The following is a 57,482-nucleotide window of genomic DNA, read 5'->3' as shown; positions in this document are numbered from 1 at the left end:
GCTTTGAAGCAGCTGGTTCAGCCTCTTCTCTTTCTATTTTTGAATAGGTTGATTGCTTAATAATTCCTTGCGCTACGTATTTTTGAGTATAACCTTTTGATTCCCGAATTTTTCGTAGTGTTTTTCCAGGTAAATAATCGAGAGATAGTGGTTGATCTGTAGAATTTTTCATAAATATCCTCTTTTGTTAGTTAATATTTAAGAAAATTATACAATTTATGACTGGATTTTGCTATAATAATGATAGAAAATCATCATATTCTAAGAAAGGAGCTGCTTTAGTTGAAAAAGAAAATAGCGTTGATTACATTAATGTTAATGTTTGCTGTTCAAGTATCTTCAACACCAACCACTTCTGCAGATAGTTATTCACCTACAGCTATTTGGCTAATCGGTACGTAATGAATTTCTTAGTTAGAACATACTTAATATAAGTCGTTTAGCATGATTATGCTGAACGGCTTTTTCTTGTGAGATAGTAACCTCAATGAAAGAAGATATTATTTAAAAAAGTCATATATTATTTATGGATTTCATGAAACAATTGCTCATAAAGCATTGTATTTATAGGTGATTTAGTATAAAGTGAAGAGAGTGACTTTGTGAAACAAAAGCTGTTTCACGAGTTGAAATAAAAGGAGTTTTTGGTTATGAATCCAGAGGAATTTAAAGCCGAGTTAGAGCGTCGTGGTTTGCCGATTACAGACGATAAAATGATTCAATATAAACTTTATTTAGAGTTATTACAAGAATGGAATCAAAAAATTAATTTAACTGCAATTACTGAACAAGAAGAAGTCTATTTGAAGCATTTCTACGATTCTTTAACTGCCGGGCTATATGTAGATTTTAGTAAAGGGGTCCACAGCTTATGTGATGTAGGCTCAGGTGCTGGCTTTCCCAGTATCCCCCTAAAAATACTTTATCCTGATTTAAAGGTCACTATTGTCGATTCTTTGAAAAAAAGAATCAGTTTTTTAGAAATTGTTATGGATAAACTTAATTTATCCGATGTGACGCTTCTCCATGATAGAGCAGAAACATTTGGGCAAAATAAGACTTATAGAGCAACTTATGATTTCGTAACTGCCAGAGCAGTAGCCAGAATGAGTGTATTGGCTGAGTTATGCTTGCCCCTTTTGAAGAAAGATGGTGTATTTATTGCTATGAAAGCTGCGCATGCACCTGAAGAGATGAAGGAAGCAAATAAAGCAATCACTACTTTAGGCGGTAAATTTAGAGAAGACTTTTCTTTTGAGCTGCCAAAAGCTGCAGGAGAAAGACATATTATCTTGATTGACAAAAAGAAAGAAACGCCAAACAAATACCCTAGAAAACCAGGCACACCAAATAAACAACCCTTATAATAATAAATAATAGAACCGGGAGGATTCACATGGCTCAGATCATTGCCGTTGCGAACCAAAAAGGTGGTGTAGGCAAAACGACTACAACCGTTAATTTGGGAGCGTCACTTGCATATGCAGGGAAAAAAATATTGTTGATAGATATGGATGCTCAAGGGAATGCTACAAGCGGATTAGGCATTCGTAAAGGTGAAGTAGATAAAGATATTTATGATGTATTGATCAATGAAGTACCATTGGATGACGTTATCTTACCAACAAGTAGAGAGAATTTGTCTATTGTACCCGCGACTATACAGTTAGCAGGAGCCGAAGTAGAGTTAACCAGTCTAATGGCTAGAGAAACTAGATTGAAAAGTGCAATCGAAACATTAGGAGAAACATATGATTACATTTTTATTGATTGTCCGCCTTCATTAGGTCATTTGACGATCAATGCGTTTACTGCCAGTGATTCAGTCTTGATCCCGGTACAATGTGAATACTACGCATTAGAAGGGTTAAGTCAACTGTTGAATACTGTTCGATTAGTCCAGAAACATTTCAACAAAGAACTGAAAGTAGAAGGCGTTTTATTGACGATGCTCGATGCTAGAACCAATCTAGGTTTCGAAGTTGTTAATGAAGTGAAAAAATACTTCCGCGAAAAAGTTTATACAACTATTATTCCCAGAAATATTCGTTTGTCAGAAGCACCGAGTTATGGTCTGTCAATCATTGATTACGACTTGCGCTCAAAAGGTGCAGAGGTTTACCAAGAGTTAGCAAAGGAAGTGATGCTGAATGGTAAATAAAAAGAAAGGTTTAGGACGTGGGATCGATGCGTTGTTTGATGTGCCTGATTTTGAAAATGAAGTTAGTGGGGACGATGAACGTGTAGAATTGATTTCTCTTGAAGAGATTCGACCTAATCCTTATCAACCAAGAAGACATTTTGATGAAGATGCATTGAATGAACTAGCAAAATCAATTAGTGTATCTGGAGTATTGCAGCCCATCATATTGAGACAATCTTCAGTAAAAGGGTACGAAATTATTGCTGGAGAACGTCGTTTTAGAGCGTCTAAAATTGCTGAAAAAGAAAAGATTCCAGCCATTATACGTGAATTGAATGAAGAAGTCATGATGCAGGTTGCTATCTTAGAAAACTTGCAACGTGAAGACTTAACCTCGCTAGAAGAAGCAGAAGCTTACAACATGATGATGGAAAAGCTTTCTATGACGCAAGAAAAAGTTGCAGAAAAACTGGGGAAAAGTCGTTCTTATATTGCGAATCACTTACGACTACTAACTCTGCCCGCAGAAGTTAAAAATCTACTCCAAGAAAATAAACTTTCAAACGGTCAAGCTAGAACACTACTTGGACTAAAAGATAAGAAAAAACTGACTAAGTTTGCTAGACGGACGGTAAAAGAAGGATTAACGGTAAGACAGCTAGAACATTTAGTAGCAGAAGCAAACCAGAAACCCAAAATAGAAAATAAAAAGCAAGTGGATACAGATAAATCGATTTATATTCGTCGCTCTGAAGAGCTTTTAACAGATAAATTTGGAACAAGTGTTGTGATTCGAGAAAAAGGTAAAAAAGGAAAAATCGAGATTGAATACGTTTCTCAAGATGATTTGAATCGTATTTTAGAAGATCTGGATATCGAATTTGAATAAAAGTAGGGAGTGAGGATTGTGGAGAAGTCTTATGAACTGCATGATGTAGTTGAGATGAAGAAAAAACATCCCTGTGGAGTGAACCGTTGGGAAATTATTCGACTGGGTGCTGATATTCGCATTAAATGCGTCGGATGTGGCCAGTTAGTCCTCATGCCTCGAAGAGAGTTCGAGAGAAAAATGAAAAAAGTACTCAAAAAAGCTGATGAAATAGATTAGTTAGCTATTCTAAAGAAGTCAGCATTATTTCGTTTAAATTATTTTAAAATCATGAAAGCAAGGAAAGGTGAATACTAAAAATGCCTTTAACAGCAGGAATCGTTGGTTTACCCAATGTAGGGAAATCAACGTTATTTAATGCCATCACAAAAGCTGGTGCAGAAGCAGCGAATTATCCGTTTGCAACGATTGATCCAAACGTAGGAATCGTAGAAGTACCAGATAAAAGACTTGAAAGATTAAAAGAACTTGTAAAACCTCAGAAAGTTGTTCCCACTACTTTTGAATTTACAGATATCGCTGGAATTGTAAAGGGTGCGAGTAAAGGGGAAGGCTTAGGAAATAAATTCTTGGCGAATATCCGTGAAGTGGATGCAATTTGTCATGTTGTTCGTTGTTTTGATGACGAAAACATCACACATGTTTCAGGATCAGTTAGTCCAGCTGATGATATTGAAACCATCAATTTAGAGCTAGCACTTGCAGACTTGGATTCTGTAGAAAAACGTTATGACCGTGTGAAAAAGCAAGCCAAATCAAAGGATAAAGATGCTCTTGAAATGCTTACTGTTCTTGATAAGATCAAACCTGTCCTTGAAGAAGGCAAGCCGGTTAGAATGCTTGATTTCACACCGGAAGAACTGCCAATTGTTAAGTCACTATTCTTATTAACAAGTAAGCCCGTATTGTATGTAGCTAACGTTGCAGAAGAAGACATTGCAAATGCAGAAGGTAATAAGCACTTAGAAGTGGTTAAAAATATTGCTGCCGAAGAAGGTGCGGAGGTTGTCACGATTTCTGCAGCTATTGAAGAAGAAATTGCAGAATTAGATGATGAAGAAAAAGCGATGTTTTTAGAAGATCTAGGTGTGGAAGAACCCGGGTTGGATAAATTGATTCGATCTTCATACGATCTATTAGGATTAGCGACATTCTTCACTGCGGGGGAAAAAGAAGTTCGTGCTTGGACATTCCGTAAAGGGATGAAAGCACCTCAAACTGCAGGCGTGATTCACAGTGACTTTGAACATGGATTTATTCGTGCAGAAACAATTGCTTATGCGGATTATGATGCATTAGGCAGTGAAAAAGCAGCCAGAGAAGCTGGGAAATTACGTTCAGAAGGAAAAGAATATGTCGTGCAAGATGGCGATGTCATCTTGTTCAGATTCAACGTATAAAAATTTACACCAGAAAGGAGAAAAATCATTTGTTCAATAAACATAATAAAGAAGTTCCTGAGCAGTCTGACAAAGCAAAAGAACTTTTAGCGAAGAAAGAAGAAAATACTGAATTATATGAGCAGTTAACGAATAAAAATAGAGAATATATGGTCAAACTGAATCGCAGCTTAGATGATCATAAAGTATCGGAAGAAAGAAAGACAATCATTTATAATGATATGTTGAAAAAAATAGTTGAGCAGCAAAGCCACCATTTGACAGCTCGACGTATTTACGGCACGGTTACGGATCAAGCGAACTATCTAACGGATAACCAGACAGCTAGTGAACAAGAAGAAGTTGTACGTTCAGAAAGCTGGAAAATATATCTGGATGGGGTATTAACAGCTGGTGGAGCCTACACAGGAATTACTGGATTAATCAGTTTGTTTACAGATCAATCTTCTACAATGACTTTATTTATGGCATTTCTGGCGTTTGTTGTAGGGGGTCTAGCATTAATGGTCATTGCAAAATATGCGCCTGTCCCAGGTCAAAAGGGTGGATTTTTGAAATATATTTTAGCCACTTCTGGAGTTATGATAGGATTTGTTTTATTAATGACATTAGGTGCTTTCCCAAGTCCTTTCAATCCTATGTTATCACCAATGATTTCTGTTATCATCGGTGTCGCAGCAATTGGGGCAAAAATTTACTTGAAACGCAGATTGAATATCCAAGGAACATTATTTTAAATTCTTTGTTAAAACCTCTAGAGACTATTAGTCTTTAGAGGTTTTTATAAATTCTAGCGGAGCAAGAAAAAAGAGAAAACATACATTTATATATATATAATAATAATTAGTTCGTTTTTTAAGCGTTATCAAAATATTTCGTGGTTAAGTTTATGAGAAAATTCTTACAAGGCGAACTCTAGTGTTGACGCAGCTTGGTATGGGTGGTAACTTAATAATTAAAAATTACGTGAGGATTAGTTGTAATTATAAAATGGAGGAGAAAAAAATGGGGAATTGGGAAACAAAGTTCAATAAAAAAGGATATACGTTTGATGATGTACTTTTATTACCGGCAGAAAGTCATGTTTTGCCAAATGAAGTTGACTTGCAAGTAGAGCTTTCAGAGTCCGTGAAATTAAATCTGCCAATACTAAGTGCAAGTATGGATACCGTAACGGCTTCTGGAATGGCTATTGGAATGGCACGACAAGGTGGACTTGGAGTTATTCATAAAAATATGACAATTGAACAACAAGCTGATGAAGTTCGTAAAGTTAAACGTTCTGAATCCGGTGTAATTATTGACCCATTCTTTTTAACTCCGGAAAATCTGGTTTCTGAAGCAGAAGCGTTAATGTCCAAATATCGTATTAGCGGAGTACCGATTGTAGAAACAATGGAAAATAGAAAGTTCGTTGGAATATTAACAAACCGGGATATGAGATTCATAACGGACATGTCAGGGCAGATACAAGATGTCATGACAAAAGAAAATCTCGTTACAGCTTCTGAAGGAACGTCTCTAGAAGAAGCGGAACTTCTACTTAAAGAACATAAAATAGAGAAATTGCCTTTAGTTGATGCTAATGGATGGTTGAGTGGTTTAATTACGATTAAAGATATAGAAAAAATTACTCAATTCCCTAATGCTGCTAAAGATAAACATGGGCGTTTACTAGCTGGTGCGGCTGTGGGGATTACTAAAGATACATTTGAGCGTTCCCAAGCGCTGATTGATGCAGGGGTGGATTTAATTGTTGTAGATACAGCTCATGGTCATAGTGCAGGTGTTTTAAGAGAAATGAAGAAAATTCGTGAAGCCTTTCCCAACGTTACGTTAGTTGCGGGTAATGTAGCTACGTCAGAAGGGACAAGAGCTTTATTTGAAGCAGGGGCCGATGTAGTAAAAGTTGGAATTGGTCCGGGTTCAATTTGTACAACGAGAGTAGTTGCAGGAGTAGGCGTTCCTCAGATTACTGCTATTTATGATGCCGCCTCCGTTGCACGTGAATATGGAAAACCTATTATTGCAGATGGTGGTATCAAGTATTCAGGAGATATTGCTAAAGCTCTTGCTGCTGGAGGTCACGCTGTCATGCTTGGAAGCATGCTTGCAGGAACGGATGAATCTCCAGGAGAATTTGAAATTTATCAAGGTCGTCGTTTCAAAACGTATCGAGGAATGGGCAGCCTTGGTGCAATGAAAAAAGGTTCCAGTGATCGTTATTTCCAAGATAATAAGACAGAAGCGAATAAATTAGTTCCAGAAGGAATTGAAGGTCGGGTAGCTTACAAAGGCAGCGTTCAAGATATCCTGTTTCAATTGACTGGTGGGCTACGTTCCGGAATGGGCTACGTGGGGGCAGCTGATTTGAAAGAATTAAGAGAAAATGCTCAGTTTATTCAAATGTCAGGTGCAGGTCTGAGAGAATCTCATCCACATGACGTGCATATTACTAAAGAAGCACCAAATTATTCTGTTTAATTAAATTGGTTTATGTAATAAAAGCACCGATAAATATTTCGGTGCTTTTATTACATTTTTTACTATCTTTTAAAATGTCATTTTGGTATTCTTGAGAATGACTACATATTTATATAACTAGATTGGAGATTAAGATGAAAGTATTTGAAGGATATCCATTAAGAAAAATTCTGAAAAGAGAGCAATTGTTATTGTGGGGGCTTTCACCTATAGTGCTGCAAATAGTTTTTGGAGTACTTTTTGTTGTTTACTTTATATCCAATAATATTGCTCTCATAGAGACTCTTGAATCCAGCATAGCACTAATGGAATATATAGAACCTGAAATTATAGCTGGAACTATTGTAGGGACTATCTTAGGAGCCGTGTTAATCACCATAGTTGTTATTTGGAGAAAGATCCCTCTGTTTAATCGTAAACAATTAAGTAGAAATGAATGGAAAATTATTCCGGGGTTAAGTAAAAAAGATTGGATATTTTTAGGTTGGTATATTCCAGTTTCTTATATCTTGTATATAGGAGGGAATATTTTGCTTTCCTATATATTTGGAGAAGCAGAAGCAGCTAATCAGCAAACGATTGAAGGGATGGTTGGACTCGCTCCCGTTTGGGCTTTGTTTTTAATGATTGTTATAGCTGCTCCTATAGCGGAAGAGGTATTGTTTCGGGGACTTATTCTGTTTAGACATAATTCATTAAACGCCTCTTGGATTTCTGTGGTTGTAAGTGCATTTTTATTTGGATTGATTCATATGCCTACTGATATTCCTTCTGCGTTTTCTTATATCGGAATGGGTTTCTTATTTGCATTTGCCGCTAAACACACAAGGACTGTAGAAGCGGGCATTGTTTATCATATGCTGAATAACTTAATAGCGTTTATTGTTTTGTACCAGGCATAACAAAAATCCGTTTTGCAAAATCTTATTTGATTTTGCAAAACGGATTTTTTAATCTAATTTTTCTAAAGATAGCAGGGCTTTTTTCATTGGCAAACCGCCACGAAACCCTTTTGGAGATCCTGTTTTGGGTACGACTCTATGGCAAGGATAAACGATCATTAGTGGATTTTTACCAATTGCTGTACCGACTGCTCGTGAGTGTGTTGGTTTTTTATTTAGTGCTGTAGCAATCTCACCATAGGTCGTTGTTTCACCATATGGGATAGTTAGCAAGTGGTTCCATACCTCAATTTGAAAAGAGGTTCCGATTAATTCAACAGGGAAAGTAAAACTTGTGCGTTGTCTTGTTAAATATTCTTTGAATTGACTAATATATAGAGTTAGAATACGATCATCTCTAATCAATTCTGTATTCACCTTTAAATTACTCACCCAAGTTTCGAGCTCGGTGAATCTTTGAGGAGAAGATCCTACATAAACCAATCCGTTCTCAGTAGCAGCAATATAAAACGACCAAGTATCATATATGACTTCAGAATAGTAGATTGTTTTGACCATATCTTTTTCTCCCCTAATATTTAGTATTAAATTGAGTGTGTTTTCAAAGCAGTTTTAATTTCCTGCATGACCTTAATTCTATCTTCTTCTCGTTCTAGGTCAACTGAATCTATATCAATCACTAATGTAGGACTCTTATCATATTCGCTAAACCACTCATCATAACGACTATGTAGCTTCGTATAATAGTCTAATAATCCGGGATTTTCTTCAACCTGTTCGAAAGGACGACCTCTTTTTTTAATTCTTTCTAAGTGAGTATCAAGAGAACCTCTAAGATAAATCAATAGATCAGGCGCTTTTTTAGGAATTTCCTGTAATTCTTCCATCATATTCTCCAATAGATCTGTATATAATATCATTTCAGCTTCGCTCATATTTCCTTCTTCATAATTGATTTTAGTAAAAAGAGCATCTTCATAAATTGATCGATCGAGGACATTATGTCTGTGGACTAGTGCCTGTTTAATACTTCTAAACCGAGTGTTTAAAAAGAAAATCTGTAATGAAAAAGCCCATCTTTTAGGATCTGCATAAAAATTTTCAAGAATTGGGTTTTCTACCACCTGTTCATAAAAAGCTTTACTTTTAAATTCTTCTGAAATGAACGTGGTGTACGTGCTCTTACCCGCTCCTATCATACCAGCTAATACAATCACTGACATCTTATCTCCTTCCATTCTTTAAAAATTCATCCCTATTATCATACCACAGGAAATAGGCAGAAATCATTACTAGTAAAAATTCCATAGTTTATTTAATGGAACTGTCATTTATTCGATAGGAATGCCTGACAGACTATAGTTCAATAAATCATACCTCTCAAAGTAGATTAGTAAAGCACTTTGGTTGTTTCTTGCTTTCTTGTAGCGGTATAGTGAAACTATACGAATGAAAAGGAGAATGGTCATGGAAAAATTACAAGATTTTTCATCAAGAGACTATTTAAATAAAGTAGATGCTTGGTGGCGAGCAGCTAACTATTTATCAGTTGGTCAATTGTTTTTAAAAGATAATCCTCTACTTAAGACCGTTTTAAAGTCAACCGATATTAAAGTCAATCCAATTGGTCACTGGGGTACAATCCCAGGACAGAATTTTGTTTATGCTCACTTGAATCGGGTCATCAATAAATATAAGCTAAATATGTTTTTCATTGAAGGTCCCGGTCATGGTGGACAAGTAATGGTATCAAATGCATATTTAGATGGTACTTACTCACAGATCTATCCAGAAATTTCCCAAGATGAACAAGGAATGCAAAAACTATTCAAACAGTTTTCTTTTCCAGGTGGAATTGGGTCACATGCAGCACCAGAAACTCCTGGCTCTATACATGAAGGTGGAGAATTAGGATATGCCTTGTCGCATGCTACAGGTGCAATATTGGATAATCCAGAAATGATTGCTGCTGTAACCATAGGAGATGGTGAAGCGGAAACAGGAGCCTTGGCAACTTCTTGGTTCTCTAACGTGTTTATCAATCCTAGAAAAGATGGGGCAGTGCTGCCAATACTTTGTTTAAATGGGTATAAGATTGCAAATCCAACGATTCTTTCAAGAAAAACAGATAAAGAACTGACTCAGTATTTTAAAGGATTAGGCTGGGATCCGATATTTGTTGAAGGAGACGATGCTGAGAAATTGCATCCGGAAATGGCGGAAAAACTGGATGAAGCAATTGAAAAGATTCAGATGATTCAAAAATCTGCCAGAGAAAATAAGGAAACTAAATTTGCAATGCCAACTTGGCCGGTGTTTATACTGCGAACACCTAAAGGTTGGACGGGACCAAAATTCTGGGATAATAAACCGGTTGAAGGTTCTTTTAGATCTCACCAGATTCCCATTCCAGTAGAACAGAATGATATGGAAGATAGTGAGGCACTAGTAGACTGGTTAAAATCCTATAGACCAGAAGAGCTATTTGATGAAAAGGGTAAGTTAAAAGAGGATATCAAAGCCATTGCGCCAAAATATGAAAATAGAATGTCTGCTCATCCAATTACGAATAGCGGAATTAATTCTAAGCCACTAGATGTGCTAGACTGGAAAGAATACGCTGTTTCAATCGCAACCCCTGGAGCAGAAAAGAAACAAGATATGACGGAATTTGGTAAATATAGCCGTGACATTGTCGTTAAAAATCCAGATAACTTTCGAATTTTCAGTGTAGATGAACTCAATTCAAATCGGTTGAATGCAGTGTTGGAAGTGACTGATCGTCAATGGATGGAACCTACACATGAGCCAAATGATGCATCAATGGGTACGGCAGGAAGAGTGATTGATTCTCAGCTATCGGAAAATCAGGCAGAAGGCTGGCTGGAAGGATATGTTTTAACTGGACGACATGGTTTCTTCGTAAGTTATGAAGGCTTCTTGAGAATAGTGGATTCTATGCTGACGCAGCATTTTAAATGGATCAGAAAAGCGGATGAATTAGAATGGCGAAACGATTATCCTTCACTGAATGTAATCGCATCTTCTTCTGTTTATCAGCAGGACCACAATGGATATACGCATCAAGATCCAGGCATTGTGACTCATCTGGCTGAAAAAAAACCAGAATATATTCGTGCGTATTATCCAGCTGATGCAAATACTTTGATGGCTGTAATGTCAAAAGTGTTAAGTTCTAAACAAAAAATCAATTTAATTGTTTCTAGTAAACATCCGCGTCCGCAGTTCTATTCAGCTGATGAAGCAGAAGAATTAGTAGAAAACGGCTTGAAAAAAATTGATTGGGCAAGTACAGATCAAGATGAAGAACCTGACATTATAATGGTTGCCGCAGGAACAGAACCTAACTTAGAATCATTAGCAGCAATTACAATTCTTAAAGATTATTTTCCAGAAATGCATATTCGTTTTATCAATGTAGTTGATTTGTTCAAGTTACGTCATCAGAAGATAGACGCTCACGGATTAACAGATAGTGAATTTGACGCGTATTTCACTCCAGATAAGCCTATTTTGTTTGCCTATCATAGTTATGAAGGATTAATTAGAGATATTTTCTTTGATAGACCCATTCATCCTATTTCTATTCATGGATATAGGGAAAATGGAGCTGTTACTACACCATTCGATATGAGGGTTTTGAACGAACTAGACCGATTTAGTTTAGCAAAAGATGCAGCTAAAATGGTATATGGATTTGAAGCACAAGATTTTGAAGTAGAAATGGATAAACGCCTCAGTAAGCACCATGCGTATATTCGTGAACATGGCGAAGATATGCCTGAAGTTAGGGAGTGGAAATGGGCTATGTTAGATTAAGTACTAAGTTATAACGAATAAGGTCTATAAGTTGAATAGTCTATTTGTTTTTCAATAAAATGAACAATAAGAAATAGGAATGGATATTTATCTAAGGAGGAATGTAATATGGAACAAAGAGCAGTAGATAAAGGAATGCCATTAAATAGTATGAAATTAAAATTGAAAAAATTAAAAGATCAGGTAATGGTCATCACAGGTGCTACGAGTGGAATTGGTCTAGTGACTGCTAGAATGGCTGCAGAGCAAGGTGTAAAGCTGGTATTAGCTTCAAGAAATGAAGAAGCATTAAGTATATTAGAAAAAGAGCTGAAAGTTAGAGGAACTGAATTTGTCTATGTCGTAGCCGATGTATCTAAAGAAGAAGATATAGATAAAATTGCCGAAAAAGCAATTGAAAAATTCGGCGGATTTGATACATGGTTAAATAATGCTGCGGTGTCTATTTATGGATACTCAGCAGAAATTCCAATTAAAGATATGCGCCAATTATTTGATATTAATTTCTGGGGAGTAGTCTACGGGACTCGTAGAGCCATCGCTCATTATAAAGAAAAGAATGAACCGGGATCTATTATTAATATGGGTAGTGTTGTTGGGAATCGTGCTTTTCCAGTTCAATCAAGTTATTCAGCCAGTAAACATGCTATTAGAGGGTTTACAGATGCTGTACGTATGGAGCTGGAAAAAGAACACGCACCAGTAGTTCTTTCCCAAATTCATCCAGCTAGAGTAGATACCCCTTATACAGATCACGCAACAAGTTACATCAATAAAAAACCAACCCATAAAGGGGTCGTTTACCCACCAGAAAGTGTAGCAGAAGCCATTCTTCATGTTGCTGAACACCCTAAACGCGATATGTATGTTGGAACACAGTCTAAGTTTTTCTCAATTGTAGGTATGCTGTATCCTAGATTAACAGATAAAATCATGGAGATTAATACGTATCCAACTAATTATGATGAAAATACAAAAGCGCCAGCTCCTGAGGCAGGTAATCTCTATGAGCATAAAGAAGATTTGGATGAGCGTGGCAATAACTTAGGCTGGCACCGACCAAAAAGCTTAATGGTAAAAGCGAAAAAAAATCCAGGTGTAACGGCAGCAGCTATAACTGTAGGAGTTGCTCTAACAGCTTTGAAATGTATGCAGTCTAAAAAATATAAAGTAGCAAGATAAAATACTCTCTAAATATTACTTCTGAAAGTTAGGATATAGTCTAACTTTCAGGGGTTTTTATAATAAAATACTATACAAACTTAATAAAATAGTAGTAAAAAATGCATTAAATTTATATTCTTATGCTACACTCTTTTTATAGAATAACAGCAAAATAACTATGTAAGCAAAATAACTGAGCAGATCTTTAGAAGGGAAGTAAATAGGATTAGGACATTAAATTTGGCCCACCGAGGATTTAGTGGGAAGTATCCAGAAAATACGATGATTGCATTTCGAAAAGCTTACGAAGTGGGGGCTGACGGTATTGAATTAGATGCCCAATTAACGAAAGATGGAACGATCGTTATTTTCCATGATGATACTTTAGAACGGTTAACAAGTGACAAAGGACAATTAACGGAATGGACTTTAGATGAACTTAAGTCTCTATCCATTAATAGTAAAGATCAGGAAGGATTAGCAGAACAAAAAATCCCGACTTTAAAAGAATACTTTGAATGGATGCAGGATAAAAACCTGCTTACCAATATCGAACTTAAAACAGTTAACGGTAATGATATTGGATTAGAAAAGAAAGTATTAAAAATGATTGAAGAGTATGGATTAGAAAAACAGATAATCATATCTTCTTTTCACAAAGAAAATATGATTCGAGTTAAAAAATTCAATGCGACGATTCAGACTGGACTGTTGACATCGAAATGTACTAAACAAATTATCCAAAAAGCCAAAGAGATCGGAATGGACTATATTCATCCAAATGCATTATCTTTAAATGAAGAATTAATAGAATATGCAGATTATTACGATTTAAAAATCAATACTTGGACAATCAATGAGAAATTGGATTTAGAAAAAGCAATAAATGTGGGGATAAATGCTATAATTACAGATTTTCCTGATCGTCTTAAGGAGATTCAAGATAAGGGATATGTAGAGATGTGAAAATTGGACAATACACTATTATTAATCAGCATAAAAACTTGAAACAAAAACAGATACACTATTTAGTGTATCTGTTTTTGTTTTTTTGTCTATTTATAAGTTATTAATATAGGGTTTTTGAACGATACACTAAAGTTGGCACGGAACTTGCAATATAGTAGATGACGGACAAATAATATAGTTTTTGTCCCTCTAGACTTATAGAAAGTTTAGAGAATCGGGAAAATTGAAAGGGGGAAATAGTGTAAGAAAGAATAAAAAATATTTGAGTTATAGACAGAACAATCAAATTAAGGAAACTTATTTTGATAAACGTGTCTAAAAGTAATAGAAAGAAACTATTTAGGAGGTTAAGAAATGGTAGGAATTATACTAGCAAGCCATGGCGAATTCGCTGAAGGCATCTTGCAATCCGGTGCAATGATCTTTGGAGAACAAGAGAATGTTAAAGCTATTACCTTGATGCCAAGTGAAGGTCCTGAAGATGTCAAAGCAAAAATGAAGAGAGCAATTGCATCATTCGATGATCAAGATGAAGTACTATTTTTGGTGGATCTATGGGGAGGTACTCCATTTAATCAAGCTAATACTTTATTTGAAGAAAATAAAGATAAATGGGCAATCGTTGCTGGTTTGAATTTACCAATGTTAATAGAAGCCTATGCATCTCGCTTGTCAATGACATCTGCTCAAGAAATTGCCGCACATATTATTGAAACAGCAAAAGATGGTGTAAAGGTCAGACCTGAGGAATTGCAACCTACATCGGCTAATGGAGTTGAAATTGCAGACGATGGACAACCTAAAGGAGAACTACCTCCTAATACAGTTGTTGGAGATGGAAAAATAAAAATCGTTTTAACACGTGTAGATTCTCGTTTATTACATGGACAAGTAGCAACAGCATGGACTAAAACAACACAGCCAAACCGTATTATTGTTGTCTCCGATGCAGTTTCAAAAGATGATCTTCGTAAGAGATTAATCGAACAAGCTACACCACCAGGAGTTAAAGCAAATGTTATTCCAATTGATAAGATGATTGAAATATCTAAAGACCCTCGTTTCGGGAATACTAAAGCACTATTATTATTTGAAAACCCCGAAGATGTTCTTAGAGTAGTTGAAGGCGGCGTAGAGATTGAAGAAGTCAATGTTGGATCACTTGCTCATTCAGTTGGTAAAGTCGTTGTAAATAATGTGCTCTCTATGGGACAAAATGATGTAGAAGCTTTTGAAAAGCTTAAAGAAAAAGGTGTTAAGTTTGATGTACGTAAAGTACCCAACGATAACCGCGGCAATATGAATGAAATTATGAAAAAAGCAAAAAATGAATTAGCAAACAAATAATAAAAAAATTAAGTAGGAGGTCTATTATGTCTATTATATCAATGGTTCTAGTAGTTTTTGTTGCGTTCTTGGCAGGTATAGAAGGGATCTTGGATGAATTCCAATTCCATCAACCACTAGTAGCATGTACACTAATCGGTTTAGTAACAGGTAACTTGACAGCAGGTATTATTTTAGGCGGAACACTTCAAATGCTCGCATTAGGTTGGGCAAATATTGGAGCTGCCGTAGCACCAGATGCAGCATTGGCATCTGTAGCATCAGCAATTATTTTAGTATTAGGTGGACAAGGCGTAAATGGAGTTTCAACAGCAATTGCAATTGCGATTCCACTTGCAGTAGCAGGTCTTTTCTTAACAATGATCGTTCGTACATTAGCTGTTCCGATCGTACATTTAATGGATAGTGCAGCTGAAGAAGGTAATTTTAGAAAAATCGAATTCCTTCATATAGCGGCGGTTTGTATGCAAGGAGTGCGGATAGCAGTTCCAGCAGCAGCACTTTTATTCATTCCAGCTGAATCAGTTCAAGCATTCTTGACTTCTATGCCAGCTTGGCTAACTGATGGTATGGCTATCGGTGGTGGAATGGTCGTTGCGGTTGGTTATGCAATGGTTATTAATATGATTGCAACAAAAGAAGTATGGCCATTTTTCGCTATTGGTTTTGTAGTAGCAGCGATGACTGATTTAACTTTGATTGCTCTAGGTGCTCTAGGTGTGGCTATGGCATTAATTTACTTGAATCTTTCTAAAATGGGTGGCTCTTCAAATGGCGGAAGTAATTCTGGAGATCCATTAGGCGATATCTTAAACGATTATTAATTTCAAAGGAGGAATTAAAACATGGCAGCAGAAAAAATTGAACTATCTAAAAGAAATCGATTAGCCGTAGCATGGCGTTCTACCTTTATCCAAGGTTCTTGGAACTACGAACGTATGCAAAATGGTGGTTGGGCTTACTCAATGATTCCCGCAATCAAAAAATTATATACAACAAAAGAAGATCGTGCAGCAGCTTTAAAACGTCATTTAGAGTTTTTTAATACGCACCCATATATTGCATCTCCTATCCTTGGAGTTACTTTAGCTCTTGAAGAAGAACGTGCAAATGGTGTAGCAGTAGATGATGTAGCAATTCAAGGTGTTAAAGTTGGGATGATGGGACCTTTAGCAGGTGTTGGCGATCCTGTTTTCTGGTTTACTGTACGTCCAATGTTAGGTGCTCTAGGTGCATCTCTAGCGATAGGTGGAAGTATTTTAGGTCCAATTCTTTTCTTTGTAGCTTGGAATCTTATTCGTTGGGGATTCATGTGGTATACACAGGAATTTGGTTATAAAGCAGGGTCAGCAATTACAGATGACCTTTCAGGTGGATTATTGCAAGATATTACAAAAGGTGCCTCAGTTCTAGGAATGTTTGTGTTAGCAGCTTTAGTTCAAAGGTGGGTTTCAATCAATTTCCAACCTATAGTTTCTAGAGTACCTTTAGACGAAGGAGCTTATATTGATTGGGATGCACTACCATCAGGATCAGAAGGTATTCGTACAGCTTTTGAACAATTCAACTCAGGATTAGCCCTTTCTCCTACTAAAGTAACTTCATTACAAAATAACTTAGATCAATTAATTCCAGGACTAGCACCATTACTTCTAACATTGCTATGCATGTATTTGCTTAAGAAAAAAGTAAATCCAATTATCATTATTCTTGGACTATTTATAGTTGGTATTGGTGGACACGTAATCGGACTTTTATAAAAGGTTTATAAAAGTTTGTGGATCAACACTAATTCGTATAAAAGTGGCTGGGTCTAACTCTCAGTCACTTTTTTTATTGATATAAGTACTTAAATCCACGTATAATAGAAATAAATAAAGAAATTGGAGCGGATAGAATGGTTGAATCAATTAATACAAAAGTTGACTTGGTAATAGATGCTACCGCTTTTACGGGATTAACTGATTATGGAAAAATAATGATTGGTAATAATGGATTTGAATTTTTTAATGAGCGTGATACACGTAAATTTATTCAAATTCCATGGGAAGAAGTAGAGAATGTTATTGCTTCTGTTATGTTTAAGGGTAGATGGATACCTCGTTATGCGATTGAAACAAAAAGATCTGGGACATTTTCTTTTGCATCAAAACATCCTAAGAAAGTTCTTCGAGCTATACAAGTATATATTGATCCAGAGCATATGATACATTCGTTAAGCTTTTTTGATGTCCTTAAGCGTGCTTTTAAATCAATAGGAAAGAAAAGAAACAAATAGCAAACGCATATCTATTTATTGATAATCAGCTTATGTTAACTGGAGAAAGTATAGAGTATTAAAATGTCTTTCGTTTACTATATGAAAAATTCTAAAACACAATGTTCATTAATATTTTGTTTGATAAAATATTAATAACATTGTGTTTTTTGAGTATTTTTAAAGGAATTGCTTTATTTTTAGAAAGGGCCCTATATAAATCAATCAATAGAGAACTAGCATATATTGAGTATTTCTAAATAATAGTATTTATGAGTAATATTTAATGACAAGGGGGCTAGGGTAGAGAAATTCTAAAGCAGAAGAATTAACAAAAGATTGACTTCTTAGAATATTCCCCTAATATAAAATTGAGGTGGGAAATAATGTTAAGAGAAAAATTAGCTGATTATTTGAAAAACCAAACGGCTTTCTTTGATCAGGAAAATGTAAGCGATATTTTTACGGCAAAAAAAATAGCTGAAAAATTTGAAATCAAACGAAATACCGTTAGTCATTATTTGAGTCAATTAAATGAGCAGGAGATCATTGTTAAAATCAATACTCGACCTGTGTATTTTTTGCACAAAGAAGCTTTTGAAAATCAGTTTTATTTACTTTCTAAAACTATATACAGTAGTCTAGAAGAGTTGAAAAATGATCAACCTTTATTCTATAATAAAGCAGATTTTTTCTCAGTACTCATAGGAAACAGAGCCAGTCTATCTCGAAGTATTGAGCAATTAAAAACCGCTGTATATTATCCTGATAATGGTTTACCAGTTATATTAACAGGAGAGAGCGGAACAGGAAAAAGTTATATGGTCAAGATGCTCCATCAATTCTGTTTAATCAATGATTTAATCGAAGAAGATGCTCCATTTGTGACTTTGAATTGTGCTCAATATGCGAATAATCCGGAATTATTAACCAGTCAATTATTTGGACATGTCAAAGGTGCTTATACAGGAGCAGAAGAAAATCGAAAAGGCGCTTTTGAAGAAGCAGAAGGAGGGATATTGTTTCTGGATGAAGTTCATCGATTGAACGCAGAAGGACAAGAAAAATTATTTACTTATTTAGATCAGGGAATCATCTATCGAATGGGAGAGTCAAATAACCCGAGAAAAGTAAAAGTGAGACTATTCTTTGCTACTACAGAAGATATTTCAAGTAACTTTTTAACAACATTTATGCGGCGAATTCCAATTAGAGTAGAATTACCTCCTTTGAGTAGCCGTACTCCAAATGAACGGTTAGAAATGATTTATGATTTCCTGGTAAAAGAGCAACGGAAAATAAAAGTACCACTAGTAATTAGTGGACAAGTATTGCATTTATTGAAAAACGGGACATATAAAGGGAATATTGGAGAATTGAAAAATGTAGTGAAGGTTACTACTGCAAATGCCTTTTCAATGCAAAGAGAACAAGCAGAAGTAAAAGTGGCTATTCATCATTTGTCTCCTGAGTTTATGCTTCATAGTGTACTGAATACAAGTGCAGTAGTTGAAGAAAGTATTCGAATTGATGAGTCGACTGTTTTAGAGAATTTAGTGGCTCAAAAAAATCCTGATCAACAACGGATTGTTCATACGTATAAAAAGTTGCTGATTGAATTTAGTAATAATAAATTAGATTTAACTGAATCAGAAGAAAGTATGAAGCAAGAAGTAGAAAATTTGTTTGATTTCTTGATTTTTGAGACAGATAGAGAACAGAAACAAGAATTGCTTTTATTTATGACACAGTATGTCCGAGATACATTAAGACAAATGGAAGCATCTTACCAAATTGCATTTAATGGAAATACAGTTTATGCCATTAGTTATTATCTGTTTCAACGCAGTACAGTTCGCTGGCAGCCAGACAGTATTGAATTAATCAATTTGATAAAGGAGTGTAAAGAAAAAGTAGCACAAATTTATACCACACAGTATCAATACACAGAACGTCTACTGACCTTGATACAACCAAAATTGGATATCGAAATATTAGATATGGATAAAATATTGCTTACCCTTTATCTTGATCACCTAGGAGTAGCTCGAGAATCTACCTTTGCCAAAGCGATTATTGTGGCCCACGGATATGCAACTGCAAGCAGCATTGCTAATGTTGTTAATAAAATGTTGGGAAAGAATATATTCGAATCGTTCGATATGCCTCTGGATACAACACCACAAAAAATTGCAGAGGAGATTGTGGATTATTCAGAAAAAAATGATATAAGCAATGGATTGGTTATTTTAGTGGATATGGGATCTTTAAAAGATATCTATGAGTATTTTCCACAACAATTAACGGCTCCTATTATGATTATGAATAATGTCACGACACCAATGGCTCTGACTATTGGGGAAAATATTCAAAAAGAATTAAGTCTTTCTGATATAGCTATTCAGTCGGAAAGTTATCTTCAGTTAGACTGGAAACTGATTTACCCAGAAGAAAATAAAGCAAAAGTATTGCTCACAACGTGTCTTACTGGTATTGGAACAGCAAAACAAATCAGTCAATTATTAGAAGAAAGTTTACCAGTAACAAGCCGATTAAAGGTAATCCCTTATGATTATGAGACGTTATATCATCATAAAACGGAAGAGACAGTCTTTTCATTATATGATGTTATTGGGATTATCGGTACAGCCAATCCATTAATTAGCGATGTCCCCTACTTGTCTCTTGAAGAACTGATTTCAGGTGAAGGGGCGCATAATCTTTCCTACTGGCTAAAAAAAGTAATGTCCCCAGAAGAGAATGAGCAGTTTAATAATCGCATGATCCGGAATTTTTCAATTAAAAAAGTGATTGATTCAGTAACCATTCTGGATACGGATAAAGTAATGTTAGAAATCGAACTATTTATGCGCAGATTTGAAGAGCTAACGGAACAAGAGATAGCGAATGAACGTAAGATAGCTTTGTACGTTCATATCAGTTGTTTAATTGAGCGATTAATTCGTCACGAAACAATTGAAACTTATAGTGGAATAAGTGTTGGTGATCAGTGTCAACAAAATCAATTTAAAAAAATAAAAGAAGCATTTAGTGTCATAGAAGAAAATTATAGTGTCAAAATCCCCCAGTCGGAATTAGCATATGTCCATGACATTATCTTTCAAAAGCTTGATTTAAAAGCAACTGAAGATGAATTTTAATATATTAAGAGCGTGCCACTATAGTTGGCACGCTCTTTGCATATAGTAAAGTGTAAGAGAGGTGAATAAGGTGCGAAGGAAAATAATTTTAGCTAGTCATGGGAATTTTGCAACAGGAATATTAAGTTCATTAGAGTTGATATGTGGAAAAAACGATAACATTGTAACGATAGATGCGTATATGACAGCTGATTATAATTTAAATGATGAAATAAGTAAGATAATGAATGAGAATAAAGGAAATGAGTTGATTGTTGTAACAGATATTTTTGGTGGAAGTGTGAATAATGAATTTCTTAACTATATCCATACTGAAAATTTCTATTTAATTGCAGGAATGAACTTACCATTAGTCATTGAATTAGCAACTCAATTGGAACATACAGATTCAATAACAGCATTGATTAAACAAGCATTAGAGAACTCGATAATGACTATCCAATTTTGTAATGAAACAATTCAAAATGAAACAGAAGAAGAAGATTTTTAATAATGAATAGGAGGAAATTAATGTGCTTAAATTATTAAGAGTAGATCATCGTTTGTTACATGGACAAGTAGCCTTTTCGTGGACGCAAAATTTAGGAGCAGATTGTATTTTAATTGCAAATGACGACGTTCCTAAAAATGATATTCGCAAAACAACGATTAAACTGGCCAAACCACAAGGTGTGAAACTAGTAATTAAGAGTATCGAAGATTCTATTAAAGCTTTACAAAGTGGAGTGACAGATAAATATAAGTTATTTATTGTAGTAGAATCCGTGAAAGATGCTAAAGCATTAGTGGAAGCGTATCCAGTGATCGAACAAATTAATCTGGGAGGGATGAAAGTACGAGAAGGCACAAGAAATATTTCTAAAGCAATTAATATTACACCTGAAGAAGAGGTGATGGTAACAGAACTAGTTAACAAAGGAATTGAAGTAGAAATTCGTCAAGTTCCAACGGATAAAAAAATAACTGTATTAAATGCTTTATAAAAGAAAGGAAGAAAATAAATGATCATGCAATCTATTTATTTAGGTATTGTAGCCTTTATTGCCCAGTCTGAATATGCTTTAGGAACATCGTTATTATCTCGTCCGATTGTTACAGGATTATTTACTGGTATTGTATTAGGTGATATTAAAACAGGTATTATTATGGGTGCTACCTTAGAGTTAGCGTTTATCGGTTCATTTTCGGTAGGAGCTTCCATACCACCAGACGTTGTGACTGGCGGTATTTTAGGAACAGCTTTTGCAATCACAGCAGGAGCTGGTACTGAAACAGCTCTGTTATTAGGACTTCCAATTGCAACCTTAACTCTGGTATTTAAAAATGTCTATTTAGGATTATTAATTCCAGTTATGAACCATAAAGCTGATGATTATGCTAATGAAGGAAATTATAAAGGTGTCGAACGCATGCATCTTGCTGCGGGATTCGGTCTATCTTTAATGCTGGCTTTAATCGTTTCAATTTCATTTTCAGTTGGTAGTAACACGGTAAAAGGTTTATTAGATATGATTCCTATGTTTGTACAAAATGGACTATCAGTTGCAACTGGAATTATTCCAGCATTAGGATTTGCAATGCTAGCTCGTCTATTAATTAATAAAACTGTAGCACCATACTTTTTCTTAGGATTCATTATTGTAGGATACTTGGATATCCCAATTACTGGTGTTGCAATTTTAGGAGCAATCATAGCAGTGATCGTTATAAACATTATGAACTTTAGAAAAGGGCAAGCTGATGCAGTTCAAACCACAAATGGAGGGATTATTGACGATGAAGAATTCTAATTCAAAAAGAGAAAACTTAATAACAAAAAAAGATCTAAATAAAGTATTCTGGCGTTCTTTTCAAATGGAATTTTCTTGGAATTATGAACGTCAAATGAATATGGCTTATGCATATGCTATGATCCCGATTTTAAAAAAATTGTATAAAACAAAAGATGAAATGGCGGGAGCATTAAAGCGTCATTTAGAGTTTTTTAATACCACACCACATATCGTCACGTTAATTCTTGGAATTAACGCTGCAATGGAAGAAGAAGGTGTTGTAGAAGAAGACTTTGATGTAAAAACAATTGATAGTATCAAGACATCCTTAATGGGGCCATTAGCTGGTATCGGGGACTCCTTCTTCTGGGGAACTCTAAGATTGATTGCTACGGGTATTGGAACGTCACTAGCTCTTCAAGGAAATATTTTAGGTCCGATTTTATTTCTACTGATCTTTAATATTCCTCATTTAATTTTACGTTATTTATTTACAATTTTCGGATATAAATTAGGAACTGGATTCTTGAAAAAGATACAAAGTAATGGCATGATGGAAAGCTTGACTTTAGGAGCGTCAATTATTGGGTTAATGGTAGTTGGTGCTATGACGGCATCACTGGTTAGTATATCAATCCCATTGTCAATTGGTACAGGTGATAGCGCAGTATCAGTACAAAGTATTTTTGACGATATTGTACCGGGATTACTACCTTTGGGAGCTTTCGGAATTGTATTCTATTTATTGAAAAAAGAGGTTAAGCCATTAATGATATTAGGTGGAATGGCTGTTGTAGGAATTTTCGGATCATGGATTGGTATCTTTTAAGGAGGAATAGCATGGTAACAATGTTAGATTATATTAAAGAAGAGCAAGTTAGCTTAACCACAATCCTTGATGAATTTGATTGTAATAAAAAACAATTTGGAGAAGTAAAATACTGTTTGATATTAGCCACGGGCTCTTCGTATAATGCTTGTTTAGCAGCAAAGTACTATATGGAGAGTACATCCTCGCTTCATATTGACATTCAAGAGCCCTTCAATTACCTACACTATGGCAAGGTAGATTCTAAAGTGGATTTAGTAATTGCTGTATCTCAAAGTGGTAAAAGTACTTCTACAATTAAAGCAGTTGAGAAATTAACCTTATCAACAAATGTAAAAACAATTGCCATAACAAGTGACATTACTAGTCCTATCACTAAGGTTGTTGATACAGTTTTTGATTTGAATATGGGCATTGAGAAAGTGGGATTCGTAACAAAAGGCTATTCAGCAACCATCTTAAATCTTATGTTAGTAGCTCTCTCAGCTGCAAAAGAATCAGAATTATTAACATCTGACGAAATAGAAGATGAGATAAACAATATTCGTTCAGCTATTATGAATATTGATAATGTAATTACTAAATCTGCTGATTTTTTTGAAATACACAAAGAATCTTTAATTTCGGGGCATCGATTTATTGCAATGGGTTATGGTCCTAACTGGGGTACGGCAAAAGAATTTGAAACAAAATTTACCGAAACCGTTAGAAAACCGTCACAAGGATTTGAATTAGAAGCATACATGCATGGGCCTTACCTTGAAGCAAACCGAGACCATACATTATTCTATATTGAAACAGACAATAAGTTAAAAGATCGCTCAATAGCATTGAGAAATTATATGAAAGAGTATGTTAAGAGCTCGTTTACTATCACCATAGAAAAAAGTGAAGATCCAAATACGTTGGCATTGGATGCAATCGTTAGTGAAAAAGTTAGTCCATTGTTACTCATTATTCCTTTTCAGTATCTAGCTTATCAAATAGCAACTGCTCAAGGAATTGATTTAAATAAAAGAATTTTTGACAATTTTGATCAAGTATTAAAAAGCAAAATATAAGAATAAAGGAGAAATAAAAAATGTTGAAATTTGACGAATCAAAACAAGTTAATAGTGTAAACGGAGCATTAAAATTAAGAAGTGAAGTAGAAAAAATAGTAGATGAAGTTTGGGAAAAAGGATTTGACAGCATCTACTACCTAGGAATTGGCGGCACTTATGCCTCAAGCATGCAAGCTGTTACTTACATCAATGGTAAAAGCAACTTACCTGTTTATGTTCAACATGCAGCTGAATATTACACAACAGGCAACAAGCGTCTAACAGAAAAATCTGTAGTCATCTTATCATCAGTGACAGGAACAACACAAGAAGTTGTGAAAGCAATTAAAGAAATTAAAAAGGTAGGAGCTACTGTTATTTCTTTTGTAGATCTACCTAATACACCTTTAGCAGATGCGGGAGATTATTTAATTACCTACTCAGGAAATGAACAGTTGAAGTTTTTTATGGCAGCAGATCGATTGATGTACCGTAATGGAGAATTTGATGATTATGAAGATTACTATAAAGAATTAGATGCGCATTTAGCTATTGGGCTGGTAGAAACAGAAAAATCTGCAGATGAATTTGGTCGTGAATTTGCTGAAAAGCATCGTCATGATGCAATGCATTATTTTATTGGAGCTGGTAATCAGTGGGGAGGAGTCTATTCCTATGCAATGTGTTACTGGGAAGAACAAAGCTGGTTACCTTCAAAATCGATTCATGCAGCTGAGTTCTTACACGGAACATTAGAAATTGTAGAAGAAACAACTCCAGTTACGCTATTTATTGGTGAAGATGAACAACGGTCTTTATCAGAAAGGGTAGCAAATTTCTTACCGCGTATTTGTGCAAATTATACTATTATTGATTCGAAAGACTACAATTTAGAAGGAATTAGTGAAAAATATCGTGGCAGACTCTCTCATCTGATTGCACATTGTGTAACACAACGAATTGACGCACATGTTGAGAAACTGAACTGTCATCCATTAGATATACGTCGCTACTATCGCCAGTTTGATTATTAGAATAACGAAAAACTAAATTTTAGTAACGATACGAATCAATGAAAAACTGTTAAAGAAAATCGCTGACAAAATTAGCCTCTTTAATACTTTGTAATTAGTTTGAACTGAACCTTGGCAAGTAGACAGAAAAAAACAGCGAAATTACGATACAACCTGCTACCGATATTTTATTGGTAGCAGGTTGTATTATATTTAATGAATTATTTGTTTTGAAGAAAGGATACGATATTTCTTTAGGGCTTTAAAATTAGGTTTTTATACTTATAACTCTTTTTTAATATGCACAGTATTGTAACTAAGCCCCTAGCGCCAGCTAGTCACATGAAAGAAAGACCTCTTCCTAAACCTTTGTCTTTAAATTTATGACTAGTAATTTTTAAGTAAAGACTTGAAACATCTTTAGAGAGCTTTTGTTGGACGGCTAGTGGTGTTAATTTATCTTCTAATTTACTAATTATTTTAGGGAGATACTCTTTTTTTTCTAAACGTTTTTTAGCATCAATTAAAATGTCTTTCTCTTCCATGCTAATTGTAGATTCTAGTATAAAGTTAATATCATTTAGTATTTCCTCTTCTTTTTTGCTCATATTACACACTACTTTCTGGATTTGAATTTAATTTAATATTACCAACATTTTTTTGGGTTTGCTAATATTTTAAATATTGCGGACAGATTGAGTTGCCTATGCGGAGGAGAAAAGGCCACTGAAATGTAATTGTCAGTGGCCGAATCCCTTTTGTCTAGAGCTTTTTCAATTATATGGAATGACTTTTACCCTATTATCTTACACCTTCCAATCCATGTCTTTCACGTATAGAAACTTCACCATTAATCAAAACATTATAAGAATAAGGATAAGTGATAACGAATTTTTCCTTATAGCCAAACAGGATCGTTCCAGGGAAGAGATAACTAACTCTTGATAAAAGAATTAAAAGAACTAAGGAGAAACAATGCACAACTTCAAATGGAAAATGACATTTCAAATCAATCTTGTCTCTTTCGTAAATATAGAAGTGTACAATCAATTTTTTTAAGGTTATTGTTTATTAGAATTGAAAATATTGACTATTTCAAATAGAATACTCATCAGAAAGTACGGTATCAATAATAAAAGCAAATAGCTGATAACCATTAATTGTGGACTATTGATATTAGGAGGCATAATTTGAGTATTTCTTAAACCAGTTAATAGTCCTCCTGTATTGAATTGAATTTCAATAAAAAGCATTACTGTAATCATTTCTAGATAGATAAATTTCATAATAGTTTCTAAAAAAGTTAATAAGTTAGGAATGACATAGGAAAAGAATAGTTTGGGTTTAGGATACCCTAGAGATTTTGCAAAAATAAAATAATTGGATTGATAAATCATTTTGATATAAGGCGTCATGTATTTAATCAGGAAAACAATTGGAAAAACACTTAGTATAAATAAAGGGAAAAATAATGCTGGTTCATTTGGAGTGCCGACAGTCCTTAATAAATAAATGGAAGTTTCTTTATAGATAACGATACTAAACCAATGGATAAAAAAAACAACACCGACTACAGGTAATCCCTCAATATCTTCTAAAAACCTTGTGATTTTTACAATCGTTCTATTTTTGAATTTCGGAAAATAGTAACTATATAAGAGTAGTGAAAATAATGTTATTGCTAAACTAGCACTAATTAAATATAAAGTATACGCACCATTGGTCTGATGATAAATAACCCATAGTTCAGATAAATAGTGATAGGTAAAAATTTGTGCAATCGTATTTTTGAACGAGGTAATTAATAAACCTAGATCTTCTATACTTAAAGGTAATAAATAACTCAAACAGACGAGTAAAACAATACCGATTAGAATTGTAATAAGCGAAATGAATTGCTTTATCATTTTGATGAATGAATTGATTTCGCACCCTCCTCCATTAAGTAACGCTTGATTCTAACGAGTAAGAAAATAAGAACACTATAGAAACCTAAGGGTATGAGGATTGTCCAGGGAGTGCTAGCCAGGTTATTAATGTTTTGACCAATTAATCCGCTCCATTCATTAGAGATTGAAGCGGTATATGTAGCACTTTCGTCTAACTTTGTTACTAAGGATCCACCTAGATAAAGGTTGAAATAAGCTAAGTAAATAAAAAGAGATAAATTTTTTATTAAGATATTGAAAAATAAATTTACTGTAAGTTCTGTTATTTGTGGTCTAAAGGAATAGCTAACCGTTCTAATTTTGGAACTGCCTAATGTTTGGCTAACAAGAGAAAAATCTTGCTTGAAAAGAAAAGTTAATTCGGTATGATACAGTTTAACTAAATTAGGGATCCCTATAAGAAATAAAATGAATAATTGAATGATTATGAACTTTAAGTTTGCTTGCGGTTGAACGTTATCTGTATTAAAAGACAGCGCACTATAATAGGGACCGATTAGTAGAAGCAATAAAAAAGGTTTAGGAATCAATGAAAAAAGCTTATCAAAATACAAAAAAATAGGTAGCAGAAATTTTTCCCCAAATTTATAAATCAGTAGACTATTAATTATTAAACTACTGACTATTTGAAAAAAACTTAATAATAAACCAATGAAAAAAGTATACTTAAATCCTTGAATAATTTTAGCAAAAATAGTAAACCCGATGATATCCGTACCAAAGGGAGGTACTTCAAGAGGAGTAAAAGGAGGATAGTTTATTTCTCCGGCTATTAATGTCTTTTCTACTCGAAGTGTTAAAATTTTTGATAAAAAAGGTTCATATAAACAACTGATTAATAAAAAAAATGACAAGAGTGAACATAAAATCCATAATTTTATAGGTTTATTTTTTAATATAATCATAAAAACCTCCTTCATTCTTAATGTTATTATATCTGACGTACTAAGAATAACCAAGTTTACAATTGGTGTATGTCAACACATTTTCGATAATCGATAGGGGTTTCGTAGCCCAAGGATCCAAGGGACTGAAAATGATTCCACCATTGAACATAGTCTACAAGGTGAAATTGCAAAGTTCATGGAACGTAGTCTTGTAGACAAGTTTGAACTTGAAAAATCTATAGAGGGAACCCCTATGGCATGAGCATAAGGGATCCCTTTTCTACTTAACGAGTGTACAAGATCAAAGATGTATAGTAACTCATCTTAAGGTGTGGTCGTCGAATTACTTTCCTCGATTGGAATAGAACACCTAACACCTTGACTGTTTAATTCTCCCTTAAATGTAGAGAGTGCATATAGAAGTTCGGGTTCCATATCCTCTTATCACTTCGACTTTCGCCCCACCTGCTTTAAAATATTATTTCGAAGCTGTGCGGTGTCTTTCCTTAGTTCTTTTAATTCATTTCTTTACTTTATGTAAATCAACCATTTGTTTCTTAAATGCTTCTTTATAAGTTTGACGTTAACGACGAGAGCAGGCATGATTGATTCCTCCTATACATGTTGTTGTGTTCAGTATATACACCTTATCTTTTCCGTCCAACTCAGTGTAACCTATCCAGAAACAGATTAGTGAATTAAAGTAGGATCATCTATAAATCAAGCTAAACCTAATAAAATTAAGTAATTATCTATTTTTGGTTAATAATCATATGAAAATATAACGAGTAATAGATAATGTTGTTTTCATCCTTGTAATTACTGTATAATTTAAAAGATACCGTGTCATAAATTGGAAAGAGAAAAGGATGGATAGTATGAAAGGTTTCAGGAAAAATAAAATAACATTAGGGTTGCTATTCGTAGCTGCTTTGGTTTTAAATCTATTTTTATTTCCCGCAGATGTCAATGCAGAAGAAGAAACATACATTATTGCAACTGACGCTACCTTTGCACCATTTGAATATGAGAATGAAGATGGAGAGTATGTAGGGATAGACATTGATATACTTACAGCTATTGCTGAAGATCAAGGTTTTCAATTTGATTTAAGACCAATGAATTTCAGTGCAGGATTACAGGCTTTGGAGGCTAATCAAGTTGATGGGATGATTGCTGCAATGAGCATCACCCCGGAGCGTGAAGAGGCGTTTGATTTCTCCGAGCCCTATTTTGATGCTGGTCCAGTTATGGCCGTACGCGAAGATAACGAAGAGATTAATTCTTATGAAGATCTTGAAGGGAAAACAGTAGCGGTAAAAGTGGGAACGATTGGAGCAGAATTGGCAAATGAGCTCCAGGAAACGTATGATTTTGAGATTAATCAATTTGAAGATTCGTCAGGAATGTATGAAGATGTTCTGTCAAATCACTCTGATGCTGTTATTGAAGACTACCCTGTTATGGCTTATGCCATTCAACAAGATTTACCATTACGCTTACCGACTGAGCCGGAAGAGGGTGATTCATATGGATTTGCAGTTAATAAAGGATTGAACCCTGAATTAATTGAAAAATTTAATGCCGGTTTGGTTAATATACGAGAAAATGGAACATATGATGATATAATTGAAACCTATTTGGGCGAGAATGTACAAGGAACAACAAGTAGTGGATTCTTTGGTTTGATAGAAAAAAACTATGAAAACTTACTTAAAGGTCTGGGCCGTACTTTGGTACTAACTTTAGTGTCTTTTGCAATTGCTTTGGTTGCCGGAACAATAATTGGTTTGTTTAGTGCTGCTCCAAGTGCAGTGCTGAATTTCATAGCGAATATCTATGTGACAATTTTACGTGGGATACCATTGATTGTATTAGCGTTTTTCATGTACTTTACTGTTCCTCAGTTATTAGGAATACAAATCACAGCTTTCATGGCAGGTATCATAACCTTAAGCTTAAATACAACTGCATATATTGCTGAACAAGTACGTGGCGGAATTGCAGCAGTTGATAAGGGACAGCTAGAGGCTGCTCGTAGTTTAGGTTTGCCGTATGGACTTTCAATGCGTAAAGTTGTAGTCCCTCAAGCAATTAAAATTATGATTCCTTCATTGATTAATCAGTTTGTGATTACTTTGAAAGATACATCTATACTGGCAGTGATTGGAATTGTAGAGTTGACTCAAACAGGTCGTATTATTATTGCTCGTTCGTATCAGTCGGGTTCAATGTGGATTATTGTAGGATTAATTTACTTGATTATGATTACTTTACTAACTAAACTTTCGAATTTGATTGAAAGGAGACTTATTACAAATGATTAAACTTAAAACAGAACAACTAAAAAAGAGTTTTGGAAATTTAGAAGTATTAAAAGGCTTGGATCTTGAAGTAAAAGAAGGCGAAGTCGTAGTAATTATTGGTCCTTCTGGATCAGGAAAAAGCACTTTTTTACGCTGTATGAATTTATTAGAGGAAGTTAGCGGCGGTAAGGTTATTGTAGATGATCATGATTTAACGGACCCTGCTCAAAATATCAATAAAGTTCGAGAAAATATTGGAATGGTGTTTCAACAGTTTAATCTTTTTCCCCATTTATCAGTTACAGATAATATTATTTTAGCGCCCCAACAGCTATTGAATATTTCCAAAAGTGAAGGAGAAAAGTTAGCTATGAAACTTTTGGAAAGTGTTGGAATGGAAGATAAAGCGGATGCTTACCCAAGTTCGTTGTCTGGAGGACAAAAGCAGCGTGTCGCTATTGCGAGAGCTTTAGCCATGGATCCTGATATTATGCTTTTTGATGAACCAACAAGTGCGTTGGATCCAGAGATGGTTGGAGAAGTGCTGGGAGCTATGAAAAAACTAGCGCAAGAAGGAATGACAATGATTGTTGTTACTCATGAGATGGGATTTGCTAGGGAAATGGCTGATCGTATAATCTTTATGGATGAAGGCCACATTGTTGAGATAGGAACACCGGAACAAATCTTTAACAATCCTGAAAACGAACGAACAAAAGACTTTTTAGATAAAGTATTATAAGCTGAAAAATTCTTCATGTATTCTATTGAATTAGAATGCTTGAAGAATTTTTATTTTTGAATTACTTTTTTGAGAGGAAAACTATGGATTTTAGACTAAAAGATTTTATGACGATCTATTACATTGTCTATTAAAAAAATCTTCAAAAACGAAAATTTCCATATAGATATAAAAAGGGGCTTTTTAGATAGTTAAGGAATAAAAATTACTTTATCGATTAATGAGTATGAAAAATATATAATAATTAAAGTGCTAATAGCTGCTATTAAAGAAGTCGTATGAGATAATTATTGAATATAAATAAAAGAAAAATATATGAATGGAGAAGATGAGCATGTTTAATAAAAATAAAGATACGAACAATAATCGTTTTGTAGTAAAACATACTGAAGATATTTCAGAGGTTGGAAGATTAATTATTCTTATTGACCAGGAAACGGGTGTGAATTATCTTCAGTCTTGGGTAGGCGGGGGAAGCAGTATTACACCGTTACTGGATGAACGTGGGGAAGTCGTTATTGATATTACCCCTCAAGTGTAAAAATAGAGTGGATTACTTTGATTTTTTAAACCGTTTACATTAAAATTGAACGATATAGTATTATTTTTTTATAGTTAACGTTGTAGACAACTATTTCATTTAATATAAGGAGTGAACGCTTTGTCAGGAGATAAAAACAACCAATATAATGCCCCAACAGAAGTGAAAGAAATTGACATAGTAAATACGTTTGAACTGGAAGCATTAGCAAAAGAAGTCATGCCAAGTGGCGGATATGGCTATATATCAGGTGGTTCAGGGGATGAATATACAAAGAAACAGAATATAGATTCTTTTAACCACAAAGGCATTTTACCTAGAGTATTAGCAGATGTCGAAAATCCAGATACAAAGACCACTATCTTAGGACATAATATTCCAGCGCCTTTTATCATGGCACCTATTGCGGCACACGGGCTAGCCCATGCAACAAAAGAATCTGGAACAGCTAGAGGCGTTTCTGAATATGGAACAATCATGTCAATCAGTGCATACTCTGGCGCAACTTTTGAAGAAATTGAAGAGGGATTGAAAGGATCTCCTAGGTGGTTCCAGCTTTATATGAGCAAGGATGATGAATTAAATAAACTGATTGTTGATGAAGCAAAAAAAGATGGGGCCACAGCCATTATCTTGACCGCCGATGCTACGCTGAGTGGAAATAGAGAAACCGATATTCGAAACAAATTTGTCTATCCATTTGGCATGCCGATTGTTTCTCGCTATCTATCCGGTAGCGGAGAAAATATGTCATTAAATAATATTTATGCTCAATCAAAACAAAAGATCAGTCCAAAAGATGTAGAGTTCCTGGCAAGTTATTCTGGCTTGCCAATTATTGTTAAAGGAGTGCAGACGCCGGAAGACGCCTTGCTTGCAATCGGTGTTGGCGCTTCTGGAATCTGGGTATCCAATCATGGAGGACGCCAATTAGATGGCGCGCCAGGATCTTTTGATACACTTGCAGAAATTTCAAGAGCAGTTGGTAAACGTGTACCCATTATCTTTGATAGTGGGATTCGTCGTGGAGAACATATCTTTAAAGCGTTGGCTAGTGGAGCGGATATCGTAGCGCTTGGTCGGCCAATGCTCTATGGACTAGCGTTAGGTGGCTGGAAAGGCGTATACTCTGTGCTTGAATATTTTGAAACAGATTTGAAACGTGTAATGCAGTTGGCGGGAACACAGACGATAGAAGACATTAAACAGGCCAAATTATTTGATAATGCTCGATATAAATAAGCAATAGGAACTAGACTAGCTGATCCTCCTTGAGATGATAGGGGACAGCTAGTCTCGTTTTATATGCTGACTTTCATGAATCGAAACGATCATTAATTAATAAAGTCTCAGATTCAATTCGTTTAGTCTGATTTTTCTCATAATTTGCCACAAAAATACAACCATATAAAGTGTTTAAGATATAATCTATAGCGATTTGAGATGAAAAAGTTGAAAGTTTTACAGATTTACTTTCACTTTTTGCAACAGGAAGAATTAAATCAGCCAGGCTAGCAATGTGAGAATCAGGATTTGCAGAAATAACAATAATACGTGTATGATTTTTTTTCAAAATATTTGTAATAAAGTAATTATTTTTACTTTCTCCACTGTACGAGAGAATAATAGCACAATCATTTTGGCCGAAATTAGCTGCTAAATGGCGGTTCTCTCCCGGAAGAACAGATAACTGAATAGGCATATCGATTTTCATCATTTTATTTTGGAAATTCAAGGCTGGAAGATAAGTATCTCCATACGCAAAAATCCCAATACGTCTTGCACTGAGTAAAAGATCAACGGCGTCTTCCATACGTTCATTTGAATTGATGGAATGCGTTTTCTGCAGTGATTCTGTAAATAATTCTAAAATCTTTTTTTGTATTTCTTTATAGGAATCGTCTTCTGTAAATGGGAAGTCAGGATTTACATTTGTTATAGCATTATATTCTTTTTGAAGTTCTGCAGACCACTTGATTTTAAAGTCTTTATATCCTTTCAAACCTATTTTACGACAAAAACGGACAATAGTAGAAGTTGAAGTGAAAGTGTTTTGTGATAAAGATTGTATAGAATAATCCAAGACCTTTTCACGATTATTTAATATGTAATCAGCCAATGCTCTTTCTGAGTCGTTAAATCCAATCTGTTTTTGAAGTGCAGTTAAAATCATCATAATAGACCTCCTAGTTATATTTTGAATGATTCCCTATTTCTTGTCAATCTATAGATTATGAAAAGAAATTCCACATTTATCTTCGTAAAGGATAAAATTTTTGAATAAAATGTCTACTTTTTGGGATTCGTTTACTTATCTTTTTTTTAATGGTTAAATGATATTGAATAAGCAATGCTAAATATAGGTAAAAGATTTAACCTGAAAATCAGCAGATGCTTAGTAAAATAGAAAATATATAGGAGGAGCTACTTTTATGTTAACTATTGCTTATATCGGAAATGGAAAGAGTGCCAATCGCTATCATATTCCATTTTCAACTAAAGTTGAAGATATCAAAATCAAGAAAATATTATCCCCAGAAGATCAATCTCCTTGGGACGCTTTACCAGATGTAGAGTATGTGAAAGATATTAATGAAATATGGGATGATTCCGAAGTGCAGTTAGTGGTTATTTCTACGCCTCCACAAAGTCATTATGATTTAGCTAGAGAAGCGCTGATCAATGGAAAAAACGCATTAGTAGAAAAACCTTTTTCTGAAACTTCTGAACAAGCGAAAGAATTATTTGCTCTAGCAGAAGAAAAAGGATTATTTATTCAATGTTATCAAAATCGTCGCTTTGATTCCGACTTTTTAACTGTGCAAAAAGTAATTGAAAGTGGCGTGCTAGGCGAGGTTTTTGAGATGGATATGCATTTTGACTACTTCCGACCAGAGGTACCAAAGTCTAGTGACACATTCAGTCCATTAGATAGTTTCTTATATACGCATGCATGTCACACGGTAGATCAGGTTATAGCTTATTTTGGTAGCCCAAACAAAGTGAATTATGATGTCCGTCAACTTTTGGGAAGTGGTCGAATGAATGATTATTTTGATTTGGACTTACATTATGCTAGCAATTTGAAAGTATCTGTAAAATCAAGTTATTTCAGAATGAAAGAACGGCCAAGTTTTGTTGTCTATGGTACAAAAGGGACTTTTATCAAAGAGACAAAAGATCGTCAAGAAGAACACTTGAAATTATTTTATATGCCTGACAATAAAGACTTTGGTGTAGATCTCCCAGAACATTACGGTACTTTATACTATATGGATGAGTTAGGACAATACCACGAAGAAAAAGTGGTATCAGAAGTAGGAGATTATAGCCGTATATATCAAGGGATATACGAATCATTAATAAACGGGAAAGAAAAAATAGTGAAGGACGAAGAAACCATTCGTCAAATTGAGATTTTAGAAGAAAGTATTCGTCAAATGGGTCTCAATAATCAATCAAGTTAGTCAGAAATGATTTTTGAGTAATAAAAATAACAGAATTAAACCGTTTATCCTTTGTAGAAGGTATAAACGGTTTTTATTCTGCACTTTTAATAGTTAATGTTCATTTGGATCATTTTCTGCATCCTTATGGGTAGGATGAACGGTTCCTTCTAGGTGATCAGGACCAGCATAAATGGTATAAAGTTTAAGGGACTCGTCTCCAGTATTTTCAATATTGTGCCACATGTCAGCCGGTACAAAAACAGCGTCATCGTCAGAGACAGGTTTTTCAACATTCAAATTGTCTTCAGTAGGGCCCATTTTGCACAGTCCAGTGCCCTTTTCAATACGAATAAATTGATCGATTCCGTGATGCACTTCCAACCCGATATCATCACCTGGTTCTATAGACATTACAGTTACCTGCAACTTTTCACCAGTCCAAATGGTTGTACGATAATTCGAATTTTTAGTTGTGGCATCTTCAATATTAATTACGTAAGGTTCTTTTCCATGGTCTTTATAGTCAATAATCATAATTCCGCCTCCAGTTTATATTTTTTATTACATTGTAATTATTATAAACTGAGTATATCACCAAGTGGATTTTTAAGCAACGCCTTTATAGCAAATATTTTTAAAATATAGTAGTTTAAATTTGAGATAAAAAAGTTCTGTTTAAAAAATAAAAAAGCTCTTTCCTCTAATTTTAGAGAAAAGAGACCTTGTCAGGGTGAAGTTAAAGTAACTCATTAAGGAATTAGATTTTATTTTTTTCAAAGTAGTTGTTCAAATCTTTCTCTGCAGCATTGAATAGAACTGAATTAGGATTCAAATAAAGTCCCTTATTGTTAAAATAAACAGAATCATCAAGTAAGAATTCCGGCAGTAACCTTGGTTCACCGTTGGATTCAATTTTATACTTGAAAAACAAATCAGCCATAGCATTTAGTTGAAATGTTCCGTAATCCGATTGATGATCAGGAAATTTCATATTTTTTATTTTTGACATAAATTGGGTCCTCCTTTTTATACTTTACCCATTATTCATTTTTGAGAGCGTGATAATTGATCGTATCATAATATCAATTATATATGGTAAAATAACTTAAATGAACAGTTCTTTAGTCTATGCATTATGAAATTCTCTATTCAATATACTGAGCGAAGGAGGGCACTTATGGAAATGATCTATCTTTTACAAGAAGTATTAGAAATCAGATGGCCAATCTTGCTATTTGAACTTATCTTTTTATTTGGGGGTATCATGCTTGTAGTGACTGGAACAAAAGTCAGAAAGCAAAGCAAATCTACAGCGCTAATGAGTATAATTTTAGGCGTAATCATTATATTGATATCGTTATATTTATTATTGTGGGCTGTTATGTTTGGATATAATGCCTAGTTAGTTAATAAAAATCATTCTTTGAATAGCTTTCGTCAAATCAAATGATTGGTTTTTACTTTGATAGATTAGTTTCTGTTGGTACATATTATAGATGGAGTATTTGAAAATTACTTGCGCTTTTTAATTATAATATACTTCATCCAGAAAAAGGCCTTGAGCAGGTACGGTCATCCCGGCTTCGCTTCTAATGCCACTCTCAAATATAGTGTCAATTACTTCCAAATCTGTAATTCCTGAACCGATTTCTAGGAGTGTTCCCATAAGAATTCTAACCATTTTGTATAGAAAGCCTTCCCCTATAAACGTAAAGTGCAGTAAATTGTCTGCTCTCTGGATAGAAATTTCATCAATAGTTCGAACAGTTGATTTTTTGGATTTTTTAAGAGCAGAGAAACCGATGAAGTCGTGTCTTCCTATTAATTTTTCACAGGCTTTATTCATTTTGTCCAAATCCAATTGTTCAGAGTAATGGAAGCTGTAATTGCGCTCAAAAGCAGAAGGAACAACGTTATTCCAGACGTAATAGCTATATTTTTTCCCGACGGCATGATACCTGGCATGGAACCTTTCTGGAACTTCTTCCAATTCTTTGACGATGATATCTTGAGGAAGATATCGAATCAGATACTCCTGCATTGTAGGGAGATCCATATCGATTGATGTCTTGAAATTAGCTACCTGTCCTTTGGCGTGAGTACCTGCATCTGTGCGACCTGAACCTACAATTTCAATTTCGGAACTGGTCATTTTGGTTAGAATATTTTCTATTTTTCCTTGAATGGTCTTGTCCGAATCACCGAGTCTTTGCCAACCTAAGTATCTACCACCATCATACTCAATTGTCATCTTGATATTTTTCATTTTATACCTCGCAATCATCTTAATTTTAAGTTTTGTTCTTCAAAATAATCGGTTAAATCCTTTTGAGCTGTTTTGAATAAAATAGAGTTAGGATCTAATTGGATCCCATTGTTATTTATATAAACAGAATCATCCATTAATAATTCAGGTAATAGTTTCGGCTCTCCATTAAACTGTATTTTATATTTGAAAAATAAATCACCCATTGCATCTAATTGAAATGTTCCGTAGTCGTCTTCCGTCTTGGGAATTTTCATATTTTTTAACCTTACCATGGCTTAATCCACCTTTCTCATGTAAAAAGTTTGAACGATTCACTTACGAGAATGATCACTTTTATTATATCAGTATATTGGCTGGATACCACTAAAGTAATAATCGAATTCTTTCTTATATATGCAGTAAAGTACTAATTGTGCCATTTTCTAACATGATATATAGTCCAAGTCCTATGAATACGACCGGAACAATAATTCGTTCATATTTTTCAATCGTTTCAGATACAAAAGAGATTTCTGCTAATTTGTAACTAACCTGGCAAAGAAGAAAGGTTGAAATGAAGAATACAATCAGTATCACTATAATTTCTGAAAAGGATAGAGAAGTAAAGTAAGGAATATAAATTCCTAAATTATCACCGCCAGAAGCAATGGTTAGTAGAGTCACAACCCAAAATAAGCGTGTAGATCCGCGTTTTTCCAGTTTCTCGACCACTTTCCCCTCTTCTTCTTCGCTTTCTTTCAGCAAGGCGATACGAACCCCTAAGAAAATTGGAATCAATCCAAGCAGTCCGATCAACCAGTCTTGAGGAATGAAATTTAATATATAAGCTGCGAATAAGCTCGCAACTACTAAGATACCAGTCCCAATATATTGACCACCATAAATTTGAAAAAGCCCTTTTCTAGTATAGCTTTGAGAAAAAATAATCATTAAGATAAACAAATAATCAATGCTGGTAGATATATAAACAGCAATTGCTGATAAAATCGTTTGTGTCATAGAGGTTTCCTCCATATCAAGTAATAGAATAATCTTATATATTTTAGATTAACCTTTTTAACAAGCTATGGGAAGACATTAGTATATAAAGTACCTATTTTAAATAAAATAGTAAACCAAATATATGTTTCTATAAATGAAGGTTTTTGTTAAAATGAAAACAATTATAGAGTAGAGATTGGAGACTGGACATGCGGATTTTACATACAGCAGACTGGCATATTGGGAAAATTGTTAATGAATTTTCTATGTTGGAAGATCAAGAATATTATTTAAATCAGTTAGTTGATAAAGTAAAAGAATTGAATATTGATGTATTGATTATGGCAGGAGATTTATATGATCGGGCAATTCCACCAAAAGAAGCTGTGACACTGGCAAATAAAATCATTACCAGATTAATCAAAGAAGCAGGGATTCCAGTGTTAGCGATAGCCGGTAATCATGATAGTAACGAACGGCTAGAATACGCTGCAGAATTGCTCGAAACAAGCAATTTATTTATTGAGGGAATGGTTAAAAAAATAACGAGAAAAGTAACAATCAATGGTGTGAATTTCTATTTGCTTCCATTTAGTGATCATATTACTGTCAGACAGTTGTTGGAACAAGACGATATCAAAGATTTGGAAGATGCTACTAAAGCCCAAATAGAATTAATGAAAGCAAGTATGAACTTAGAAGAAACAAACATTCTGATTGCACATGGATATATTGTGAATCAGACAAAAGAGTCAGTAGAAGATTCTGATTCAGAAAGACCCTTAAGTATTGGTACGGCAGAATTTGTGGATGCTAGCCTCTTTGAAGACTTTGATTATGTTGCGCTAGGACATTTGCATAAAGCCCAGAAAGTGAAATGGGAAAAAATCAGATATAGTGGATCGCCATTGAAATACTCAAAATCTGAAGTTCCTCATAAGAAGAAAAGCTGGGTCGTTGAAATCGAGAAAGATAAATTGGAAGTAGAGCCGATTCAAATCGAACCATTGCGAGATATGCAGGTACTGCGCGGAACTTTTGAAGAATTAATGAAAAGTGAATCTAATCATTATACTTTTTTTGAGCTTGAAGATAAAGATTACGTAATGGATGCGATGAATCAGTTGAGAAGACGTTATCCTTTTGCGATGGGATTAGAATATATTGGTCGTGAAAGAAACGCTTCAAAGACAGCGAAACAGACACAAGAAACACTTCAGAAAAAGTCTATGGTAGAGCTATTTGAAGATTTTTATGCGACATATAAGCTAGATACGATGGATAAAAATCAAAAGTCTGCTGTAGAACAAGTGATGAATGAAGTTCAGAAAGGAGAAAGCTGATGCGCCCATTAAAATTAGTCATGAATGCTTTTGGTCCTTATAAAGGCAAAGTTGAAATAGATTTTACTCAGTTAGCTCAGTCTTCTCTTTTTCTGGTAAGTGGACCGACTGGAGCAGGGAAGACGACGATTTTTGATGCTATTGCCTATGCTTTGTTTGATTCCGCAAGTGGAGACTCGCGCCAGAAAGATACTTTTAAGTCACAGTTTGCTAAGGATACTGACCTTTGCTACGTTGAACTTGAATTTGAATTAGGAGAAAAGCGTTACTTTATCCGCCGTGAACCAACACAAACTGGTCCAGGTACCCGTTCGAAAACAAAACAGATTCAATCGAATGTGGAATTTCATAAAGACGGAAAAGTCACGACTAAAGTAAAAGAAGCCAATGATGAGATTCAAGAAATATTAGGACTGACGTATGATCAGTTCAGACAAATTGTCATGCTGCCGCAAGGATCGTTCAAAAAGATGCTTGAGTCAAACAGTGGCGACAAAGAAATTATTTTCAGAAATATTTTTCAGACTAAACAGATCGAGCAGTTTCAAGAAAAACTAAAAAATAAAGCGAAGGTTCTGGAAGATCAGCGTAAAAGTCATGCCCAAGCCATAAAACAAGTTTTTTCAAGTATAGCGATTGAAGATAATGAAGTTCTGGACAAAGCGATCGAGCAGCATGATGTAGAAAAGACAGTAGCCATTCTGGAAGAAAGTATCGATAAAGAAGAAAAAGAATTGGCGGCTGCAAAAGAAAAAATTTCTCACTATCAAAACGAACTGAAATTATATGATCAAGTCATCGGCTGGTTGGAACAGCAAGAAAAATATATAAATGAGAAAAATGAATTGAATGCCAGAGAAGACACCATCAAACAAAAAGAATCAGCTGTACAAAAGCATACTGAAGCTATAAAAATAGTTGAATCTAAAAATTTGGTAGATGAAACAGAATATCAAATCCATAAACAAAGAGCTCAGCTTGAAGAATTAAGAGAAACACAAGCCGAGTTAATCGAAAAAGAAAAAACCGAATCAGCAAAACTGGAAGCTGTAAAAGAAGATCTTAATCATTTAGCGCTTGTTCGAGCAGAAATTACGAAACTAAATGATGAATGGAAAGTCTTTGATCAAGTAGAAGAAAAAGAACAATTGATCAAACAACAAGAAAAAACAATTCAAGAGAAACAGGAAACATGCGAAAATTTAAACGAAGTGTTAGTGGAAGTCGGAAAAGAAACTGAAAAAATAGAGACAGACTTAAAGCTGATTGCGGACTTAAAGAGTAAACTGGAAGACCTGAAAGCAACCACTGCAACCTCTAAAGAAACGCTTCAACGAGTAAGTAACCGTAATGAAGAATTAAATAGGATTTGTACTCTTCAAAAAGAAGAGGCTGAATTTAAAAAAACTTATATCGAAGTAAAATCAGCAAAAGAAAAAGCTTATCATGAACTCATCAAAGGAAAAGCGGCTTACTACTCTAACTTAGCGAGTGTTCTAGCTAAAGAACTAGTTGAGGGTGAACCTTGTGCTGTGTGTGGGTCTGTCCATCATCCAGCTAAAGCAACAGGAGATAAAGAAAGTCTGACAAAAGAAGAACTGGAAGTATTGGAGCAAGCAGAAACTGAAACAAATACTCGATTTACACAAATCTCAGCGAAACTGGAAAATCTTACAATAGATATCCAATCTCGTTCTGCTCGTTTAGAAATCGCTCCTTCAGAAACAGATGCAGCATTCAATAAAGGGATAACAGAAGAGCAAGAACTCCAAAACCAGTTACAGGTGTTTAAGAAAGAACTTGAAACCGGAGAAAAGCAAGTAAGTGAAGAAGCAGATCTGAAGCAAAAACTGGAAGAGTTGCGCAAAGAAGAAAGTCGTATGAGGACAGATTTCCAAAAATGTGAGTCTACTATCGATTTCGCCACAGAAAGAAAACAAGAATTAATAGAAGAACAAGTCAAACTAAAAGGACAAATGGATGCTGAATCTAAACAGGCTATACAGCAAGCTATAAAAGAAAAAGAGCAGTATATACAAACAACGGAGAACACTCATAGAACTCTTCAAAACAGTATGAGTATATTGAAAAGCGAATTAGCTTCAACTAGAACAGCCATTGAGTTGACTGAATCTCAACTGGTAGAAACGACAGCGAAAAAAGAACAGCTGATAAAAAAATTCGAGCAGTTAAAAGAAACGAGTCAACTGGGGGAAGCATTTGCAGAATATGTACTGGAAGAAGTAGAAAAAGAAACATTCATCAAAGAGATAGAAGAATATAGAACAGCTGTGCTGGTCAATCAGGATAGAATAAAACAAATAGAGGAAAACCTGAAAACAGTTGATTCAATCAAAGAAAAATCAGTATATGAAGTAGAAATAGTTCAAATCAAGACCCAAGCGAGTGAGTTGGAAACACAAAGGGATAAGCTGCTAACCTCGTCCTCACAGAACAAACGAGCTGCAGAAGCAATTCAGGATTATCAGAAACAAAGCAGTCAAGTGGAGAAAGAATATCAACTATACGGAGCACTTTCTACTCTGGCCAATGGATCTAAGGAAACAGATTATATCTCATTTGAACGGTATGTTTTAGGTATCTACTTTGAAGAAATTCTGATGGCGGCCAATCAAAGATTCAGTCAGATGACCAATCACCGCTATGAGCTGCAGCGCCAACTAGAGAAAGGAAAAGGTTCTGGAAAACAAGGATTGGATATGGAAGTATTTGATCATTACACAGGAAAAACGAGAAGTGTGCATACGCTATCTGGAGGCGAAACCTTTAAAGCTTCACTAGCATTAGCGTTAGGACTAAGTGATGTGATCCAAAACCAGAATGGCGGCGTTAGCGTGGATACCCTATTTGTGGACGAAGGATTTGGGACGTTAGATTCTGATTCATTGGATATGGCGGTTCAGACCTTACTTGATCTGCATCAAAAAGGTCGATTAGTTGGCATTATTTCTCATGTAGACGAGTTAAAGACACGTATCCCCGCACATATCATTGTAGAAAAGACAGCGACAGGAAGTACGGCATATATTCAGAAATAACTTAGAGAAAACAAAGTGATTTCCTTTAACTATCTAATGTAGGAGCGTTATAATAAAAAAGTAGAGATTTAAAAAGTTTATTATACGAAAGGAAGGGTTTAATTGAATAAAGAACAATTGAAACGAATGGGTTCTGGAGAAGGGTTTATTGCGGCGCTGGATCAAAGTGGTGGAAGTACGCCAAAAGCGTTAGAAGCTTATGGTGTGCCAGAAACATCTTACTCCACAGACGATGAGATGTTTACACTAGTTCATGAAATGAGAACGCGGGTCATAAAAAGTCCTTCGTTCACTTCCGAATATATTTTAGGTGCAATTCTTTTTGAGAACACAATGGATCGCTTGATTGATGACAAATATACTGCAGATTTCTTGTGGGAAGAAAAAGGAATCATTCCTTTCCTTAAAGTTGATAAAGGATTAGCAGAAGAGGCAGAAGGTGTTCAAATCATGAAATCAATGCCTGATTTGGACCAATTGCTTAAAAGAGCAGTTGATCATCATGTTTTTGGAACAAAAATGCGTTCTGTCATCAAAGAAGCAAATAAAGAAGGCATTAAAAAGGTTGTCGATCAACAGTTTGAAGTTGCTATGCAGATTGTTAAAGCGGGGCTGATGCCAATCATAGAACCTGAAGTAGATGTCTATAGTGAAGATAAAGTGGAATCAGAGGAATTGTTGAAAGCTGAAATCAAATCACACTTAGATCAATTGGATGAAGATACACAAGTGATGTTGAAGTTATCTATCCCAACAAATGTTGGATTATATACTGAATTCAGTGAACATCCTAATGTATTGCGGGTAGTTGCTTTATCAGGCGGATATAGTCGAGAAGAAGCAAACGAAAAACTTTCTAAAAATAAAGGATTGATTGCAAGCTTTTCTCGTGCTTTATCACAAGATTTAAGTGCAGATCAGACAGAAGAAGAGTTCAATAAACATCTATCAGATGCAATTAAATCAATTTACGAAGCATCTATAGCACCAAAATAGTATAATTTCCAAAGGGGGGCAGCGAATCGTTGCTCCCTTTTTATTATGTTTTATAGTATATTTTATACATAAGTAAATATTTTTATTGTTCAGGAATTTATGTAGAAAGAATTTGAATATTCATTTATCGTTTTCTACTAGTAAAAGGAAGTATAGAATACTAAAAAAATATAACGAATTTAAGCAAATAAGTCTCATTGCTATTAGAGAAGAGGAGCAGTCTTGTGGATAAACGGTATGTATTTAAAGGCCTTACGCTACTGGTATGGTTTGCTTTAATCCTTTATGCCTATTTTTATGAGGGAAGATTTTTACAACCAGTAACGATCAGTTCGATTTTTGTCCTTATACTTTTAGGGATAAAAATTAATGAAGAGAGACAAATTTCAAAGTCAGCTAATATAACACGGTCAAGATTAGAAAAAACGATAGACTGGTTATGGCTTGCTTCAATAATATTCGTCTCCCTTGATATTGTAATCGCATCTGTCTTATCAATATTTTTTTAAATAAAGGGTTATTTAACTGAAAGGCCTTGAAAGAGCCCCTCTTTTTCAAACTGAGTGAGCATCTTAAAAATGCCTGCATTATTGTGGTCGTCTGCATGGAAGTTTGCTTTTTGTTTAGCTGAAGGTAATGCATTTTTCATAGCTATTGAATATTTTCTGTCTTTAAACATCGAAATATCATTTTCACTATCACCAAAAACCAGTAATTCTTCGTTACCAATATTATATTTTTTTTGAAAGAGATTTAAGGCGTTGCCTTTTGTTATATATTTATTTGTAAGTTCCATTTTTCTTTCATCAGAAAAAACGGTCTCGTAGTCTATAAGAAAAGAATGACCTGCTATAGTATCTTTTAAAAATTTCATGTAGTGAGGATCTTGAACAATAGAAATTTTATTACAGAAACTAGGAGAGTCATTCAGGTTCCGAATCATATATTGATTAGGATAGCCATCTCGGGTATCGCATAACCACCCATACATTCCCCCCATCCATGGATAATCCTCTGGCAGTTTCATTTCTCCGCGAATATTTTTTTTGAGCTTATAAATGTTTTCAGGTAAATACGTATATATGGTATCATCTTGGCTGTATTGAATCTCTACGTTAAATAGAGAAAAGAATTCATTTATTTTTTTAATCTGATTTGATTCTAAAATTCCAAGTCTGTTTCGTTTCTTCGAACCTACATCATAAATTGAAGTGCCATTTACATCAATAATCATTCCATCATAAATATTCATATCTAAACTAAGTGCATGAGGTAGTAGTCGTATATAGCTTCTGCCGCTAGCAAGTATAAGTCTGATTCCCTTTTTTTGCAGTTCTTTTAATTTGTTTAAAGTTTGTAGATCTATATTATTATCTGAGTTGAGCAGTGTGCCATCCATATCACATACGATTGCCTTAATAACCATAAAATCATCCTCCAGTTTTTGTCACATTTAATGCATTTCTTATCTTATCAAGAGACTTCTTGTTTTCAGCTTCATTATGGTACATAACATTAACATATAAAATATCTATCAAAGTCAAATAGAGAATTCGAGAAGTTAAGGTTTCAGATCGAAAAGTGGATTCTTCAGAATAAATAACAAAAGATATATCAGAAATCTTTACTAATTTAGAATTTGGATTTCCAGTAAGCGATATAATCTTTACGCCATTTTCCTTTAAAATTTTTGCAACTTCAATTGTTTCGTTTGTTTTCCCAGAATGTGAAAAAAGAAATACACAATCTTTTTGAGTAAGCTTAGTGGCATAACTAAGTTGCATATGGTAATCAAAAATATAATTGCATTGAAAGTTTGTACGTAAAAACTTGTGATAACTATCAAAAGCAACGACTGAAGAAGCACCTTGCCCAAAAAAGTGAATAGTTTCTGAGGAATTAATAATTTCCAACGCATCTAATAGTTCTTTTTCTGTGAGAGAATTAATTAGATTTTCTAAAGATTCTTGACTAGAGTTGACGACTTTTTGAGCCATAACTAGAGCGCTATCATTTTTGCTGATATCTGTAAAAGCAGTCAATTCACCCTCGTGTGGAATATTTTCTCTGAAGTTTGAAGCAACAGAAATTTTGAAATTCTGAAATTCTGAAATCCTTCGAATCCAATCTTTTTAACAAATTTAAATATTGTTGCTTCTGATACGCCTATTTCTTCTGAAAGGCTACTCAATGTTTTATTAACCACATCTCCTCCTAATTTAAGAAGATGGTCGGCTATTAAATTTTCAGTATCATTAAAATGTTTTCTTCTTGGAAACAAAAGTTTTTGCAAATAATTGTGTGACATGATTTGGGCCTCCATTAATAGAATAAGTTTGTTAATTAATATATATCATAAGGAAAGTATACTATAAAACACAAATAAAAAATATTTTTTATTTGTAAGTGTTTACAATAAATAATATTTTATGTATGATGTATTTATATTAAATAAAGGAGGAGCCGAATTGGAAATAGGCATTATAGGATTAGGTAAGATGGGCATGAACCTTTTGTTGAATTTAAAGGAGAGTGATGTAGATAGCGTTGGTTATGATTTGTCGGATGAAGTAAAAGAAATAGGCAGAAAACAAGGATTACATATAGTTGATTCATTAGAAGAACTATTTGAATCTCTTGAAAAAAGAAAAATAATTTTATTAAGTACTCCAGCGGGGAAAGTAACGAATCAGCTAGTAAACGATTTAAGTAATCTGTTAAGTCCTGAAGATATCTTGATTGATAGTGGAAACTCAAACTATAAAGATAGTATGAATAATTATAGTATCGCTAAAGAAAAAGGTATAAGGTTTTTAGATTGCGGAACTTCCGGAGGGATGGAAGGAGCTCGTTATGGAGCATGTCTAATGATTGGAGGGGATAAAGAAGTATTTGATGAAGTGGAATCATTATTTGAGAAAATTTCATGTGAAAAAGGATATTTATATACTGGTAAAGCTGGGAGCGGCCATTATTTGAAAATGGTCCATAATGGAGTTGAATATGGAATGATGCAATCTATTGGAGAAGGATTCGATATTTTAGAAGCGAGTGAGTTTGAATTCAATCATAAAGAAGTGGCCTCTGTTTGGAATCATGGTTCTGTTATCCGTTCTTGGTTAATTGAATTGATAGAAGAAAGTTTTTCTGAAGATCCAAAACTGAATAAGATAAAAGGAATCGTCGATGCTAGTGGAGAAGGTAAATGGACAATTGAAGAAGCATTACGCTTAGGGATTCCAGTTCCTGCGATTTCTAATGCTTTATTTGCTAGGAATTCAACAAAAATTAATGATAGTTTTTCAGCAAAAGTAGTAGCAAGTATGCGAAATGGTTTTGGTGGACACAAGGTCGTTGAAAAGTAAGGAGGAAAGCAAATGGGTAATAAAATAGCTATCGTAAATTCCAGTAGCTTTGGAAGGGTTTTTCCTGATCATCTTAAGAGATTGGAAAAATTAGGAGAAGTCAAACGGTTTGAGTTTGAGAGCGATATTAAAGGTAAGGACCTTGCTGAAGAATTAAAAGGATATAACATAATCATAGCTAGTGTAACGCCTTTCTTCACTAATGATTTTTTTGAAAATAAAGATGATTTGAATTTAATAACCAGACATGGGATAGGGTTTAACAACATAGATTTAGAAGCAGCTAAAAGGCACAATACTATAGTTAGCATTGTTCCCCCTTTAATAGAGAGAGATGCAGTTGCTGAGAATAATATTACAAACCTATTAGCGGTAATGCGCCGCACAACAGAATCTTATAAAAATGTTTTAGAAGATAAGTGGGAAAACCGGGCGGAATTTACTGGAAGAGGATTGAGTGATAAAACGGTCGGGGTAATTGGAATAGGGAATATTGGTAGTAGAGTTGCAGAAATTCTTCATTATGGCTATAGATGTGAGGTATTAGGATACGATCCATATAAAACAGACTTAGAATTAAAGAGATTTGGAGCAAACAAAGTTGATTTAGATAGACTACTTAAAGAATCAGATGTTATTTGCTTATGTGCTAGTTTAAATAAAGATAATTTTCATATGATATCTACTGAAGAATTAAACAAAATGAAAAATAATGTCTTTATTTCAAATACTGCCAGAGGAGCATTAATTAATGAACAGGCCTTAGTAGAAGCAATACGATCTAAAAAAATAGCAGGGTTTGCAACAGATGTATTAGAGGTTGAACCGGGAAGATCTAACCATGATTACTTAAAATTTGAAAACGTTATCGTCACTCCGCATACTTCCGCTTATACATTGGAGTGTCTCGAAGGTATGGGAACGAAGTGTGTGAATGATTGTGAGGATATCTTGAACAATCAATTACCTTATTGTGCTGTACAGAAAGAGAATGGCATATTGAATGGAGTAATGTGATATGAGTATAGATTTGAGTGTGAAAGTTGGGCCTCAATTTTATAGATATAATGAAGATGCTTTTGAATTTATTCCAAATATTTTAAATGAATATAAACCCAGACGAATACTCATTATTCACGGGACTATTTCGTGGACAAAAGCTCACCCCTTTTTAAAAAAAGTTTTTCCTGATCAGTATGAATTGTACTATCAAGAATATAGTGGGGAATGTAGTTACTCAGAAGGTGAACGATTAGCGAATATAATTAATTCAAAAAATATTGATTTTGTAATAGGAGTAGGCGGAGGCAAATTGGCTGATTTAACTTTATATACCTGTCATTTAGCTAATGTGCCTTTTGGGGTTATTCCTACGCTTGCTAGCAATTGTGCATCTTGGACACCGTTATCTGTTATGTATAAAGAAAATGGACTAGCAGAAGGTAAAACTGAACATGTAAGTAGACAAGCAGTTTTTTTACTGATTAATCCCAAGCTAGTTATTGATGCACCTGTCAATTATTTTATAGCTGGAATTGCAGATACCCTTGCTAAATGGTATGAATCGGATATGATTTTAGAACAACAAAAATTTATTGAGGAACCTTTTGCAGATATGGCTAGGTATGCTGCTTTAATGTGTAGAAATAAAATATTATCAGAAGCAAATACAGCTGTTTTAGATATGAAAAATGGAGTAGCATCAAAAGCATTTTTACATGTATCCGAAATCGTGATAGGAATTGCTGGACTGGTAGGAGGGTTAGGAGGTAAATATGCAAGAAACACTGTAGCACATTCCATGCACGACGCATTATCAGCTACTTTACCTGAATTACATGATTTCTTACATGGAGAAAAAGTAGGATATGGTATCTTGTTTCAGTTGGCGCTTGAAGGAAAATGGGAAGTGATTGATGAGTTGATACCCTTTTATACCAGCTTAGATTTGCCAAAGAGTTTAACTGAAATGAAGGTTTACCCTCTATCAAAAGAAAAACAAAAAGAAATTATTTACTTAATTAATAATAAGAAAAAGGTACATTTACTTCCAATGGAAGTAAATGAAGAAAAATTAAGCAAGGCATTGAACGAACTAGAAAATTATATTAACAAGTGAGGAGATAAACAATTATGGAAACGCTAACAGTTTGGCAAAGCTTAATAATTGCTCTATGGGTAGGAGCTGTAATGTCTCGTTCCTTTTTAGGTGGAGCGACATTAATGCTGCGATTTTCTCCATTAATGACGGGTTTAGTTGTGGGTATCGTAATGGGAAATGTGGCGGATGCTATGATAGTTACTGCAGCTATTCAATTAATTTATATGGGAGTATTTTCTCCAGGTGGTACCATGCCTTCAGAGCCATCAATTGCAGCGGCCATTGCAGTACCAGTAGCATTACTCGGAAATTTACAGCCTGAAGCAGCTATTGCTATTGCAGTACCGGTAGGGTTGTTGGGAACCTACTTATATCAGTTTAGATTTTTTATCAATACATTCCTTGGAAAAAGAACAGACAGAGCAGTTGCACAGCTAGATCATTCAGGAATAACGAGAAGCGTTATAATTTATCCGACGATTGCATCACTTTTGTTATTTGTTCCTTTAGTTTTTATCGCACTATTTTGGGGAGCCCCAGTTATTGCTGACGTCATAGCCGCTTTAGAAGGAACAGTTATATTACACATTCTAGAAGTTGTTGGCGGAGGACTAGCTGCCATTGGTATTGCAACAACTATATATGTCATTGGGCGTAAAGAGTACATTGTTTTCTTTTTAGCTGCTTATTTTATGAGTGTTATTTTTCAAGATTTAGGCGTTACAATGGTTACTTATGCAATTATCGGAACATTAATAGCCGCTATATTTGTTTTAGCTAAAAGCAATACAAGTGCAGCTACTACCACAAATACCCCTGTGACAAATGAATTTGATGACGACGAAGATGACGATGACTTTTAATATTATCTAAGAGAGGATGGAAAAAATGGATAATAATCAAACTACATTATCAAACCCTACAAACAATCCCGAAGAAATTACGCATAAAGATGTATCAAAAGCCTATTTACGCTGGCATTTCGCTAATGAAATCCCGCATTCTTTCGAAAGATATTTGGCACCATCGCTATTATGGGCAATGATGCCTGTATTAAGAAAACTATATAAAGATGACGATAAATTGAGAGATGCTTATGAAAGACAATTACTCTTCTTTAATACTCAGTTAACTTGGGGCGGAGGCATTATTACTGGATTGATGTCTTCGATGGAGCAGGAACGTGCAAAACAAGAAAATGAGCATAAAGAAATTACGATGACAGATGACTTGATGTATAACACTAAAGCTGGGTTGATGGGGGCTTTAGCAGGTATAGGAGATTCGATTGATTCGGGGACAATTCAGTATATTTTTATTGCTATTGCCATTCCGTGGGCACAAAATGGGAATCCCCTTGGTTCATTATTCCCCTTTATTGGATTTGCATTGTATCAAGTTCTGATTGGGTTATTTTTTGCACGACAAGGCTTCTCAACAGGTAGAAATGCTACTAGTTTGATGGAAAGCGCTGGAGTTCAGAATGCTATCGAATTATTATCTATTCTCGGATTATTTATGATGGGGATACTTGCTGGAAACTATGTACAAGTCTCCTCTTCCTTATCATTTGAAATTTCTGGCAGGCCATTTGTTTTACAAGAAACGTTAGATTCTATAGTACCAGGATTGTTACCGCTGGTTGTAGTCTTGGGTGTTTATTATTATTACAGTAAAAAAGGATTGAAGGTTACTCGTGCGTTACTATGGCTAACAGGAATTTTGATTGTACTGGCTGCAGTCGGTATTTTGTAAAAAGTAACTATATTATGAAAGAGGATGGGAGAGAATTATGGGAGAAGTAAATTTAGCAAGAGTAGATGAACGTTTGATTCATGGACAGGTGATGGTGACACTTTCAAAAAGGAACAATGTAAATTCAATATTTGTAGTAGATGATGTTGTCGCAAAAGATAAATTTATGAAAAGCCTATACAAAAGTGCTGGAAGTCGAACGGGACAAAAAACAGTGGTAATGACTTTAGAAAAATGTAAATATTACTGGGATGAATTCGAGTTTAAAGAATATAGTAGTATTTTAATAGCTAAAACAGTAAACACAATGTATGAACTAGTTAAATACGGAATTCCGATGAAAGAAATAAATATCGGTGGAATTGCACAAAAGAACCCTGAAAAAGATATTTTAGTAACTAAATCTGTTTATTTAAATAAAGAAGACGCATTAAAACTAAAGGAATTGAATGAAGAGTATGGAGTTGAAAATATTTATTTTCAAGCAACGCCTTCTTCTCCAAAAACTAGTTTAAAAGATGTATTAGCAAAATTTGGTATATAAAGATGTAAAAAAGGGTGATTGTATATGGAGAGTGAAGAGCTACAGAAAGATTGGTTTATCAGATACAACTATATATTAGGTACAAGACAAACGGACAAACAAAAAGGGAAATTTATAGATAGTATATTGTTTGACTTAGAAAAGTTAGGCAAAAAAGCGTATGTACATCCATTTGGACAAAATAATTATGGGAAGAATATATATGTTGGGAATATAAAAAAATCAAAAAAAATCATTTGCACCTATTATGATACGCCCATATCACAACACAAATCCTATCATTTAAATGAATATAAGTTGAATAAAAAAAATACAGTGAAATCAATAGCGATTCAATCGATTATTTTTTTAGGAATTGGTCTATTATTTACGCTTTTTGTGGGAATATCAATTTATCAAGTCTATAACTTTGTATCATTACCTTCTATACTCACTACTTTATTTTACGCTTTTTACTTTATTATTTTAAAAAAAATATCAACAGGTTGGCCGGAAAAAAATAATTCAGTTAGAAATACCTCGTCACTGCTGTTATTACTTCAGTTTATGAATCAGTACCATACTAAAGAAACGGCTTTCGCTCTATTAGATTCAGGCACATATAATCAAGCAGGATTAGATGAATTAATTCAAAACTGCCAAGGAGAGATCTATTTATTAGACAGTGTAGGAGCAGACCAACCAATGTATCAGATCAGTAAGAATAAACAATTATTTGTTTTAGATAGCCCTATTATTCAAGTTGAGAAAAAGATTACTGATTTTAAAAATGTACTGATTTTAACCAGTATGAAAAAAAATGATCAATCTTTTCAGTTAGAAAGAGATAGTCTAAAACAGAAAGAAATAAATGAAGCGAATATGAATATGACATTTGATTTTTTAGAAAAAATAATAAGGAGGTAATTATTTATGATTGGAATAGTTGTGGCTGCGCATGGAAAAATGAGTAAGGGAATAATAGATGCTGCAGAACTGATAATAGGGGGTACTGATGATATAGTACCTATCAGTCTAGAACAACAAGATGATGTTTCGTTACTACAAGAAAAGATAATTAAAGGAATTAACAAGGTAAATAAAGATGAAGGTGTGATTATTTTTACTGACTTATTTGGAGCGAGTCCGTATAATCAATCTACACTTGCAATTCGCTCTTTACCAATAGAAATTCAAAATAAAATCACGATTATAACGGGTGTTAATTTACCAATGTTGCTGGAAGCCATTAATCAGAAAATGATTGATTCCTCAATTGAAAGTGCTATAACTGCAATATTAGATACTAGTAAACAAAGTACTATAGAATGGTCTTTGAAAGATGAAGATGATTTGGAAGTAGATGAAGAAGACGAGTTCTAACTGATAATGAAATATAATGAAGTACAGTGATTCCAAAGCAGATGGGTCGCTGTACTTTTTTGCATAGTGTTAAATACGAAAAATAATGAATTGAAACATACATGAATTACTGTGCAATATACATAATACCCATAAAGGAACTTGATTAACAATTGGATCCATTTATGGTAAGTTTTAATCATTATGATGAAAACGCAAAATCGTATTAAAAATCAAAGTACTAGGTTAAATTGCTTAATACATTCTCAGTAGCTTATGGATGGGATTGTTGCTAGAAGCAATATAGGCGAATCCGGTATTCAGCACAGGTTTCTATAATATAACATAAGAATTAGGATAAATTTTTGAGAGGAATAAGGTAATGAAAAATAAAAAGTTCGCTTTATGGCAGGCTCTTGTACTATTTACATCATGGATCCTCATCAGAATGATTGTTGCTCAGTTGACGGGGGATTTTGAAATAATGAAATTTCTGCTACAAATCATTACGACCTGGATTGCTACAATTGGAACATTTTATTTTTTCAGTAACAAGACCTTTAGACCACTGAATCATGATGCAACAGTAGGTATGATCATTGTGACTGGATTTTTGATAATGTTTCTGCAGATTTTTCTAGTCGTTCTATATCTATTTATTTTTTGATTGGATATTGTATAAAATTTCAATATATTTCAAAGTTAAATTAATTGGATATTGACTATGTTGTTTATTAAGTCTAGAATAATTAATAAATTATAAGAAGTGATGTGAATTGAATGGTTGAAAAATATACAGAAAAAATTCAAAATATAATTAAAGATTTACGACCAGAACTACAAGAATTAAGTGAATACATATATGAACATCCAGAGTTGGGTCATGAAGAATTCCTTTCATCAAAAGCCCATGTAGAACTTCTGAAAAATCATGGATTTGAAGTCGAATACCCTTATTTAGGAGTAGAGACAGCCTTTAGAGCTATCTATAAAGGAGAAAAAGAAGGACTGGCCATTGCATATCTTTCTGAATACGATGCGCTTCCTGGCATTGGTCATGGATGCGGGCACAACTTATTAGGATCTACTGATACGGGAGCGGGAATTGCTTTATCTAAATTAGTGGATGAAATTGGCGGAACAGTTGTTGTTTTAGGGACGCCTGCTGAAGAAACCAATGGAGATAAAGTAACAATGGCAGCAGCAGATACATTTGATGATATTGACGTGGCATTCTGTACACATCCTTCAGACGGATACTATACTAGTGGGACATCTATGGCAATGGAAGCCATCGAATTTCGTTTTTATGGAAAAACCGCTCATGCAGCAGCAGCGCCTTTTGAAGGCCTCAATGCATTGGATGCTTGTTTGAATATGTTTAATAATATCAACTCATTTAGACAACAGATGCACCCCTCAGCACGTGTTCATGGTGTAATTAAAGATGGAGGAGAAGCAGCGAACATCATTCCTGAATATACTAGGGCAGAGTTTTATGTCCGGGCAATGGATATGCCCTATTTGAATGAATTAAGAGAGAAAGTTATTAAGTGTGCAGAAGCTGGTGCAATGGCTGCAGGCTGTACAATGGAGTGGGACTATTATGAAGCGAGTTATCAGAACCTAGTCACGAATGAGTCGCTTTCTAAGCGGTATAATCAGAATATGAAACTGTTAGGAGTCAAAATGCAAGAAGAAGAACGGGACTCAATGGGCTCTATGGATATGGGAAATGTAAGCCAAGTCGTTCCGGCTATTAACCCGTATTTTGAAATTACAAATGGAAAAACTGTATCAGCCCATACTATAGAATTTAGAGAATGCACAAGAACTGAAGAAGCGTATAAAGGTATGGAAAACACCATCGCGGCTTTTACGCAAACAGCTATTGATTTAATTACTGATTCAACTTTATTGGAATCTGTAAAAGAAGAGTTTAATAACAGTATTTGAGGTGATTATTTATTGGAACTTAGGAAACTAGAAAAAACAGAGGAAGCTAACTATATTGAGTATATAAAAAGCTGGAAAACTGAAAAAATCGTTCCCACATCTTCTGATAATAAAGGAAAAGCATTTAATGACTTTTTGGAAAAGTTGAAATCCGATGAAATAGAAAACAACGGAAGAGTTCCTTCCGAAACCTATTTTCTATTTATGAAAAATGGAGAAATAGCTGGTGCAATCAATTGTCGATATGCCCTAAATGAACATCTGAGAGAAATCGGTGGGCATATCGGATACGGTGTATCTCCTAATTACAGAAATCAAGGTATAGCAACCACAATGTTAAGATTAGTATTGGATAGTTACCGAGAAAAAAACTTTGATAGAGTAATGCTTACGGCCGACGATGAGAACCAAGGAAGTGTCAAAACGATTCTTTCATGTGGTGGAAAACTTTATGAAACAGGAAAAAAAGAACAGAAATCTTATGGAAAATATTGGATTGAACTTTAATAATTTGCTAAGCAGAAAATTTATAGGTGAACCATTAAAAAAGATTACAGAGAAATTTCCTTATAAGGAAACTTTCTGTAATCTTTTTTAGTTTATTAGTCTTTAATACTTGCGCGACTTAGGTCAAACTCGACACCAACTGAGTTGAAGATAATTCCTTCAACAGCGGGGTTACGTAGTTGTGTTTCAGCTTCTTGATACAAAGGAACAAAGGCAAAGTCATCTGTCAAAATTTGATGAGCTTGTTGAAGATCTTCCCAACGTTTATCCTCATCATTAGCATCTGTTGTTTTTGCTTTATCAATCAAAGCATCAAACTCTGAGTTTGCATATCTACCTCTATTATACGGAGAATCACTATACTTTAGATCCATAAAGTTAATTGCATCAGAGAAATCAGCTCCCCAGCCAGTTAACAGAAGATCGAAATCTCCATTATCTGATATTTCAAGGCGATTTTTCTTTGGTACATTTCGTAATTCAACAGAAACACCTGATAAATTATTTTGGATTTGACCTTGAATATATTGGCTTAGTTTCTTGCTTTTTTCATCATCGTCTCCTAGGAAAGAAAGCGAAATGCTGTCAGCACCTAGTTCTGATTTTGCTTCTTCCCATAACTCCTTAGCGCGTTCAGGATCATAGGATAGGAAAGATCCTGCTTCTTCAGAAAAGTCTTCACCAGTAGATGGATTTGTTACAAAGTCAGCTGGTAAGAATCCGCCGATTTCAGTTGAGCCATCACCCAATAAAGTATTAACTAAATCATCTGTATTGATTACTAATCCTATTGCTTCTCTTAGTTTATCGTTTTGAAGATATTCATTGTCCCAGTTAAATTCTAGATAAGAAGTTCTAGCTTTCTTTTGAACTACAACATTTTCATCATCAGCATACTGTTGTACAATATCACCTGTCAGTTGAGCATTATCAACTTCACCGGCTTCAAATAAATTCACAGCCGTACTGGTTTCTTTAAGAACTTGAACATTAATAGCGTCTAACATGATTTCATCAGCTGCATAGTAATCTTCATTTTTTTCTAAGTCCCAAGTTAATCCAGTTCCATCCCAATTTTCTAATGTAAATGGTCCGTTTGCTAGCACAGTATCGCTTGAGGTTCCGTATCTATCACCTTGTTCTTCCACATAAGCTTGGTTTTGAGGGAAGAAAGCGGTAAAGGCTAATAGATATTTAAAGTAAGGAGTAGGCTGTGTCAATTTAAAAGTAATTTCCTGATCGCCATTGGCTGTAACTCCTAATTCACTAATCTCTTTTTCTCCAGCCATAATTTCTGGTGCGTTCTCAATCGTTTCTGCTAGATAACTATATGATGCCCCAGTATCAGGATTGACTAATTTCTGCATTGCGAATACAAAGTCGTTTGCAGTAACCGGGTCGCCATTTGACCATACAGCATCATCACGCAGCGTGTATGTATAAGTGAGTCCATCCTCTGAAACAGTTCCTTCGTCAGCTGCGATAGCTGGGACTGGTTCTCCTTCTTCATCAATTTTTAATAAGCCTTCGACTACTTGTCCTAAGTAGTTTGAGCTGTTAATGTCGGTAATCATAACCGTGTCCATTGTAGACAATTCCGTGGGAGCAGTATAGTGGACAACCTGTTCCGAAGACGCATCATCCTCTGAGTTACTACTTGATGAATTGGCAGATTCATCATTTCCTCCACACGCGGTTAATAAAAATACAGCGCTCATTGAAACTAATGATTTATAACGTACCCTCATTTTTAACACTCCTTATTCTAATATGTTTAATTATATTTTAATATAATACCTCTTTTATCTATTTAAGTCCAGTGTCTTTGTGAAATATTTTTTATTTTATCTCGTTTGTCAAATTAAGCTAGACGGTTTCCAATCTGATACATGCTCATGAAAAACTTCCATAGGGGTTCTATAATCTAAAGACTTTCTAGGAATCGTATTTCTGTAGTTTGAAACAGAAGAAATAAAGGATTGATCGGTTTTATTAAAGTCCATCTGTTTTGGCAGTCCGTCACGTCGAAGCAATCCGTTAGAGTGTTCATTCAGCCCACGCTGAGACGGACAACCAGGATCTGCAAAGAAAATAGAAATATCATGGTGGTTACTAACTGATTTCCAATTAGAGAACTCTTTTCCACAATCAAAAGTGATTGATTTAAAAGAATGGGAA

Annotated in this window: 61 protein-coding genes (1 of these 61 running past the window's edge); 43 read left to right on the top strand and 18 right to left on the bottom strand. The window is 34.5% G+C overall.

The window, feature by feature from the left end; translation table 11 throughout:
* On the bottom strand, positions 1-172 hold the beginning of the coding sequence (locus BLT22_RS06525; protein ID WP_091761807.1) for a helix-turn-helix domain-containing protein. 716 nt of this gene lie to the left of the window's left edge; the window shows 172 of its 888 coding nt (coding positions 1-172); the start codon lies at positions 170-172; its stop codon lies off the left edge, out of view.
* 478 nt (positions 173-650) lie between these two features.
* Here BLT22_RS06525 and rsmG point away from each other — a divergent pair, with 478 nt between their 5' ends.
* The 8 genes from rsmG (at position 651) to BLT22_RS06485 (ending at position 7,818) form a co-directional block, all read left to right on the top strand.
* Entirely contained in the window at positions 651-1,367 is a 717-nt protein-coding gene (rsmG, locus tag BLT22_RS06520; protein ID WP_091761805.1) for a 16S rRNA (guanine(527)-N(7))-methyltransferase RsmG, read from the top strand.
* Between the two features lie 29 nt (positions 1,368-1,396).
* Positions 1,397-2,161 (top strand): ParA family protein, encoded by a 765-nt coding sequence (locus tag BLT22_RS06515; RefSeq protein ID WP_087057431.1) that lies wholly within the window; start codon positions 1,397-1,399, stop codon positions 2,159-2,161.
* Positions 2,151-3,032: a ParB/RepB/Spo0J family partition protein gene (locus BLT22_RS06510; RefSeq protein WP_091761801.1), complete on the top strand. Its 882-nt coding sequence runs from the start codon at positions 2,151-2,153 to the stop codon at positions 3,030-3,032. The genes BLT22_RS06515 and BLT22_RS06510 overlap by 11 nt, the downstream gene beginning before the upstream one ends.
* An 18-nt stretch (positions 3,033-3,050) precedes the next feature.
* Positions 3,051-3,251, top strand: coding sequence for a DUF951 domain-containing protein (locus BLT22_RS06505; protein ID WP_087057433.1), 201 nt, complete (start codon positions 3,051-3,053; stop codon positions 3,249-3,251).
* 80 nt (positions 3,252-3,331) lie between these two features.
* Positions 3,332-4,432: a redox-regulated ATPase YchF gene (ychF, locus tag BLT22_RS06500; protein ID WP_091761799.1), complete on the top strand. Its 1,101-nt coding sequence runs from the start codon at positions 3,332-3,334 to the stop codon at positions 4,430-4,432.
* A 29-nt stretch (positions 4,433-4,461) separates the two neighbouring features.
* Positions 4,462-5,169, top strand: a complete 708-nt coding sequence (locus BLT22_RS06495; protein WP_091761797.1) for a DUF1129 domain-containing protein — start codon at positions 4,462-4,464, stop codon at positions 5,167-5,169.
* A 268-nt stretch (positions 5,170-5,437) separates the two neighbouring features.
* Positions 5,438-6,916, top strand: coding sequence for an IMP dehydrogenase (gene guaB / locus BLT22_RS06490; RefSeq protein ID WP_091761795.1), 1,479 nt, complete (start codon positions 5,438-5,440; stop codon positions 6,914-6,916).
* A gap of 134 nt (positions 6,917-7,050) precedes the next feature.
* Entirely contained in the window at positions 7,051-7,818 is a 768-nt protein-coding gene (locus BLT22_RS06485) for a CPBP family intramembrane glutamic endopeptidase (protein ID WP_091761794.1), read from the top strand.
* A 48-nt stretch (positions 7,819-7,866) separates the two neighbouring features.
* Here the strand turns inward: BLT22_RS06485 and BLT22_RS06480 are convergent, their stop codons facing one another.
* Together BLT22_RS06480 and BLT22_RS06475 are read right to left on the bottom strand one after the other, a co-directional pair.
* Positions 7,867-8,376 (bottom strand): methylated-DNA--[protein]-cysteine S-methyltransferase, encoded by a 510-nt coding sequence (locus BLT22_RS06480; RefSeq protein WP_091761791.1) that lies wholly within the window; start codon positions 8,374-8,376, stop codon positions 7,867-7,869.
* 26 nt (positions 8,377-8,402) lie between these two features.
* Positions 8,403-9,056, bottom strand: a complete 654-nt coding sequence (locus BLT22_RS06475) for a deoxynucleoside kinase (RefSeq protein WP_091761788.1) — start codon at positions 9,054-9,056, stop codon at positions 8,403-8,405.
* Positions 9,057-9,285: 229 nt separating this feature from the next.
* On the opposite strand from BLT22_RS06475, the gene BLT22_RS06470 reads away from it, so the two are divergent.
* The 14 genes from BLT22_RS06470 (at position 9,286) to BLT22_RS06405 (ending at position 25,234) form a co-directional block, all read left to right on the top strand.
* A complete protein-coding gene (locus BLT22_RS06470; protein WP_091761786.1) occupies positions 9,286-11,658 on the top strand; it encodes a phosphoketolase family protein in 2,373 nt (790 codons plus the stop codon).
* Positions 11,659-11,766: 108 nt separating this feature from the next.
* On the top strand, positions 11,767-12,840 hold the full coding sequence (locus tag BLT22_RS06465; RefSeq protein ID WP_218127248.1) for an SDR family oxidoreductase: 1,074 nt from the start codon (positions 11,767-11,769) through the stop codon (positions 12,838-12,840).
* Between the two features lie 222 nt (positions 12,841-13,062).
* The gene (locus BLT22_RS06460; protein WP_091761784.1) at positions 13,063-13,788 is read left to right on the top strand and encodes a glycerophosphodiester phosphodiesterase; all 726 of its coding nucleotides are present in this window, start codon (positions 13,063-13,065) and stop codon (positions 13,786-13,788) included.
* A gap of 357 nt (positions 13,789-14,145) precedes the next feature.
* Complete coding sequence (locus tag BLT22_RS06455; protein WP_091761782.1) at positions 14,146-15,138, top strand: mannose/fructose/sorbose PTS transporter subunit IIA; 993 nt, start codon at positions 14,146-14,148, stop codon at positions 15,136-15,138.
* Positions 15,139-15,164: 26 nt separating this feature from the next.
* Positions 15,165-15,962: a PTS mannose/fructose/sorbose transporter subunit IIC gene (locus BLT22_RS06450; RefSeq protein ID WP_091761779.1), complete on the top strand. Its 798-nt coding sequence runs from the start codon at positions 15,165-15,167 to the stop codon at positions 15,960-15,962.
* Between the two features lie 21 nt (positions 15,963-15,983).
* Entirely contained in the window at positions 15,984-16,898 is a 915-nt protein-coding gene (locus BLT22_RS06445; RefSeq protein WP_091761777.1) for a PTS system mannose/fructose/sorbose family transporter subunit IID, read from the top strand.
* A gap of 137 nt (positions 16,899-17,035) precedes the next feature.
* A complete protein-coding gene (locus BLT22_RS06440) occupies positions 17,036-17,416 on the top strand; it encodes a DUF956 family protein (RefSeq protein WP_091761775.1) in 381 nt (126 codons plus the stop codon).
* Positions 17,417-17,781: 365 nt separating this feature from the next.
* Positions 17,782-20,556 carry a sigma-54-dependent transcriptional regulator gene (locus tag BLT22_RS06435; RefSeq protein ID WP_091761773.1) on the top strand — a complete coding sequence of 925 codons (2,775 nt, stop codon included), beginning with the start codon at positions 17,782-17,784 and terminating at the stop codon, positions 20,554-20,556.
* Between the two features lie 70 nt (positions 20,557-20,626).
* Complete coding sequence (locus tag BLT22_RS06430; RefSeq protein WP_091761771.1) at positions 20,627-21,046, top strand: PTS sugar transporter subunit IIA; 420 nt, start codon at positions 20,627-20,629, stop codon at positions 21,044-21,046.
* A gap of 22 nt (positions 21,047-21,068) precedes the next feature.
* Positions 21,069-21,539, top strand: coding sequence for a PTS sugar transporter subunit IIB (locus tag BLT22_RS06425; protein WP_091761768.1), 471 nt, complete (start codon positions 21,069-21,071; stop codon positions 21,537-21,539).
* Positions 21,540-21,557: 18 nt separating this feature from the next.
* Positions 21,558-22,346, top strand: a complete 789-nt coding sequence (locus BLT22_RS06420) for a PTS mannose/fructose/sorbose/N-acetylgalactosamine transporter subunit IIC (protein ID WP_091761766.1) — start codon at positions 21,558-21,560, stop codon at positions 22,344-22,346.
* Positions 22,333-23,157 (top strand): PTS system mannose/fructose/sorbose family transporter subunit IID, encoded by an 825-nt coding sequence (locus tag BLT22_RS06415; RefSeq protein WP_091761764.1) that lies wholly within the window; start codon positions 22,333-22,335, stop codon positions 23,155-23,157. The genes BLT22_RS06420 and BLT22_RS06415 overlap by 14 nt, the downstream gene beginning before the upstream one ends.
* A gap of 11 nt (positions 23,158-23,168) precedes the next feature.
* A complete protein-coding gene (locus BLT22_RS06410) occupies positions 23,169-24,218 on the top strand; it encodes an SIS domain-containing protein (RefSeq protein ID WP_091761762.1) in 1,050 nt (349 codons plus the stop codon).
* A 20-nt stretch (positions 24,219-24,238) separates the two neighbouring features.
* Entirely contained in the window at positions 24,239-25,234 is a 996-nt protein-coding gene (locus BLT22_RS06405) for an SIS domain-containing protein (RefSeq protein ID WP_091761760.1), read from the top strand.
* Between the two features lie 317 nt (positions 25,235-25,551).
* Here BLT22_RS06405 and BLT22_RS06400 read toward each other — a convergent pair whose 3' ends face one another.
* The 4 genes from BLT22_RS06400 to BLT22_RS12565 all read right to left on the bottom strand — a co-directional run bounded on the left by BLT22_RS06400 (position 25,552) and on the right by BLT22_RS12565 (position 28,240).
* Positions 25,552-25,821: a bacteriocin immunity family protein gene (locus tag BLT22_RS06400; RefSeq protein WP_091761758.1), complete on the bottom strand. Its 270-nt coding sequence runs from the start codon at positions 25,819-25,821 to the stop codon at positions 25,552-25,554.
* Positions 25,822-26,274: 453 nt separating this feature from the next.
* The gene (locus BLT22_RS06395) at positions 26,275-27,120 is read right to left on the bottom strand and encodes a peptide transporter (RefSeq protein ID WP_236048877.1); all 846 of its coding nucleotides are present in this window, start codon (positions 27,118-27,120) and stop codon (positions 26,275-26,277) included.
* Positions 27,117-28,067 (bottom strand): ABC transporter permease family protein, encoded by a 951-nt coding sequence (locus tag BLT22_RS06390; protein WP_236048876.1) that lies wholly within the window; start codon positions 28,065-28,067, stop codon positions 27,117-27,119. Before BLT22_RS06390 ends, BLT22_RS06395 begins: the two co-directional genes overlap by 4 nt.
* 56 nt (positions 28,068-28,123) lie before the next feature.
* Positions 28,124-28,240 (bottom strand): IS3 family transposase, encoded by a 117-nt coding sequence (locus BLT22_RS12565; RefSeq protein ID WP_143020636.1) that lies wholly within the window; start codon positions 28,238-28,240, stop codon positions 28,124-28,126.
* 687 nt (positions 28,241-28,927) lie between these two features.
* On the opposite strand from BLT22_RS12565, the gene BLT22_RS06385 reads away from it, so the two are divergent.
* From BLT22_RS06385 to BLT22_RS06370, 4 genes are all read left to right on the top strand, one after another.
* The gene (locus BLT22_RS06385) at positions 28,928-30,376 is read left to right on the top strand and encodes an amino acid ABC transporter substrate-binding protein/permease (RefSeq protein ID WP_091761753.1); all 1,449 of its coding nucleotides are present in this window, start codon (positions 28,928-28,930) and stop codon (positions 30,374-30,376) included.
* Positions 30,369-31,097 carry an amino acid ABC transporter ATP-binding protein gene (locus BLT22_RS06380; protein WP_091761751.1) on the top strand — a complete coding sequence of 243 codons (729 nt, stop codon included), beginning with the start codon at positions 30,369-30,371 and terminating at the stop codon, positions 31,095-31,097. Before BLT22_RS06385 ends, BLT22_RS06380 begins: the two co-directional genes overlap by 8 nt.
* 334 nt (positions 31,098-31,431) lie before the next feature.
* Positions 31,432-31,638 (top strand): DUF6440 family protein, encoded by a 207-nt coding sequence (locus tag BLT22_RS06375; RefSeq protein ID WP_091761749.1) that lies wholly within the window; start codon positions 31,432-31,434, stop codon positions 31,636-31,638.
* Positions 31,639-31,758: 120 nt separating this feature from the next.
* Complete coding sequence (locus tag BLT22_RS06370; protein WP_236048875.1) at positions 31,759-32,880, top strand: alpha-hydroxy-acid oxidizing protein; 1,122 nt, start codon at positions 31,759-31,761, stop codon at positions 32,878-32,880.
* 73 nt (positions 32,881-32,953) lie between these two features.
* Here the strand turns inward: BLT22_RS06370 and BLT22_RS06365 are convergent, their stop codons facing one another.
* Positions 32,954-33,814 (bottom strand): MurR/RpiR family transcriptional regulator, encoded by an 861-nt coding sequence (locus BLT22_RS06365; protein WP_091761747.1) that lies wholly within the window; start codon positions 33,812-33,814, stop codon positions 32,954-32,956.
* Between the two features lie 256 nt (positions 33,815-34,070).
* Here BLT22_RS06365 and BLT22_RS06360 point away from each other — a divergent pair, with 256 nt between their 5' ends.
* A complete protein-coding gene (locus tag BLT22_RS06360) occupies positions 34,071-35,105 on the top strand; it encodes a Gfo/Idh/MocA family oxidoreductase (RefSeq protein ID WP_091761745.1) in 1,035 nt (344 codons plus the stop codon).
* Positions 35,106-35,198: 93 nt separating this feature from the next.
* Here the strand turns inward: BLT22_RS06360 and BLT22_RS06355 are convergent, their stop codons facing one another.
* Complete coding sequence (locus tag BLT22_RS06355) at positions 35,199-35,621, bottom strand: cupin domain-containing protein (RefSeq protein WP_091761743.1); 423 nt, start codon at positions 35,619-35,621, stop codon at positions 35,199-35,201.
* Between the two features lie 223 nt (positions 35,622-35,844).
* On the bottom strand, positions 35,845-36,096 hold the full coding sequence (locus tag BLT22_RS06350; protein WP_087060248.1) for a hypothetical protein: 252 nt from the start codon (positions 36,094-36,096) through the stop codon (positions 35,845-35,847).
* A 168-nt stretch (positions 36,097-36,264) separates the two neighbouring features.
* Here BLT22_RS06350 and BLT22_RS06345 point away from each other — a divergent pair, with 168 nt between their 5' ends.
* Positions 36,265-36,489 carry a hypothetical protein gene (locus tag BLT22_RS06345; protein ID WP_087060246.1) on the top strand — a complete coding sequence of 75 codons (225 nt, stop codon included), beginning with the start codon at positions 36,265-36,267 and terminating at the stop codon, positions 36,487-36,489.
* A 123-nt stretch (positions 36,490-36,612) separates the two neighbouring features.
* Here BLT22_RS06345 and truA read toward each other — a convergent pair whose 3' ends face one another.
* From truA to BLT22_RS06330, 3 genes are all read right to left on the bottom strand, one after another.
* Complete coding sequence (gene truA / locus BLT22_RS06340) at positions 36,613-37,353, bottom strand: tRNA pseudouridine(38-40) synthase TruA (RefSeq protein WP_091761741.1); 741 nt, start codon at positions 37,351-37,353, stop codon at positions 36,613-36,615.
* Between the two features lie 14 nt (positions 37,354-37,367).
* The gene (locus BLT22_RS06335; protein ID WP_091761739.1) at positions 37,368-37,628 is read right to left on the bottom strand and encodes a hypothetical protein; all 261 of its coding nucleotides are present in this window, start codon (positions 37,626-37,628) and stop codon (positions 37,368-37,370) included.
* A 115-nt stretch (positions 37,629-37,743) separates the two neighbouring features.
* The gene (locus BLT22_RS06330; protein WP_091761738.1) at positions 37,744-38,355 is read right to left on the bottom strand and encodes a CadD family cadmium resistance transporter; all 612 of its coding nucleotides are present in this window, start codon (positions 38,353-38,355) and stop codon (positions 37,744-37,746) included.
* A 191-nt stretch (positions 38,356-38,546) separates the two neighbouring features.
* On the opposite strand from BLT22_RS06330, the gene BLT22_RS06325 reads away from it, so the two are divergent.
* The 4 genes from BLT22_RS06325 to BLT22_RS06310 all read left to right on the top strand — a co-directional run bounded on the left by BLT22_RS06325 (position 38,547) and on the right by BLT22_RS06310 (position 44,244).
* Positions 38,547-39,680, top strand: a complete 1,134-nt coding sequence (locus tag BLT22_RS06325) for an exonuclease SbcCD subunit D (protein WP_091761736.1) — start codon at positions 38,547-38,549, stop codon at positions 39,678-39,680.
* Positions 39,680-42,739: an AAA family ATPase gene (locus BLT22_RS06320; protein WP_091761734.1), complete on the top strand. Its 3,060-nt coding sequence runs from the start codon at positions 39,680-39,682 to the stop codon at positions 42,737-42,739. The genes BLT22_RS06325 and BLT22_RS06320 overlap by 1 nt, the downstream gene beginning before the upstream one ends.
* Positions 42,740-42,841: 102 nt before the next feature.
* Complete coding sequence (locus BLT22_RS06315) at positions 42,842-43,735, top strand: fructose bisphosphate aldolase (RefSeq protein WP_091761733.1); 894 nt, start codon at positions 42,842-42,844, stop codon at positions 43,733-43,735.
* A gap of 224 nt (positions 43,736-43,959) precedes the next feature.
* Entirely contained in the window at positions 43,960-44,244 is a 285-nt protein-coding gene (locus tag BLT22_RS06310) for a hypothetical protein (protein WP_091761731.1), read from the top strand.
* An 8-nt stretch (positions 44,245-44,252) separates the two neighbouring features.
* Here the strand turns inward: BLT22_RS06310 and BLT22_RS06305 are convergent, their stop codons facing one another.
* From BLT22_RS06305 to BLT22_RS06295, 3 genes are read right to left on the bottom strand one after another with little or no spacing between them, the layout of a single operon-like run.
* Complete coding sequence (locus BLT22_RS06305) at positions 44,253-45,161, bottom strand: HAD family hydrolase (RefSeq protein WP_091761729.1); 909 nt, start codon at positions 45,159-45,161, stop codon at positions 44,253-44,255.
* Between the two features lie 4 nt (positions 45,162-45,165).
* Positions 45,166-45,777, bottom strand: coding sequence for a MurR/RpiR family transcriptional regulator (locus BLT22_RS06300; protein ID WP_091761727.1), 612 nt, complete (start codon positions 45,775-45,777; stop codon positions 45,166-45,168).
* On the bottom strand, positions 45,774-46,043 hold the full coding sequence (locus tag BLT22_RS06295) for a MurR/RpiR family transcriptional regulator (RefSeq protein ID WP_176935364.1): 270 nt from the start codon (positions 46,041-46,043) through the stop codon (positions 45,774-45,776). Before BLT22_RS06295 ends, BLT22_RS06300 begins: the two co-directional genes overlap by 4 nt.
* Positions 46,044-46,164: 121 nt before the next feature.
* Here BLT22_RS06295 and gnd point away from each other — a divergent pair, with 121 nt between their 5' ends.
* The 11 genes from gnd (at position 46,165) to BLT22_RS06240 (ending at position 55,304) form a co-directional block, all read left to right on the top strand.
* On the top strand, positions 46,165-47,100 hold the full coding sequence (gene gnd / locus BLT22_RS06290) for a phosphogluconate dehydrogenase (NAD(+)-dependent, decarboxylating) (protein WP_176935362.1): 936 nt from the start codon (positions 46,165-46,167) through the stop codon (positions 47,098-47,100).
* Positions 47,101-47,112: 12 nt separating this feature from the next.
* Entirely contained in the window at positions 47,113-48,117 is a 1,005-nt protein-coding gene (locus BLT22_RS06285; RefSeq protein WP_091761721.1) for a D-isomer specific 2-hydroxyacid dehydrogenase family protein, read from the top strand.
* Between the two features lies 1 nt (position 48,118).
* Positions 48,119-49,219 (top strand): iron-containing alcohol dehydrogenase family protein, encoded by a 1,101-nt coding sequence (locus BLT22_RS06280; protein WP_091761719.1) that lies wholly within the window; start codon positions 48,119-48,121, stop codon positions 49,217-49,219.
* A 14-nt stretch (positions 49,220-49,233) separates the two neighbouring features.
* Complete coding sequence (locus BLT22_RS06275) at positions 49,234-50,064, top strand: PTS mannose/fructose/sorbose/N-acetylgalactosamine transporter subunit IIC (protein WP_072693840.1); 831 nt, start codon at positions 49,234-49,236, stop codon at positions 50,062-50,064.
* 25 nt (positions 50,065-50,089) lie between these two features.
* Positions 50,090-50,956: a PTS system mannose/fructose/sorbose family transporter subunit IID gene (locus BLT22_RS06270; RefSeq protein ID WP_091761718.1), complete on the top strand. Its 867-nt coding sequence runs from the start codon at positions 50,090-50,092 to the stop codon at positions 50,954-50,956.
* A gap of 37 nt (positions 50,957-50,993) precedes the next feature.
* Complete coding sequence (locus BLT22_RS06265; protein ID WP_072693842.1) at positions 50,994-51,500, top strand: PTS sugar transporter subunit IIB; 507 nt, start codon at positions 50,994-50,996, stop codon at positions 51,498-51,500.
* A 24-nt stretch (positions 51,501-51,524) separates the two neighbouring features.
* Positions 51,525-52,406: a hypothetical protein gene (locus BLT22_RS06260; RefSeq protein ID WP_091761716.1), complete on the top strand. Its 882-nt coding sequence runs from the start codon at positions 51,525-51,527 to the stop codon at positions 52,404-52,406.
* Between the two features lie 6 nt (positions 52,407-52,412).
* Positions 52,413-52,862 (top strand): PTS sugar transporter subunit IIA, encoded by a 450-nt coding sequence (locus tag BLT22_RS06255; RefSeq protein ID WP_091761714.1) that lies wholly within the window; start codon positions 52,413-52,415, stop codon positions 52,860-52,862.
* Between the two features lie 361 nt (positions 52,863-53,223).
* Positions 53,224-53,508, top strand: coding sequence for a hypothetical protein (locus BLT22_RS06250; protein ID WP_091761712.1), 285 nt, complete (start codon positions 53,224-53,226; stop codon positions 53,506-53,508).
* Positions 53,509-53,621: 113 nt separating this feature from the next.
* Positions 53,622-54,797, top strand: coding sequence for a M20 family metallopeptidase (locus tag BLT22_RS06245; RefSeq protein WP_091761710.1), 1,176 nt, complete (start codon positions 53,622-53,624; stop codon positions 54,795-54,797).
* A 12-nt stretch (positions 54,798-54,809) separates the two neighbouring features.
* Positions 54,810-55,304: a GNAT family N-acetyltransferase gene (locus tag BLT22_RS06240; protein WP_091761708.1), complete on the top strand. Its 495-nt coding sequence runs from the start codon at positions 54,810-54,812 to the stop codon at positions 55,302-55,304.
* Between the two features lie 95 nt (positions 55,305-55,399).
* Here the strand turns inward: BLT22_RS06240 and BLT22_RS06235 are convergent, their stop codons facing one another.
* Both BLT22_RS06235 and BLT22_RS06230 read right to left on the bottom strand, forming a co-directional pair.
* Positions 55,400-57,052, bottom strand: a complete 1,653-nt coding sequence (locus BLT22_RS06235; RefSeq protein ID WP_091761706.1) for a peptide ABC transporter substrate-binding protein — start codon at positions 57,050-57,052, stop codon at positions 55,400-55,402.
* Positions 57,053-57,160: 108 nt separating this feature from the next.
* A partial coding sequence (locus BLT22_RS06230) for an IS30 family transposase (protein ID WP_143020635.1) occupies positions 57,161-57,482 on the bottom strand: 322 nt, incomplete at its 5' end.

This window comes from Marinilactibacillus psychrotolerans, from assembly GCF_900101525.1.
Taxonomy (GTDB): domain Bacteria; phylum Bacillota; class Bacilli; order Lactobacillales; family Carnobacteriaceae_A; genus Marinilactibacillus; species Marinilactibacillus psychrotolerans.
Note: the sequence above shows the minus strand (reverse complement) of the source record. Positions and strands in the feature narration are given on the sequence as shown.

What these genes read in the sequence shown, in the direction of transcription:
- rsmG (WP_091761805.1), top strand. Translation starts at nt 651, where the DNA reads ATGAATCCAGAGGAATTTAAAGCCGAGTTAGAGCGTCGTGGTTTGCCG.
- BLT22_RS06515 (WP_087057431.1), top strand. Translation starts at nt 1,397, where the DNA reads ATGGCTCAGATCATTGCCGTTGCGAACCAAAAAGGTGGTGTAGGCAAA.
- BLT22_RS06510 (WP_091761801.1), top strand. Translation starts at nt 2,151, where the DNA reads ATGGTAAATAAAAAGAAAGGTTTAGGACGTGGGATCGATGCGTTGTTT.
- ychF (WP_091761799.1), top strand. Translation starts at nt 3,332, where the DNA reads ATGCCTTTAACAGCAGGAATCGTTGGTTTACCCAATGTAGGGAAATCA.
- guaB (WP_091761795.1), top strand. Translation starts at nt 5,438, where the DNA reads ATGGGGAATTGGGAAACAAAGTTCAATAAAAAAGGATATACGTTTGAT.
- BLT22_RS06485 (WP_091761794.1), top strand. Translation starts at nt 7,051, where the DNA reads ATGAAAGTATTTGAAGGATATCCATTAAGAAAAATTCTGAAAAGAGAG.
- BLT22_RS06480 (WP_091761791.1), bottom strand. Translation starts at nt 8,376, where the DNA reads ATGGTCAAAACAATCTACTATTCTGAAGTCATATATGATACTTGGTCG.
- BLT22_RS06475 (WP_091761788.1), bottom strand. Translation starts at nt 9,056, where the DNA reads ATGGAAGGAGATAAGATGTCAGTGATTGTATTAGCTGGTATGATAGGA.
- BLT22_RS06470 (WP_091761786.1), top strand. Translation starts at nt 9,286, where the DNA reads ATGGAAAAATTACAAGATTTTTCATCAAGAGACTATTTAAATAAAGTA.
- BLT22_RS06465 (WP_218127248.1), top strand. Translation starts at nt 11,767, where the DNA reads ATGGAACAAAGAGCAGTAGATAAAGGAATGCCATTAAATAGTATGAAA.
- BLT22_RS06455 (WP_091761782.1), top strand. Translation starts at nt 14,146, where the DNA reads ATGGTAGGAATTATACTAGCAAGCCATGGCGAATTCGCTGAAGGCATC.
- BLT22_RS06450 (WP_091761779.1), top strand. Translation starts at nt 15,165, where the DNA reads ATGTCTATTATATCAATGGTTCTAGTAGTTTTTGTTGCGTTCTTGGCA.
- BLT22_RS06445 (WP_091761777.1), top strand. Translation starts at nt 15,984, where the DNA reads ATGGCAGCAGAAAAAATTGAACTATCTAAAAGAAATCGATTAGCCGTA.
- BLT22_RS06440 (WP_091761775.1), top strand. Translation starts at nt 17,036, where the DNA reads ATGGTTGAATCAATTAATACAAAAGTTGACTTGGTAATAGATGCTACC.
- BLT22_RS06435 (WP_091761773.1), top strand. Translation starts at nt 17,782, where the DNA reads ATGTTAAGAGAAAAATTAGCTGATTATTTGAAAAACCAAACGGCTTTC.
- BLT22_RS06420 (WP_091761766.1), top strand. Translation starts at nt 21,558, where the DNA reads ATGATCATGCAATCTATTTATTTAGGTATTGTAGCCTTTATTGCCCAG.
- BLT22_RS06415 (WP_091761764.1), top strand. Translation starts at nt 22,333, where the DNA reads ATGAAGAATTCTAATTCAAAAAGAGAAAACTTAATAACAAAAAAAGAT.
- BLT22_RS06410 (WP_091761762.1), top strand. Translation starts at nt 23,169, where the DNA reads ATGGTAACAATGTTAGATTATATTAAAGAAGAGCAAGTTAGCTTAACC.
- BLT22_RS06405 (WP_091761760.1), top strand. Translation starts at nt 24,239, where the DNA reads ATGTTGAAATTTGACGAATCAAAACAAGTTAATAGTGTAAACGGAGCA.
- BLT22_RS06400 (WP_091761758.1), bottom strand. Translation starts at nt 25,821, where the DNA reads ATGAGCAAAAAAGAAGAGGAAATACTAAATGATATTAACTTTATACTA.
- BLT22_RS06395 (WP_236048877.1), bottom strand. Translation starts at nt 27,120, where the DNA reads ATGATAAAGCAATTCATTTCGCTTATTACAATTCTAATCGGTATTGTT.
- BLT22_RS06390 (WP_236048876.1), bottom strand. Translation starts at nt 28,067, where the DNA reads ATGATTATATTAAAAAATAAACCTATAAAATTATGGATTTTATGTTCA.
- BLT22_RS06385 (WP_091761753.1), top strand. Translation starts at nt 28,928, where the DNA reads ATGAAAGGTTTCAGGAAAAATAAAATAACATTAGGGTTGCTATTCGTA.
- BLT22_RS06380 (WP_091761751.1), top strand. Translation starts at nt 30,369, where the DNA reads ATGATTAAACTTAAAACAGAACAACTAAAAAAGAGTTTTGGAAATTTA.
- BLT22_RS06375 (WP_091761749.1), top strand. Translation starts at nt 31,432, where the DNA reads ATGTTTAATAAAAATAAAGATACGAACAATAATCGTTTTGTAGTAAAA.
- BLT22_RS06365 (WP_091761747.1), bottom strand. Translation starts at nt 33,814, where the DNA reads ATGATGATTTTAACTGCACTTCAAAAACAGATTGGATTTAACGACTCA.
- BLT22_RS06360 (WP_091761745.1), top strand. Translation starts at nt 34,071, where the DNA reads ATGTTAACTATTGCTTATATCGGAAATGGAAAGAGTGCCAATCGCTAT.
- BLT22_RS06355 (WP_091761743.1), bottom strand. Translation starts at nt 35,621, where the DNA reads ATGATTATTGACTATAAAGACCATGGAAAAGAACCTTACGTAATTAAT.
- BLT22_RS06350 (WP_087060248.1), bottom strand. Translation starts at nt 36,096, where the DNA reads ATGTCAAAAATAAAAAATATGAAATTTCCTGATCATCAATCGGATTAC.
- BLT22_RS06345 (WP_087060246.1), top strand. Translation starts at nt 36,265, where the DNA reads ATGGAAATGATCTATCTTTTACAAGAAGTATTAGAAATCAGATGGCCA.
- truA (WP_091761741.1), bottom strand. Translation starts at nt 37,353, where the DNA reads ATGAAAAATATCAAGATGACAATTGAGTATGATGGTGGTAGATACTTA.
- BLT22_RS06335 (WP_091761739.1), bottom strand. Translation starts at nt 37,628, where the DNA reads ATGGTAAGGTTAAAAAATATGAAAATTCCCAAGACGGAAGACGACTAC.
- BLT22_RS06330 (WP_091761738.1), bottom strand. Translation starts at nt 38,355, where the DNA reads ATGACACAAACGATTTTATCAGCAATTGCTGTTTATATATCTACCAGC.
- BLT22_RS06325 (WP_091761736.1), top strand. Translation starts at nt 38,547, where the DNA reads ATGCGGATTTTACATACAGCAGACTGGCATATTGGGAAAATTGTTAAT.
- BLT22_RS06320 (WP_091761734.1), top strand. Translation starts at nt 39,680, where the DNA reads ATGCGCCCATTAAAATTAGTCATGAATGCTTTTGGTCCTTATAAAGGC.
- BLT22_RS06305 (WP_091761729.1), bottom strand. Translation starts at nt 45,161, where the DNA reads ATGGTTATTAAGGCAATCGTATGTGATATGGATGGCACACTGCTCAAC.
- BLT22_RS06295 (WP_176935364.1), bottom strand. Translation starts at nt 46,043, where the DNA reads ATGTCACACAATTATTTGCAAAAACTTTTGTTTCCAAGAAGAAAACAT.
- gnd (WP_176935362.1), top strand. Translation starts at nt 46,165, where the DNA reads ATGTATGATGTATTTATATTAAATAAAGGAGGAGCCGAATTGGAAATA.
- BLT22_RS06285 (WP_091761721.1), top strand. Translation starts at nt 47,113, where the DNA reads ATGGGTAATAAAATAGCTATCGTAAATTCCAGTAGCTTTGGAAGGGTT.
- BLT22_RS06280 (WP_091761719.1), top strand. Translation starts at nt 48,119, where the DNA reads ATGAGTATAGATTTGAGTGTGAAAGTTGGGCCTCAATTTTATAGATAT.
- BLT22_RS06275 (WP_072693840.1), top strand. Translation starts at nt 49,234, where the DNA reads ATGGAAACGCTAACAGTTTGGCAAAGCTTAATAATTGCTCTATGGGTA.
- BLT22_RS06270 (WP_091761718.1), top strand. Translation starts at nt 50,090, where the DNA reads ATGGATAATAATCAAACTACATTATCAAACCCTACAAACAATCCCGAA.
- BLT22_RS06265 (WP_072693842.1), top strand. Translation starts at nt 50,994, where the DNA reads ATGGGAGAAGTAAATTTAGCAAGAGTAGATGAACGTTTGATTCATGGA.
- BLT22_RS06260 (WP_091761716.1), top strand. Translation starts at nt 51,525, where the DNA reads ATGGAGAGTGAAGAGCTACAGAAAGATTGGTTTATCAGATACAACTAT.
- BLT22_RS06255 (WP_091761714.1), top strand. Translation starts at nt 52,413, where the DNA reads ATGATTGGAATAGTTGTGGCTGCGCATGGAAAAATGAGTAAGGGAATA.
- BLT22_RS06250 (WP_091761712.1), top strand. Translation starts at nt 53,224, where the DNA reads ATGAAAAATAAAAAGTTCGCTTTATGGCAGGCTCTTGTACTATTTACA.
- BLT22_RS06245 (WP_091761710.1), top strand. Translation starts at nt 53,622, where the DNA reads ATGGTTGAAAAATATACAGAAAAAATTCAAAATATAATTAAAGATTTA.
- BLT22_RS06235 (WP_091761706.1), bottom strand. Translation starts at nt 57,052, where the DNA reads ATGAGGGTACGTTATAAATCATTAGTTTCAATGAGCGCTGTATTTTTA.